The following is a 56544-nucleotide window of genomic DNA, read 5'->3' on the forward strand; positions in this document are numbered from 1 at the left end:
GCCAGGGCGTCCCCATCCTGGCCGATCTCGCTTACCAGGGCGGCGGCCCATGGGTGACCACCGGCATCAAACGCAGACCCCTGCAGGAACTCACCCATACCGAGACGACCGTCAACCGAGCCCTGTCGACCGCCCGGGCACCGGTCGAACGCGGCGTCGCGCGCCTGAAGTCCTGGCGAATCTTCCGTAGATCCCGCTGCAGCCCCAACCGCATGACGTCAATCGCCAAAGCCATCCTCACTCTGGAGCGGCAACGCTGAAGAAGCTCACTGAGCGGTTTCCAACCTCAGCGCTTCAGCCGGATCCCCCTATCCCAGCACTGACCTGAGGCGGCATACGTCATGGCATCGTCCGTCCCCGCCTGCAGCTTGAGGGACACGGGTCTGGGGGTGGTCGTTGCTCGGATCAGGTGGGTGGCGTCCTTGGCAGGTCAGCCGGACAAGTCCCGGGTGGGGTCCGAGAAGGACACCGTTTCCAGTACCGCGGCGGTCATGTCGCAGATTTCTCCCCAGTACTCCATGGCGGCGGTGTCCAACGTGAAGATCGCTATGAAGCGTTGGGTCGGAAAGGGGATGAAGATTTGGATCTGGCCGGTGAGGAGCTTCGTCTCCTCGCCCGTCGCGGTTAGCTCAGCACCGATGGTGATCTCGCGGATGGAGATGTTGGACACAGCGGGCCCACAGGGCAACGTGATGCGGCGACTGTCATTTCCCGGGTCCCGGCCGAGAGATTGCCCGATCGCGCCTACAGCCTCGTCGGGGGTTGCGTATGGTGACTCGATAGCGCCGACGGTGAAGGAGAAGTGCACGACACCACCATTGTCGTCACTGAAAACCCCCATGGCGGAGTACGCCAGCCCGGCGTCCGCGAAGACCTCGGCGAGTCCGGCGTAGAAGGGCGCTGCCGACTCCCACAGGTGGGCGTCACCCTCGGGAAAGAGCTCACGGGCGAACTTGTCCGCAGCGGACAGTCGGGCACCTGGCTCGACGTCCACGGGCAGGGCGTGGAAACCCTCCGGTGCCACGAACCAGAGGGGAGGGATGGCCGGATCCTCGATGGCGGTCGGGATGCCGGATGGTGCCGTGCGGTTGATGCTCACGTTCATGCCTTGCTCGGTTCGATGTCTCCGGGAGCGGGTGTCGCGTCCCGGCCGGCGTCGTCCATCACGAAACCCCGCGTTTCGGAGACCACGTCCTTTCGGCAGCCGGAAAGCGTGAACTCCACCCGCACCAGGCCGCTCGGTAGTTTCGTGATGACGGGGTCTGCGGCATCCGCCGGCAGGGGCGACACGGCGCCGGAGAGCCGCTCGCGCTGTGCAGGCGAGAGTTCCGCTTCGGACAGACGACGGTGACTTCCTGACAGAAGCCCGACCAGTTCGACGGTGTAGAGAGAAGCGTTGGTCGTCAGCCTGGCCCACGAGCCGTCCTGGAAGACGATCTGGAAGTCCCTGTGGCCGATGCTGAAGCGTTTGAACGAAGCAGACGCGATACTTTCCGCAGGGGTCTCCCACAGCACCTTGCCGGACCCGACGACGAGCAGGCGCTGAGTGGTCAACACAACTTCGGTGACGTATCCATGTGGACGTCGGGAAGGGTCGAGTTGCCAGGGCAGAGTGCGTGCGATGTCGCCCGCGTCGGCCCACATCACGGGGAAATCAGCGACCTCATTCTCTCGGTCCTCAAGCTTCCCGCGTCCAGGCTCGGGGTCAATCGTGCTTCCGCCCAGGAGATCGGAGAGAATGCCCCCCGCCACGGCGAAGAGACCGGAAGTGACAGTTCGCACATGCCAGCCGATTCTGCCGGGCAGACGGCGAACCGCGAAGGCTTTCCCTTCCGGCCAGCCGGACAGTTCGGTCTCGATGTCGTTGCGCCGACGGTCGCGGAAAGAGCGCCGACCGGCCACGGTGGCTGCGGTTCCGGTCGCGAACGAAGCCGGGAAACGAGCCAGCGTCTCCTCGCCGGGCTGCGGTTTCCAATTCACAGCATCTCCGTCCTCGTCATGAGGCGACCGATTCCTGGAAGCGGTCGCCGGGATTGATCAGTTCGCCGATGTGCGTGGGAATCGACACCAGCTTAGGAGCGATCTTGAGGCCGGCGTCGATGCCGCGGCCCAGGTTGCTCATGGGATCGATGGACAGACGGCCGCGACTGGCCAGGTTGAGGCCTCGGGTTCCGAGCCACTGCCCATTGTGAACAGTCTGCTCGGCGACCAGCGTCATGCGCCCCATGAGACCTTCAGCCTTGATCAGACCGCCGTGCTTGAGACCCCACAGACCGATGGTCTTGCCTTTGACGGTGAAACTCGCGGCTCCCGCGACGTTGTCGCCGAACCCTACGAAGTTTCGTCCGATGGTCGTGACACCCCGGAACTTGCTGCCGAGTTGTGCCGCTCGTGCCGCCGCGACCGCGCCGTCCGCGACCTTGACTCCCTTGGCGAACGCGGTGATTCCCGGAATGGCCCCGAGCGCCTCGAGGCCGATGCTGAACCAGCTGACGTCTGCGCCGCCTGCCTTTGCCAGAAGGTGGCTGATCAGGGCGATGCCACTGGTCACAGCCGCGGCCGTGGCGAAGATGGCTCCCAGAGGTGGGAAGGGCATGGTGATGATGGCGAGCATGCCCAGAATGCCGCTCAGGTCTCCGACCAGGTCACCGATCGTCTTGAAGAGGTCGGCATTGTCATGGAGCCAGCCCTTGGCATCGTCCCAGATGCTGTCCTCGATGGCATCGTCGAGTTCGTCGCGGATCTTGCCCGCGTAATGTGAGGCACGCTCGTCGCGCTCGGACGTGATCCGGTTGAGTTGCAGCCGGTATTCGATGAGCGGATCGTGGTCGGTGCCGCTCGGAGAAGGGCTAGGTTCGCCCGGCCCCGGCTTGTTCGTCTCGGTCTTCTTCTTCTCGGCGTCCGCTTCGTCCTGCGCCTTCTTCGCGTTGGCCAGAACCTTGTCGGCCTGAATCTGGAAGCCCTCCAGCTCGCTGGCCCAGCTGGTCAGATAGCCGTGGACGTTCTCGTAGCGCTCGGCCACATCGCGGAGCTTCTTCTCCAGGCCTTCGGACTCGTCTCGCAGGGCACCGGCGTACTTGCCCTTCAGTTCGTCATCGTTGCCGATGCCGCGGAGAAGACGGGCCTGCTCACGCAGGGAGCTCGCGACGCCCTTCATCCGCTTGACCTCGGAACGCATCTCGTCCGGGTCTCCTGGAACGGGGTCGGACTCCGCAAGAGGATGCCAGTCGCGGGGCCGGGCCTTGGGAGCCGTTGTCACTTCTTCTTTTCCTTCTTGCGCAGTTCCTTGGCAAGCTCGGCGTCCAGGCCGGTGAACCCGTCGATGGTGGCCTTGATCAGCTTCCCTACGGTGTCGATGTGGGTGAGCAGGCTTTCGCGGTAGTCGTCCCAGTTGTCCACGAACTCGTCCATGGCGTCCGTGATGTCACCGCTGCCCCAGTGCTCGCGCATGTCGTCGCGGTGATTGCCCAGGTTCTTGAACTCCTTTTTGATTTTTCTGAGCCGGGACTCCGACTCCACAAGAAGGTCGACGTTCACCTTGAGGTCTGAGTCGTTCGCCACGCTTACTTCTCCGGCCGGGCTAGTGGTTCTGTGCTGACAGTGGGCCGTCAGCGGTTGACGGCTTGGATCTCCTGAACCGTCACGGCCTGGTCGCTGCCGAAGGTGCCATTGGGGAGGTCGCCGCCCGCGCCGCCGGTGCCCGTCCAGGCGATGTCCCAGGTGATGGTGGCCTTGAGGTTGTAGGTGCCGTTGCCGGAGGAGCGGAGGTACTTGATGCCGCACGGGGGTGTCTCGTCGGCCTTGCCCTTGGCGTAGGGCTCGCCGATGGAGTCGTCGGCGTTGATGACGCACTCGCCCGAGGCCGGGTAGGTCTCTGCGTCCTCGGTGCCCGGCTCCAGCTTGAGGGAGACCGGCTTGGCGGTGGTGGTGGCCTGGATGTTGAAGCCCGGGACGTTGATCGCCGCCGTGGCTTGGACTTCGTCGAAGACGGCCTTGTCGACCCAGGCCCAGGTCGGCAGGTTCACCTTGGTCTCCGTCTCGGGGGCGAGGCTGACCTCGGTGTCGGGCAACTGCATGTGCTGGTAGGCGAGCGCGGCGAGCATCTCCGGGTCGATGGCCTCTTCGTACCGGGCCGGCGGGGCCTCGCCGTTCTCCACCCAGAAGGGCAGGTCGGTGCACGAGGTGCGCTTGAGGTAGTCCGGCTCGTTGGGGTTCTCGACGCCGGCCCAGAACATGCCCTTGCCGTCGTTCTCGACGTTGTAGTCCTTGTAGCCAGGGCTTCCTTCCCAGCCGAACTCGTCCTCGTAGTGGCGCTTGGCCTGGCCCAGCGCCGAGCCCGCTGTCCCGCCCATGCCCGGTGTGCTCAGCTGGCGGTCGAGGTCCTCGGACATCTTCTTCTTGAAGTCCTTGGCGCCCAGGTACGGGGCGTACCAGCAGGGCGGGGGAGTCCAGTTGACGTCCGTGGACGTCACGTTTCCGGTGCTGCCGTCCTTGGCTACGGATCCGGAGTACTGGATGCGGGCGGCGGCGAAGATGCCGGTTCCGTCGCCACCGCCGGTCTGTTCCGTGTTGGCTCCCTGGCCGTTGCCCGTGGGTTCCACCGCGTGGGCCGGTTCCGTGAGAATGAGAGCGCCGAGGGTCAGGGCCAGAGCAGCCGTGCCTATACGGGAGGTGGAATGCCGTGCCCTGTTCACTGGCACTTCTCCGCCTTGCTCTCAACAAACACCTTGGATGCTTGCCAGAGGCCTTCACCCGTGGGGAACTTGACCATCACGATCCTGAAGTGGTCGAAGTCGGCGATGCTGGGCTTGCTCTTCAGGATTTTTCCGGTCTTGACTTCTTTGCCGTAGAACTTGCTCGAGTCCACACAGAACGCGACTTCCACGGAGTTGCCGTTCGGTGCGGACCGGGTGGTGTCCTGGTAGTGGCGCCGAGTGCCGGTCGCAGTCCAGCCGCCTTCGAGCCTGGCGTTGATCTGTGTTTTCGCGTACCTGAGCCCATCGCCCGTCGCGTAGGCCGTCACGGCCGCGTCCTTGGTCGTGCGCTTGTCGACGCCCCGGTAGATCGCCCGGATGAAGTTGGCGGCGTCGTCCATCGCAGCCGCTTCGTTCTTGTCCTTCGGCTTCTCCCAGTCGAAGACCAGGTTCATGTCCTTGGGCAGGGACACGTCGACGCCGTCGGGCCGGTCCTCCGCCGGTGCCGCCGGCGGGGTCGCCGACTCCTTCGGAGTCTTCTCCTCCTGGCCGGCGCCGGCGATCTTGTCGTTGTCGGCGGACTTGTCGTCCCCGCTGCCGCAGGCCGTCAACAGCAGTGCTGCCGTTGCTGTCAGTGCGACGGCAACGGGCAATGGGCGGCGCTCCACAGTGACTCCCCGTGAGACAGAAGTTCAGTCAAGAGGTCTGACGGTATCGGTGGGGTTCCGGGTTTCACCAGAGCGAACTTCCTCGAGAACAGGGGCAATCCGGGTTGTATGGGGGCTCGCGGCGGACTGGTTGTGTCCTGATCGTGCCAAACGGGGGCAGCCCCGGATCCCGCGGTGTGCGGATCCCGGGGCCACGGAGCTGAGGTATCTCGTTTCGCTAGTGCGGTGTCCTGCACCTCGGGTCCCATCGAGGTACGCGACCAGCTCGCCGCCGCGGCCGGGGCACGCGGCTCAACGGCAGAGCGGTCACCGCGGAACGCGGCGACGTAGCTGCACGGCCTGGCGGTTGGCCCTCCTGGTGGTGCGTCGCATGGTGCGTGAAAAGGACTCAGCAAACGTTGTCTGAGCGCACATCTGGCTGCGGGGCGCTTCGTTCGGCGCTGGCCGCTCATGGGATCATCTCGTCGCACGCTGACGACCTATCTCCGAGGACGAGCCTCATGCTGACCACGCGACGGAGGGCGGCCGTTGCTTCCCTCTTTGCTGCTTTCTCACTGTCCATGACCGGTTGCAGCAGCGACTCCGGCCACGGATCGGGGAACGACGAAATCGCAGGGGCGGAGACAGGGAAGGTCGGCCCCTCGACTCCGTCATCCTCTGAGCCCGCTGAGAAGAACGCGCCGAGCTTTGACTTTCCCAGGGACCTCAAGGTGGCGGTGGATCGGGAGTCGTCAGGTGACCCGGTCAAGGACGCCATCCTTCGGGACACGGCGTACGCGGCCCAGGCCCGCGTCGAGGCATTCGCCAGGAGTGAGAGCCGGACGGCCAACATGAGTCGCTACTTCGGAGCCAACGCCCTTTCCTTCTGGGTCGGCAGGGTCGAGGCCTTCAAGAAGGACGGGCTGACCGTGACGGGCGGCTACCGCTACTTCAACTTCGAGGTGACCGACGTCTCGGAAGGCACTGCGGCTGTTCGCTACTGCGAGGACCAGAGCAAGGCATTCAACAAGGAGATCAAGACGGGCAAGGTGCGCCGCACCAAGCCGAGTGACAAGAGCTTTGTCTTGTACACGGCCCAGGCCGCGCGAGGTGCAGCGGGTGACTGGCAGGTGACACAGCAGAGTTGGAAGAAGGGGGACCCTGCATGCGTGCAGCGGTAGGCGCGTTGCGGTCACGTCCGGCTGTTGGGACCGCAGCCGCAGTCAGCCTCGTTGTGCTGCTGGGTACGGGCAGCCCGGCCTACGCGGACGAGACGACAGGCGGTGACCAGACGACCACTCAACCAGACACAGGCTCCGGTCAGCCCGAGACCGACTCCGGCGCCGAATCCGGCAGCGGCTCCATCGGCGCCCACATCCGCCTCAACCAAAGCACTCCCCCTTCGAGTCGTTCCGCGGCCACCGCCACCGCCACCTCCGCGGACCCCGACTGGGAACCCCCGGTGTGCTGGTACGAGCCCATGTACACGCCGGAGGAGTACGAGGAGTTCATCAAGGGCGCGTATGGCGGCGCTCCGGGGGGAAGCCCGGCGGAGGGTTACGCGCAGAAGCGGGAGAAGGAGAAGTACCACAAGGGTGACGAAGGTCTGTGGTGGCAGGTTCAGTTTCCCGATGAGACCTACGACAGGGCCTGCCCTGTCACCACGGAGAACTGGGAGATCTGGGTCCCGCCCGCCGATCCGCAGCCGGATCCGAACAAGGTGACGCCCGAAGTTCTCTCACAACTGGCCCTCAACTCGACCAAGTTGCCCACGCCGCCGGTCGAGTTGCGACCGCGCGCCGACCGCCTGCTCGTGAACCTCGGTACGCGGGTGGCGTTCGAGGGCGATCTCGACCGCGTGTGGACGACCGCCAGCCTCGACTACAAGGGCGTTCAGCTCGCCGCGACCACCGTCGCCACCCCCGTGGCGCTCAAGGTCGACGCCGGCACCGCCGACGCCGACCCGCGGAGCTGCACTTACGACCTGGTCAAGGGCAAGGACGGCTACACGGCCGACAGCGAGGACGCCGGTTGCAACGTCACGTACCTCCGTGCGTCGGGCGACGGCACCTACCCCTTCAAGGCGTCCATCACCTGGCAGGTGACGTGGACCGACTCGGCCGACCCTGACGGGCCGCCGCGGCAGCCAGGTCTGCCTGACGGGTTGTCCACGTTCGAGCAGGATGTGACCGTCAAGGAGGCCCAGGCCGTGAACCGGGCGAGTGGCGTCAACCGTGGCTGAAGGAGCTGTTCGGGCTCGGCGGGGCGGTCCCGGGGTCGGGTGGCGAGCCGACGTCGTTCGGTGGTCGGTGTTCAACGTCGTCTGCGCCGGGAGCTCGTGGGGACTCGCCTGGCTCGGCCCTGTCGTGCCGTTGTGGGCGCCGGCGCGAGGGGTGGCTCTGCTCCTCGCCGTTCTCGTGCTGCCGCTGGCGACGGCTCTGGTGCCGGTTCTGTGTCTGCGGAGGGTCCCGCGCAGGCAACGGAAGGTCGCCTGGCAGCTGCTCGTTCCGCTGGTCGCGGGGGTGGCGTTGGGCTTGTTCGGAACCTCTGCCGGCGACAGCGCCGCCCTGGCGGAGCGGGGAGAGTGGGCCGACGCCGTGGTCGTGACAAGGACGACAGCGGGACCAACCACTGCGACCTGCGCACGGTTGGTGGACGGGAGATCTCTCCCTCGCTGACGGAAGGCGATGGCTGCGAGAACTGGGTGGAGACGGGTGACACCTTGCGCGTTCGGTATGACCCCGTCGGCGTCGCCAGTCCCACCACTGATCGGGATGACAGCTCGAACGCCGGGCTTCTCGCGGTGCTGTTCCTGAGCTCCGCGGCGACGGGCACCTGGGGTGGTGTGCGGCAGAACCGGTGGGACAGGGAGTACGTGCCGGCCTGAGCCCTGTAGCTCAGTGCAGGGCTGCCCTCGGCACGGGGATCTGCCCGAAGTCGTATCGAGTGCCCGGGTGGGGGGCCGCGCCGGACGTTCCCGCGACGGCGGGAGTGGCGGTCGCGAAGACGGCCGTGAGCCCGCAGAGGGCGAGCAGCAGACGGAACGGACCGCGCCGTCCGCCGCCCAACTCCTCTGTGTGCGCCGCGTATGCGCTGTACGACGTGACTGCTCTCACCGGTGAGCCCCCCCCCGCGGTCCGATCGCTGTCCGCGCGGCACTCTACTAAGGCGTTCGCGAGTGCTACATACTCAGCCCAGCTTCGCGTTCTGCGCCTTCACCACCGCCGCCGGGAGCTTCGCGTCGCCCGGCCGGTCCTGGATCATGGCCATGCCGTCGGCGGCGAAGTAGACGGCCACGACGTCGTCGCTGCGGACGGCCTGCGCGTGCACGGTGTGGGTGATGCCGCGGAAGGGCGTCGTGGCGCGGAACGCGAGCGACTCGTCCCCACCCCGCGCGACCGGCTTCTCGGCGGTGACGGAGTCGTACGGGGTCGCGACCCTCGCCTTCGCCGTGAAGCCGCCGCCGCAGGCCCCGACGCCCTCGGACAGCCCGGCGAACGCCGACTTGGCCTTGTCCGGGGTGTCGTAGGTCATGAGGGTGATGTACGTGAACCTGCGGTTCTCCGGGATGTGGTGGGTCAGGTCGGCCCGGGAGCCGTCGAGGGCCAACTGGTTCATCGCGAGGGCCAGCGGGGTGCACGCGGGCTTGTCGGTCGTGACGTCGCCGGGGGACTTGGCGAAGAGGTACTTCTCGTCCTGCTTGGAGGGGGGCTTGACCTCCGTGCCGGGCACGTCCGCCTCGGTGATCACGAGCTTCGCCAGCCGCTCCGCCGGGGTCTCCCGGTCTGCCGGGGAAGCGGCGGCCTTCGGCTTGTCGGCTGCCGGCTCGGAGCCGCCGCCGCACGCGGTGAGCGCGGTGAGGGACAGCAGGGACGCGGCGCAGACGGCGAGCGGGGCACGCTTCATGGAGAGGAATCCTCGGAAGTGGTGGGTGGGGGGAGGGAAACGGCATCCTGATGCCGGACGCCGCCGCACTCTACTCAACCCACGGCCGACGCCCCCGCCGGGCGGTGAACCGCCGTTGCCACGGCCCGGCTTCGTGAGCGAATCGTGCAGGCATGATGGCCGAGAGGTGTCGAACGCCTCAGACCCCGTGTCCGCGCGCTGCGGCGGCCGATTCGCACCAGCACAGCCGTCCTGCCCTTCGCGCCCCCTGTTCAACGGGCCTGTGGGAAAAGGGCGTTGCGGAAGAGTAACGGCTGGCCGATGCGTTCCCCGAGTTCGGACGCGCCTTGAGGGGCTTATGTGCGGCTGATACGGTGCCATGGCTTGACACTCACTTCGGCGCTGGCTATCCGGCCAGCTCAGGCACTGTTCAGCGGGCCGAGAAGTGCTGAGTGTCCCATTTAGTAGATAACTTCTTGGGTGTACGGGGAGCGGTTGCGTGAAGATCCAAGAGCGTACGGGGGCGGGCGCAGGGCGTTCCGTCGCTCCGGCTCAGCCGTCGGTCGGTGACCGCCTTCCCACACCGCCTCGCGAGCGCAAACCCGCTCTGGCCGCGCTCGCCGTGCTGCTCATCCTCGTCGGCGCGCTGGGCGCGACGATGCTCGTGCTCCAGGCCGGTGACCGGATCGAGGTCGTCAAGGTGACGAACGAGGTCCAGGCCGGGGAGTCCCTCAAGGACAGCGACGTGACCTCAGTCATGGTCGCCGAGGACGAAAGCATCCACTACGTCGAGTGGAGGCAGCTGAAGACCATCCAGACCTACAAGGCCAAGTCCACGATCTACCCGGGGACTCTCGCGGTCGGTGAGATGTTCGCCAAAAAGGCGACCCTCCCCGCCGGCAAGGCCGCCGTCGGCCTCGCCCTCAAGGAGGGCCAGTACCCGTCCGGCATCAAGGCCGGTGACGTCGTCTCCGCCTACCGCGTCGGCACGAGCGGCGCCGGCTCGAACAGCTCCGACGACAACACCGGTTCGAGCGGCACCTCGTCCTCCGGCGGCGGCATCGTCGACAACGCGCGCGTCAACGCCGTCGAGGACGACAGCGACGCCACCGTGAGCACGGGCAACCTCTCGCTCACCCTCCTTGTCGACCAGGCCGACGCGGCCGCCCTCGCCTCGGCGGCGGCAGCGGGCGAGGTCGCCATCGTGCACGTCCCCGGCAACTAGAAGGCGGCACCCACCCCATGGCGCTCATCGCTCTCGCCGCCGACAAGGGTTCCCCCGGCGTCACCACCGCGGCCGTCGCCCTCGCGGCGGTCTGGCCGCGGCGTGTCCTGCTCGCCGAGACGGACCCGGCGGGCGGTGACCTCGTCTACCGCAGCGCGGCCGCGCACGGCGGACCGCTCAACCCCAACACCGGCATGCTGTCCATCGCCGCGACCGCGCGCCGCGGCCTGGTGCCGGACCAGCTCTGGGACCACGTCCAGCCGCTCAGCGGAGGTCTTGAGGTCCTCGTCGGGCTCGGCATCGCCGAACAGGCCGCCGGACTCGCGGGGTTGTGGCCCACTCTCGGGCACGCCTTCGCCTCCCTCGCCGACTCCCCGCACGCCGCGGCCGACGTCATCGCCGACTGCGGACGCATCAGCGGGGACACCCCCGCCGTCGAACTGTTCCCGCACGCCTCGCTCGTGCTGCTGCTCTCGCGCACCGAGCCGGAGGCGATCGCGCGGGTGCGTGACCGCGCAGCCGCGCTGGCGGGCAAGCTGCACGGCGGGCCGCGCGGCGCCGCGAGCCTCGCCAACCCGGTCATCGGCGTCGTCCTGATCGCGGACACCGGCACCGCCGGCAAGCTCGCCTCGCAGGTCAACGACATGCTCGTGCACGCCCAGACCGGAGCCCGCGTGGTCGGCACCATCGCCGACGACCCGGCCGGCGCCGACCAGCTGGCCGGCCGCAAGCGCGGCCGCCTCGACAAGTCGCTGCTGATCCGCTCCGCCCGCAAGGTCGCGGCCGACATCCACCAGCAGTACGGCGCCGCCTGGGCCGCCTCCGCCCAGGCGAACCAGGCCCACCACGCCCAGCAGGCCCAGCACGCTCAGCAGGTCCCGCACCAGCACCAGCAGCCCGGCCGGACGCAGGGCCACGCGGGGGCCGGCACATGACCGCTGTCGACCACCAGTTGGTCAAGCGGTTCCGCCAGGACGCCGGCGACCGCATCGCCGAACAGCGCCGGCAGGACCAGATCAGCAACGTCACTCCGATGTCCACGGAGGACGAACGGCAGTACGCGCGTGCCGTCATAGCCCAGATCCTGGAGGAGCACGCCCGCGCCGAGATCAACGCGGGCCGTACGCCGCTGGACGCCGAGACCGAGGAGCAGTACGCGGCCGCCGTGCACGCGGCCCTGTTCGGCGTCGGCCGGCTCCAGCCGCTGCTGGACAACCCCGAGGTCGAGAACATCGACATCAACGGCTGCGACCAGGTCTTCGTCGGCTACGCCGACGGCCGCGAGGTGAAGGGCGACCCGGTCGCCGAGAGCGACGAGGAGCTCATCGAGCTCATCCAGGTGCTCGGCGCCTACTCGGGCCTGTCCTCCCGGCCGTTCGACTCGGCCAACCCGCAGCTCGACCTGCGGCTGCCCGACGGTTCGCGACTGTCGGCCGTCATGGACGTGGCACGGCGCCCGGCGCTGTCCATCCGCCGTGCGCGCATGGGCAAGGTGTTCATCTCCGACCTCGTCGGCAACGGCACGCTGTCCCCCGAGGTCGCCCACTTCCTGGCCTGCGCGGTCCGCGCCCGCAAGAACATCATGATCGCCGGCGCCACCAACGCCGGTAAGACGACGCTGCTGCGCGCCCTCGCCAACGAGATCCCGCCGCACGAGCGCCTCATCACCGTCGAGCGGGCCCTGGAACTGGGTCTCGACACCTTCCCCGACCTGCACCCCAACGTGGTCGCGTTCGAGGAGCGCCTGCCCAACTCCGAGGGCCAGGGCGCCATCTCGATGGCCGAGCTGGTGCGGCGCTCGCTGCGCATGAACCCCTCCCGCGTCATCGTCGGTGAGGTCCTCGGCGACGAGATCGTCACCATGCTCAACGCCATGTCGCAGGGCAACGACGGCTCGCTGTCCACGATCCACGCCAACAGCTCCAGCGAGGTGTTCAACCGTATCTCCACGTACGCGTTGCAGGCCTCCGAGCGGCTGCCCATCGAGGCCAGCCAGATGCTGATCGCGGGCGCCGTGAACTTCGTCGTCTTCATCCAGCGGCGCAACGACTTCGGCAACGGCGGCCGGCTCCAGCGCATGGTCACCTCCGTCCGCGAGGTCAACGGCGTCGACGGGCGCGTGCTGTCCAGCGAGGTCTTCGCCGAGGCGCCCGACGGCCGGATCGTGCCGCACGCCCCCATCGCCTGCCTGGAGGAACTGATGGCACACGGCTACCGGCCGACCGGGACCTGGGGGTGAGCCGGGGGTGAACACGACGACTCTCGCCGCGCTCGGCTCCCTCGGTTCCATGGGCGGCCTGTTCTCCACCACCGTCCTGTACTCGATCGGCAGCGGCATCGCCGTCGGCGGCGGCCTCGCCCTGCTCCTAGTCGCCGTACGCGGACTGCCCGCCAAGCCCGACCACGAGAAGCAGAAGGCCGCCCAGCGGGCGAGCGAGCTGATCCGTTTCGCGGGCCGGCGCGGCTCCCTCGCCGCGATCGTCGGCCTCGTCGTGCTGCTGCTGACGCGCTGGGCCGTCGCGGGCATCGCCGCCGGCGTCCTCGTCTTCTTCTGGGACCGCCTGTTCGGCGGAGCCGGTGAGGAACGCGCCGCCATGCGCCGGGTGGAGGCCCTCGCCTCCTGGACGGAGTCCCTGCGCGACACCATCGCCGGCGCCGTCGGCCTGGAGCAGGCCATCCCGGCCTCCGCCCGTGCCGCCGCCCCGGTCCTGCGCCCCCACCTCGACGCCCTCGTCGACCGGCTGCGCGCCCGCACCCCGCTGCCCGAGGCGCTGCAGCACCTCGCCGACGAGATCGACGACGCCTCCGCCGACATCATCGTCGCGGCCCTCATCCTCAACGCCCGGCTGCGCGGCCCCGGTCTGCGCCAGGTGCTGGGCGCCCTCGCCAAGTCCGCGCGCGAAGAGGTCGACATGCGCCAGCGCGTGATGGCGCAGCGCGCCTCGACCCGGCGCTCGGTGCAGATCGTCGTCGCGGTCTCCATCGCCTTCGTCCTCGGCCTGTCGATCTTCAACCGCGACTTCGTCGAGCCGTACGGCACAGCGGTCGGCCAGCTCGTCCTCGCCTGTGTCTGCGGCCTGTTCGCGCTCGGCTTCTGGTGGCTGCGCAAGCTGTCCACCATCGAGACGCCCGAGCGCTTCCTGGTCCGCGACCAGGCGGGCGTCCAGTTCGTCCGTCCCAGGACGCCGTCGCAGCAGCAGGCCCCGCAGCCCTCCCCGCAGCGGCTGCCGCAGGAAGAGGGGGCACGCTGATGAACCTCACGATGCCGCTCGTCGTCGGCGCCGTCATCGGACTGGGCCTGTACGCCCTGGTCCGCGCCCTCATGCCGAGCAAGCGGAGCGCCATCTCGCAGGTCGCCCGGATCGACGCGATGCGGGCCCGCGGCTCGGCGTACGAGTCGGCGCGCACCCAGCGGGAGACCGGGCGCTTCGGCTCGCTGCGGGCCGAAGTGGGCGCGCGGGTCTCGGAGTTCTACCTCCAGCAGGGCTGGGAGCAGCGCTCGCTGCGCGCGGACCTGGCGGTGCTGGACCGCAGCTGGGAGAAGTTCCTGGCGACGAAGGTGCTGCTGGGTGTGGCGGGTCTGTTCTTCGGCCCGTTCCTGTTCGCGATCGTCTGGACGCTGGGCGTGGGCAGCAGCCCCGTCATCCCGGTGTGGATGGCGCTGCTCTGCGCGGTGGTCTTCTTCTTCCTGCCGGACCTGGAGGTACGGCGGGACGCGGCCGAGAAGCGGCGCGACCTGAGGCGGGTGATCGGCGCCTACCTCGACCTGGTGTCGATGAGCCTGGCCGGCGGACGCGGTCTGCCCGAGGCGCTGATGGCGGCGGCCGAGGTGTCCGACGGCTGGGCCAACCAGCGCATCAAGAACGCCCTGGCCGACGCCCGCATCACCGGCGTCAGCCAGTGGCAGGCGCTCGGCGCGCTCGGCGAGGAGATCGGCGTGGAGGAACTGAAGGACCTCTCCGCCTCCCTGGCCCTGGTTGCGGACGACGGCGCGAAGGTCCGTGAGTCCCTCGCCTCCCGCGCCGAGACCATGCGGCACCGCGAACTCGCCGAGATCGAGGGCAGCGCGGGCGAGAAGTCCCAGTCGATGCTCGTGGCACAGCTGCTGCTGTGCGCCGGGTTCCTGGTGTTCCTGATCTTTCCGGCGGCGATGCGGGTGTTCCAGGTGCAGTGAGCCGCGCATGAGCCTTGCAGTGAGCGACCTCCACAACTCCAGAACCTCGTGATCCGAATCTGAAAGGACAAGACGTCATGAACGGACGCACCTTCCACACCGGCATCCCTGCCGTGGACTTCCTCGTCACCTTCCTGCGGGCCCGCACCGAGCGCGCCCGCTCCGGCGAGCTGGACCGCGGTGCCTCCGCGGTCGAGTGGGTCATCATCTCCGCGGTCGTCGTGGCGATCGTCGGCGTGGTGGCCGCCATCATCAACGCCGCGCTGAGCGAGGGCGCCAACAAGGTCGGCGACTGCATCAAGGGCGCCGACGCGGGCAAGACCTGCTGATCTCCGCGGGATCGACAGGACTACGGGACTACGGGACTACGGGGCAACGGGGTCAGGGGTTCACGGGGATGCCGGCAGACGTGAGCAGACGGGTGCGCCGCTGGGCGCGGACCGTGCGGGGACGCGCGGCCGCCCGCGGTGACTCGGGCATGACCGCGATCGAGTTCGTGCTGCTCACCCCGGTGCTGTTCTTCATGATCTTCGCGACCGTGCAGTTCGCCCTGTACTTCTTCGCCGACCACGTGGCCCAGGCGGCGGCCCAGGCAGGGGCGCGCAAGGCCCGCGCCACGGCCGACGAACAGCCCGGCGCGTGGCGGGGGGAGGCCCGGAGCGTGGTCGACAGCTACATCGAGCAACTGGGCCCGCAGCTGGTGCTGTCCCCGGACGTGACGATGCTGCAGCCGGAGCAGAACACGGTGGGCGTGGAGATCGCCGCGCGGGTGCCGACGGTCTTTCCGGGGCTTGACCTGACGGTGCACGCGCAGTCGGTGGGCCCGGTGGAGCGGTTCGTGCAGGAGGAGGGGAACTAGATGGGCGTCTCTTCCCCGGCCCGGCGTGCGACGAGGGCCCGGTGCGACGACCGGGGCCTGTCCACGGTCGAGGTCGTGATCCTCGCCCCGGTGATGATCCTGTTCATCCTCGTCCTGGTGGCCTTCGGCCAGCTCGTGGACGGCCGCGGGGCCCTCGACGGCGCGGCCCGGGACGCGGCCCGCGCGGGATCGATCCAGAAGAACCACGCCCTGGCCATGGCCGAGGCGAAGAAGGCCGCCGAGGCGAACCTGACGGACGTCTGCTCGGGCCCGGTGTCGGTCGTCCAGACCAGCCAGGGATTCGAGCCGGACACCATCTTCACGGTGGAGGTGAGCTGCCAGGTGCGCGGTCTCGCCATGCTCGGCCTCGACGTCCCGACGCGGCTGTCGGCCAGCTTCAGCTCGCCGCTCGACCCGTTCCGGAGGTCGGCGTGAGACGCGAGGTGCCGCGGGGCGCGCGTTCCTGGTGGGCGGCGCGCGGGGAGGCGCTGGACGACCGCGGCTCCGGCGCCGGGGCGGTCATCATCTTCGCGCTGGTCTTCCTCTCCCTCTCCGCGTTCGTCATCGACGGCGGCCTGTCCATCTCCAAGCGGGAGCGCGCCGCGGACATCGCCGAACAGGCGGCCCGTTTCGCCGCCCAGGACATCGACCGCGAGGCCCTCTACGACAACGAGGGCGGCCCGGCCCCGATCAACTTCGAGAACTGCGACGCCCGTGTGAAGGCCTTCGCCCGCGAGATGGACATGACGGGCGCGGACATCGCCGCGACCCACTGCGTCGCGGCGGACGCCCAGCAGGTCGAGGTCGAGGTGCAGCTCACGTACTCACCGGTCTTCACGGGCATGTTCTACGGCGGGGACGTGGTCGTGCACGGGCAGGCCGTGGCGGAGAACCAGGTCGGCTGAGCAGATCCGGAACCTCCGGCGAATCTGCACAGTGTTCACCACGAGGTCGTCACGGAATGGGCCGCTGACCGGGGCAGTCTTCTTCCTTCCCCCGGCTCGCCCCTTTCCTGCTCCTTACCCGCCGGTATTCCCGCACCTCTGTACCGTCCAGCGGCAGAAGATGTGAAGAAGACGGGATCTCCGGTGACCGAATGGTCACACCCATGAATCCCCGCCCGCAATTCCGGCCCGATCCCCTGACCACTGGCTGGCTGTGCCCTCTTCCGGCGTGCTTTGATCAGTCGCGCTCGAGCATTTCGAAAATTTTTGCAACGAAGGGACCCACCCCTCATGGCCTTCACGCCGCAGATCGAGACCGCCCAGATGTCCGACGCCGAACTGGACACCATCGCCGGCGGCCAGGCGGGCGGCGTCGCCGCGGGTGCCGGTGCCGCAGCCGGTCTCTACGTCGAGACCACGGCCGCCGGCCTCACCGCCGGCGTCGGCGGCGGCCTGGGCCTCGCCGTCTCGCCGCAGGGCATCGCGGCGGACCTGCACCTCAACGCCGCGGTCGCTTCCTGACGAACGCGCGGAAAAAGGCCCCGGACTCCGGTCCGGGGCCTTTTCCCACTTCACGCGGCGGCAGCCTACTTCCCGCCACCGCCCCCTTTACCGCCCCGCTTGTCCTCGGTCTTCATGGCGTCATTGGCCTTCTTGGCGAGTTCGTCGTCGAGCTTCTTGAACTCCCGCACCACGGCATCGGACATACTCGCCAGCGCGTCCAACTGCTGCGTGATGTCCTCACGCCCGTCCTCCCAGTTGGACTCGAAATCGTCCAGCGCGTCATTGACGCTGCCGTCGCCGATGTCGTCCTTGTAGGACTCGAAGAGCTTCTTGGTGTGATTCAGACGGGTCTTGATGGAGCGCAGCCGCCGCCCGTATCCCTCCAGCTCCGTCAGCGGGAGCGCGAGGTCGCTTTTGCCCTTGCCCATGTGGAAGTCCCCCACGTCCGACATCCGATCTCATCGGAACCGTATCCCGACACGCATCGGGCGTCGAACGGTTGTGCCGGGTAAGTTCTGGGCGGTGAAAGGCAAGAAGCAGTGAGAGCTCGGGTCGAGCTCGTTCCGGAAAGCGTGCCGACTCGAGGTGACGGCACCCTCGCTGCTGCTGTGGTCGGGGGCGGTCGAGGGGATCCCGGACCGGCTCGAGGACCTCGAACAGCCCCATGTCGTGCGCCGCATGTGCCACATGGCTGCCGACCTGCAGCTCGCGTACTTGCTGCAGGCCCTGATCACGGCCGCCGTCACGGCCGGCGGGGAGGTCGGGCCGCGAGCGGCCAGGATCGCGGACGCCCTGGCTGTCGCGTCCGGCATCGCGGACGCGACAGCGAGAAGTGCTCCGTCACTGGTCTTCAGGATGTGGCGAGTCGCCCATCTCCCTGGACTCCTCCGCCCCGACGCGGGCACGCCCGAGGAGGGAAAAGCCGGGTTCCGGGCCTATGACCAGGCGCTCGAAGCCCTGATGACGCCCGCCTGACCGCCTCGATTCAGCGGTTGACCGACTGGATCTCCTGCACGTCCATGTCCTGCGTCGTCTCGAACGTGCCGTCCGGCAGGTCGCCCCCGGAGCCGTCCGAGCCCTCCCAGGAGACCTGCCAGGTGACGCTGGCGGAGAGCTTGTACGGGCTGCCGCTGGTCGCGCGCAGGTAGCGGATGCCGCACGGTGGGGTCTGCTCCGCGCTGCCCTTGGTGTACGGCGTGCCGATGCTGCCGTCGTCGTCGATCTCGCAGTCGCCGGAAGCGGGGAAGACCTCGGCGTCGTCCGTGCCCGGGTCCAGGTGCAGGGCGACCGGCTTGGCCGTCGTCTCCGCCCACAGGCCCGTGTTCGGCAGCTCGGCGCGGACCTTGACCTCCTTGAAGGTGCCCTTGTCGAGCCAGACCCAGGTGGGCAGGTTGACCGTCGACTTGGTCGCGGGCTTCAGCTCCACCCGGGTCTCGGGGACCTTGACCTTGTCGTAGGCGTAGTCGGCGAGGGTCTCCGGCGTGGGGGCGTTGGGGTCGTCGGGGATCTGACCCGCGTCCTGCCAGAACATCAGGCGGCTGCACAGCGAGGTGTCGTCGATCGCCGTGACGTCGGGCGCGACCCCGCGCCAGAAGTAGCCGTCCTTGCCGAGGTTGTAGTTCTTGTAGCCCTTCACCGTGGACGGCTCGGTGAAGATCGTGGTCGCGTCCTTCTCGTCCCTGAAATGGTCGGTCCAGAGTTCCGATCCGAACCAGCCGTCCCGCAGGCCGACGTCACCACTGCCGTTGTTCTCGGCGAAGTCCTTGAGCTGCTCAGGGGTGAAGACGGGCTCGTACCAGCACAGCGGTGGCTCCCAGTTCACGTCCGTCGACGAGAGCGTGCCCTGCTTGCCACCGGTGGCACCACTCGTCTGCGTGACCTTGATCCGGGTCCGCTGTGCGGAGGCGGACAGTTCGCCACCGCCGCTGCTTCCGCCACGCACGTCGCTGCCCGACCCTCCGAACGCGTCGGCGGGCGTCGAGGCCAGGAGAGCCAGGGCGAGTGACGTGGCGATCAGGGGCATCGGCCGGTACCGCGTGCTCACTTGGAACACCCCCCTCGCTTGCCGTGCACCGACGCGTTCTGCCACACGCCCTGCTCGTTCTTCGCCAAGGAGAGCGAGTAGAGGACGTAGGGGTCCGTACCCGCCGGGTTCCCCTCGATTTCGCCGGTCTTGCGGTTCCTGGTCTTCGCCTCGGTCTCGTCCGTGCAGTACGTGAGCGCGGCTCCCCTGCCGTTCTCGGCCAGGGTGACCTTCGGGTCGAAGACCGGTAGTTCGCCGATGACGGTGAGGTTCTTGTCCGTGTAGGACTTGATCCACTTCCTGGTCTGCCCGCGGATCCCCTCGGTGTCGTAGAAGGCGACCGCCTCGCTGTCCGGGTCGTTCTCGATGATCGCCGCGTATCCGGCCCGCAGTTCTTCCTTGGCGTCGGTGAGGACCGCCTGCTCGGCCGGGTCGCTGCTCGTCCAGTTCTCGAAGGTCAGCCGGAAGCTGCTGGGAATGGTGATGTCGGGGCGCTCGGCACCGGCGGGCGTCGACGCCGAGGGCGAAGCCGGCCGACCGCTCTGCCCCTTGTCCGCACCCTTGATGTCGTCCGAACCGCCGCCACTGCCCCCGCCGCAGGCGCTGAGCAGAAGTGCCGCGGTCGTGGTGAGTGCGGCCATTGTGGTGGGCAAAGCACGGCGGGCCACTGGTGTTCTCCCCGTTTTCGATCATCTACGTGTGCGACAGAGAACGAAGCTACCAGGGCCGATTGACCCCCCTCCGCATGGCCTCGGGCGATTGTGTGCAGGCCGTGAGAGAGGTGCGTGGCGAATGCGAAGAGGCCGGCTTTCGCTGTGCCGTCGGGTGGGCGGCCGCTCGGCGCCGCAGGGGCAAATCGGACGTCAACCCGCCTTTGTCCACAGGCCCTTCGACGACCCCGATAAGAGTCCATAAGATCTCTGTAGGCTCAGCACACCCCTCAGCACACACCACCTCACCGCTCGGCCGCACGGCCGTTCACACACGACCTCAGGACACCCGCCATGCCGCGACGCCCCACCTCAAGCTCGACGGGAAGTACGACGGGAGCGACGGCCCCGAGGAACCGGACGCCGCAGCCGGTGCGGATGCGGCGGCGGTCGTTCGGGGACTTCGTCAAGGCGTTCCTCGCCTTCGTCGCCCTGGCCGTGCTGCTGGTCGGTGTGCCCCTCGCGCTCGCCACCCAGATCGGGTGGCCGCTGCCGAACGGCGTGCCCGGTCTCGACTGGCTGCAGCAAGAGATCACCGTCCACACGTTCCTGAACATCCTCACCGTCATCGTGTGGCTGGCCTGGGCGCAGTTCACCGCCTGTGTGCTCGTCGAGATGAAGGCCGCGCTGTCGGGCGTCGGAGTGCCGGGCCGCGTGCCGGGCGCCGGGCCCAGTCAGCTGCTCGCGCGCCAGCTCGTCGCCGCGCTGCTGCTCGTCGGCGCCACCGCGGCCAGCTTCGCCCCCGGCCTGGGACAGCTCGGGCAGGGCTACGACGCCCACCAGAAGCCCACCGTCGCCGCCGCCCAGGCGACCCCGGGTCTGTTCGCCCAGCAGCAGGAGCAGGCCGCCGGCACCGCGGCCGCCCTCGCCGAGCAGGCCTCCCACGCCGCCGCCCACGCGGAGGCCGGCGGCGGCACCGCCCAGCAGGGCGACACGAAGTACTACCGGATCCAGCCGCCCGAGGGGCGTCACCACGACTCCCTGTGGGAGATAGCGGAACGGCACCTGGGCGACGGGCGCCGCTACAAGGAGATCTTCGAGCTCAACAAGGACCGCGTCCAGCCGGACGGTTCCCGGCTCTCCGAGGCCAGTCTCATCCGGCCCGGCTGGATCATGGAGATGCCGGGCGACGCACGCGGCGGCGAGCTCGTCGAGATGCCCGACGAGGCGCCGAACGTGTCGCCCGACGTGCAGCAGCAGATCGCCGACTACGCGCAGACCGGCGACCACGCCCAGGGCGGCGGGGGTTCCGGCGCGCAGGGCGGCGGGCAGGAGCACGCCGGCGGCGGCGCCACCCAGGTGTCCGTCCCGCAGCAGCGCCCCGCCCACGACGCCGGCGACCGGCAGGTGGCCACCGGCGCCGAGTCCGAGTCCGACAGCGCCTTCGGCCTTCCCGAGGCGCTCCTCGCCGCGCCCCTGCTCGCCGCCGGTCTCCTCGGCGCCCTGGGGCGGCGGCGCCGGCAGGCGCTGTGGCAGTCGGCGTTCGGAGCCGTCGGCGGCCGGCGCGGCATGGAGCCGCCCACGCCGAGCGGGGACGCGCAGGACGTCCAGGACGCGCTCCTGGTCGGCGCCGACCCCGAGGGCGTACGGCTGCTCGACCGGAGCCTGCGGGGACTGGCCGCCTCCCTCGCCGAGGAGTCGCGTGCGCTGCCGGTCGTGTACGCGGCCTGGCTCACCAACGGCGACTTGCACCTCCAGCTCGCCCAGCCCGCCGGGAAGCCGCCCGCGCCCTGGCAGCAGGGGCAGGACCAGACGTTCTGGATGCTGGCCCGGACGGACGCCGAGCACTACGAGGACGTCGACACGGCCGCGCCCTACCCCGGGCTCGTCAGCCTCGGCACCATGGACGACTCGCGGCTGCTGCTCAACCTGGAGGCCGTGCCCGGCATCGTGTCGCTGAGCGGGCGGGAGGCCGACCGGGCCGCCGTCTTCGCGTCCGTCGCCGCCGAGTTGGCGACCAACGGCTGGTCCGACCGCATGACCATCACGCTCGTCGGCTTCGGCGAGGACCTGACGCCGCTCGCCCCGAACCGGATCCGGCACCTCGAGGACGTCGAGGCGCTCGTCGAGACCATGGAGGCCGAGACGCGGCAGCGGCGGGGAGCGCTCGGTGCCGCCGGGCACGACTCCGTCCTCACCGGCCGCACCGGGCCCGCCCAGCACACCCGTTGGGCCCCGCACCTCGTGCTGCTCGCCGCCCAGCCGTCCGCCGAGGACGCCGTCAAGCTCGCCGAACTCGCCGCCGACGCCGGCCGGCTCGGCATCGGCTACCTCGTCGGCACCGAGACCGGTGATCTGCCGGGCGCCGCCTGGGAGATGGAGATCACCGGCCAGGGCAAGCTGCTCGCGCCGCTCCTCGGGCTCGAACTCGACGCCCAGCTGCTGCCCGCCGCCCAGCAGCGCGCCGTGGTCCGGCTGTTCACCGACGCGGACCCCGAGCGCGAGCCCGACGGGCCCACGACCGCCCCGCCGTTCCTCGTCGACATCAGCGAGCAGGGACGCCCGGCCGTCTACGCCCGGCTGGTCGGGCCCTACGAGATCATCGGCCTGGACACCCCCGACGGGGACCGCAGCGCCCTGCTGCACGAGGCGCTCGCGCTGCTGCTGCTGCACCGCGAGGGCGTGCACCCGCGGGTGCTGTCCTCGGCGCTGTGGCCGCGCGGCGTCACCGACGACGTGCGCGGCGCGCTGCTGGACCGGCTGCGCGACTGGCTGGGCACCGACCCCGACGGCACGCCCCGCCTCGGCACCGACGGCTCCGGCCGGCTCACGCTCGCCCGGTCCGTCGTCTCCGACCTGGACGTGCTGCGGTCGCTGTACCACGAGGCCACGCAGGGCAAGGGCGTCGACAGCCGGGCCGTGCGCGGGCGGCTGCTCACCGACGCGCTGGTGCTGGTGCGCGGACCGCTGCTCGCCGACCGTCCCGAGGGCCGCTACCGGTGGCTCACCCACGAGATCGTCGACGCCCAGCTGCCGCTGCTCGTCGCGGACACCGGGCTCGCGCTGTGCGAGTTCCACATGGAGAAGAACCGGGCGGAGAAGGCCATCGAGGCTCTCGACGCGGCCCTGCGCACGGCTCCGTCCGACGAGCGGCTGTGGCACGAGCTGCTGCGCGCCACGCACGCCACCGGCGACACGGACCGGCTCACCGCCCGCGCCGCCGACCTCATCGGCCGCAGCGGGGCCCGCGGGCTGCCGCCGCGCACCGAGGCGCTGCTCGACGAGCTGCTGCCGACGTGGCGTGACGCGATCGCCGCGGCGGGATGAGCACCGGGCTGCTGGTCCTCGCCGCCGCGCTGTGGGGTGCGGCGGCGGGAGTGTTCCTGCCGCGGGCCGCGTACCGCTTCTCGGTGCCCTCGGGGGAGGCGTGGCGGGAGCGGTGCCCCGAGGACCATGCCCTGCGGGGCTGGCTGGGACGGGCGGCGTGCCCGGACTGCGCGGCGCCGGGCCCGGGACCGCGCGCGGCACCCCTGGTGATCGCCACCGCCCTCGTCTGCGCGCTCCTCGCCGCCGCCACCGGCACCCGGCCCGAGCTGGGCGTCTGGCTGCTCCTCGCCCCGGTCGGCGTCCTCCTCACGGTCGTCGACTTCCGGGTGCGGCGCCTGCCCGACCCGCTCACGCTCCCCTTCGCCGCGGCCGCCCTCGCGCTGCTCGGCCTCACCGCGCTCGTCCCGGAGCACGCGGGGGAGTGGACCACCGCCCTCCTCGGCTCCCTCGCCCTGGGCGGCGGCTACTTCGTCCTCTTCCTCGTCAACCCCGCGGGCATGGGCTTCGGCGACGTCAAACTCGCCCTCGGCGCCGGCGCGGCGCTCGGCTGGTACGGCTGGCCGACGGTGATGCTCGGCACCTTCGCCGGCTTCCTGCTGGGCGCGCTGTACGGCGCCGCCCTCGTCCTCACCCGCCGTGCCGACCGCAAGACGGCCATCCCGTTCGGCCCGTTCCTGATCACCGGGGCCCTGCTGGGGCTCTTGGTCGGCGCGTACACGGCCTGACCCCGGCGGACCCCGCCCGGCGCTGACTCCCGGTGGACCCTGCCCGGTCCCGACCCCCGGCGTACCTCGCCCAGGCCCTGCCGCCCGGTCCGCCGACGACCCGATGCGTGACGCACCGGCCGTACCGCGCACTGGCCGTACCGCGTACCGGCCTTACCGCGCACTGGCCGTACCGCGCACCGGCCGTACCGCGCACCGGCCACACCGCGCACTGGCCGTACCGCGCACCGGCCGTACCGGGCGAGCCGTCGGCCACGCTCGGCAGCCACGTCCACCCCGGCAGGTCACGGCACCGTGGGACGCGGCCGGTTCCGCCCCCACGGCCTGGCGTCCGGCTCTCCCAACCCCTGGCGTACGCTGGGCGGGTCCGTCCACAACCCTTACGAAAGGGACGCCCGGTGACCGAGAAGGCCGACCTTCAGCCCGTCCTCGACCGTGCTGCCGCCGGTGGGCGGATCACCCCGGACGAGGCGCTCGTGCTGTACCGGGACGCGCCGCTGCACGCGCTGGGTGCCGCCGCCGACGCCGTGCGCCGGCGCCGGTACGCGGGGACCGAGCACATCGCGACGTACATCATCGAGCGCAACATCAACTACACCAACGTCTGCGTCACGGCCTGCCGCTTCTGCGCCTTCTACGCCGCGCCCAAGGACACCGCCAAGGGCTGGACGCGCGACCTGGACGACATCCTGCGCCGGTGCGCCGAGACGGTCGAGCTGGGCGGCACCCAGATCATGTTCCAGGGCGGGCACCACCCGGACTACGGCGTGGAGTACTACGAGAAGCACTTCGCGGCGATCAAGAAGGAGTTCCCGCAGCTGGTCATCCACAGCCTGGGGGCGTCCGAGGTCGAGCACATGGCGCGGATCTCCCAGGTGAGCGTGGAGGAGGCCATCCAGCGCATCCACGCCGCCGGACTCGACTCCTTCGCCGGGGCCGGTGCCGAGCTGCTGCCGGAGCGACCCCGCAAGGCCATCGCCCCGCTGAAGGAGTCCGGCGAGCGCTGGCTGGAGATCATGGAGATCGCCCACAACCTCGGGGTCGAGTCCACCTCCACCATGCTCATGGGCACCGGCGAGACGAACGCCGAGCGCATCGAGCACCTGCGGATGATCCGGGACGTGCAGGACCGCACGGGCGGCTTCCGCGCCTTCATCCCGTACACCTACCAGCCCGAGAACAACCACCTGAAGGGCCGCACGCAGGCGACGCTCTTCGAGTACCTGCGGATGATCGCCGTCGCGCGGCTGTTCATGGACAACATCGCCCACATCCAGGGCTCGTGGCTGACCACGGGCAAGGAGGTCGGGCAGCTCTCCCTGCACTACGGCGCCGACGACCTCGGTTCGATCATGCTGGAGGAGAACGTCGTCTCCTCCGCCGGTGCCAGGCACCGCTCGAACCGGCTGGAGATCATCGACCTGATCCGCAAGGCCGGACGCGTCCCGGCGCAGCGCTCGACCACGTACGAGCACCTCGTCGTCCACGACGACCCGGCGAACGACCCCGTCGACGACCGCGTGGTCTCGCACATCTCCTCCACGGCCATCGAGGGCGGCACGGCTCACCCCGAGCTGAAGCTGCTGGCGTCCAACTGAGCCGACCGTGCTGACGATCCACACCGCCCCGCTGGTCCTGCCGGCGGGCGCGGACCCGGCCCCGGAACGGGCCCTCACCGAGGGGGCCGTCCTGGTGGACGGCGACCGGATCACGGCGGTCGGGCCGTACGACGAGGTCAGCGCGGGGGCGCCTGGCGCGCGCGTGCGGCGCTGGCCGGGTGTGCTCACCCCGGGTCTGCGCCAGTGGCACCCGCTGTGGCTGCTGCGCCACTGCTACCACCCCGACCCGCGCGAGGCCGGCGAGCTGGGTGAGGACCCCCTGTGGGGCGAGCGGCTGGCCGCCCTCGGGGACCTCGGCGAGACCCGCTGGTCGGGCAGCGTGCGGCGCGGGGTGCAGCGGATGCTGCGGCACGGCACGACGGCCGTCGCCTCGCCCGGCGCCCGCTTCCGCGATCCCCTGGTCGCCGCGGCCGTCGCCCGCTCCGGGCTGACCGTCGTGGGCACCACGCACGCCCCCGGCGTCCTGCTCGGCGAGCGGCCCGGCCTCGACCCGTTCGCGGAGGGGTACGACCTCGCGGGCACGGTGCACGGTCCGCTCACCGTCGGCGGCCGGGCCGACCTGGCCGTGTTCGACGTGCCCGACGAGACGGCCCTGCGCGAGCGCGGCGCGGCGACCTGCGTGGCGACCGTGCTGGCCGGCCGGCTGGTGTACCGGGCCCGCTGACCCGCTGACCCGCCGACCCGCCGACCTTCAGGCCCCCAGGCCCCCGGGCCCTCAGGCCCCAGGCCCTCAGGCCGTCTGCCCCTCCGCCCCGCCGGCTCAGCCCGCGAACGCCTTCCCGAAGGCCCCCGGAGTCTGCCGCACGCCACTGCAGTCGGTCGCCGCCTTGCCGGTGCCGGTGCCGGCCGCGCACTGCCGGTCCCGGGCCGTCGCCCACATCGACACCCAGGCGATGCCCTTCTCCTCGGCGAAGGAACGGACCTCGGCGGCGTCCGCGAGCGTGAAGGTCTCGCCCTCGACGTCGTTGACGCCGATCATCGACGTGAGCGCCATGCCCCGCCAGGCCTGCGCGTCGGAGGTGCCGAAGACCTCCTTCAGCTGGGAGTGCGCCGCCTCGGCGGACGTGAGGGCGTAGCCGCCCATGTCGCCGTCGTACGTGGAGCCGTAGTTCATCGTCATGAGGTTGACGGTGGCGACCTGGACGCCGTGGTCGTTGGCGGAGGACAGGAGGGCCAGGCCGTCGTCGCCGAGACCCGAGGGCATGACCGGCAGCGTGAACGAGACCTCCAGGCCGGGCCGTTCCTTCTGCAACCGCGCGATCGCCTTCGAACGCAGGGCGATGGAGGCGGAGTCGGCGAGTTCGTCGCCCTCGACGTCGAAGTCGGCCAGGGTGCTGCCGGCCGCGTCGAGCGCCTCGCCGTAGGCCGCCGCCAGTTCCGTGACGCTGCCGCAGTCCGCCGCGAGCTCCTTGCCGGAGGCGCCGCCGAAGGAGACCCGGACCTGGCCGCCGTTCTTCCTGAGCGCCGCCGTACGGGAGGTGACCGCCGGGTCGTCGACGGCGTGGGTGCCGTTCCAGCTCGGTCTGCACTCGTCACCGTCGGCTATGACGAAGGCCAGGTTGTAGGCCGCGGGGGAGCCGGACGTGTCCGTGGCGGCGGCCTCCGTGGCGCTGACGTACGGGGCGTACGCGGTGCCGGCCGAGGTGCCCGGTGCCGACGTCGCCGAGGGGGCCGCGCGGGCCGGGCCGTCCTGGCCGGAACAGCCCGTGGCGGCGAGGGCGATCAGACAGCAGACGGCGGCGGCGGGTCTCCCCGGACTCCTCATGCGGCGCGCTCCCGTTCTCGTGAGATCTCAGGGGTCAAGGCTCAGTACGTTTCCCGGCCGCAAACGTCTCACGAGGGTGGGGGCACATGACGCGTTCCGTCGGCATTCTCGAGAACTCTCAGAGAAAGGACAGCTTGGGTCTTTTCTCACGGCTCTCTCACATGAAAACCCGAGTTTAGGACACATATCGCGGCTCTAGTGTCCGGGGAATGCATTCCGAGCCCGCCATCGAGAACCGCTCCTCCCGCGGTCGCCGCCGCAAACGCGGCAACGGGTCCGCCGAGGGCCCCGTGTTCGTCGACGCCTCCGGACGCCGCGCCCGGCTGCTGCGCCGGATCGGCCTTGTCCTGGGGGTCGTCTGCCTCGGTTACGCGGCCGTGCTCGGCGCGGCCTTCATGGGCTGGGGCACCTCGCTGACGCCGTCGCAGTTGCTGCCGTTCGCGGGTGCGGGGCCCGGGGGCGTCCCGGCCGGCCCCGGCGGCCCGGCGCCCGGCGCCGGCGGCGTCCCGTCGGCCCCGCCGCGCGGAACGGCGGCCCCGGCCACGGACCCCGCCCCGGCCCCGTCGCCCTCCGCCTCCACCGCAGCGTCCGCGTCCGCCGCGGCGTCCGCGTCCACCGCAGGTGCCGCCTCCACCGCCGCATCCGCGTCCGCCGCCGCGGCCACCGACTGACGGGGGACGCCGTATGACCACGACCACCCCGGCCCGCGGCCGCCGCCGTGCCCCCTCCCGCGTGGAGCGGGCCGCGGGCAAGGCCGCCGTGCTGCAGCGGCCCCGCGTGATCCTCGCCCTGCTGCTCCTGCTCGCGCTGGTCTGCGTGATGCTCCTCGACGGCTATCTGCGCGCCGAGGTCGGCGGCGACCAGCGCGTCCGCACCGGGGCCGCCTCCAGTGACGTACCCGACGACATCCTCGACGGCGGGCCGATCGTCACCTTCCGCGGCGGACAGGCCGCGACCGTCTCCGTCCCGGACCGGACCATCGCGCTCACCTTCGACGACGGTCCCGACCCGACCTGGACGCCCCAGGTGCTGGACATCCTGGAGAAGTACGACGTGCCCGCCACGTTCTTCCTGGTCGGCTCGATGGTGTCGCGCCACCCGGGCGTCGTGCGGGACATGGTCGGGCAGGGCCACGAGGTGGGGATCCACACCTTCACCCACATCGACCTGTCGTACCAGAGCGACGCCCGGGTGCGGCGTGAGATGGAGCAGACCCAGCTCGCGCTGGCGGGCGCGGCCGGCATCACGACCACCCTGTTCCGGGCGCCCTACTCCTCGCAGACCGACGCCATCGACAACTACAGCTGGCCCGTCTACGAGAAGCTCGGCCAGGACGGCTACACCAGCGTCTTCGTCGACACCGACAGCGACGACTGGAAGCGGCCCGGCGTGGCGAAGATCGTCCAGTGGGCCACGCCGGAGGAGGACGAGGGCGCCTCGGTGCTCTTCCACGACGCGGGCGGTGAACGCTCGCAGACGATCGCGGCGCTGCCGAAGTACATCGAGAAGATGCGGGCGAAGGGCTACACCTTCACCACCGTCAGCGGTGTCCTCCAAGCGCGTCAGCAGGACGGGCAGCAGGACGGGCAGCAGGCCTCCGCCGACACCGCCGACACCGCGGCCCCCGCGGCTCCCGGGGCCGGCGGGAACCGGCTCCAGGCCGCCCACCGCGAGGCCACCGGCATGCTCCTCTACGAGGGCAGGGCCCTGGTCGCGGCCGTCGCCGTCGCCGAGTGGGCCGTGCCCACGCTCTCGGTCGGGCTCACGGTGGTCGGCGTGGCCGTCCTGGGCCGCTTCGGGATGATGCTGGTCCTCGCCCGCCGTCACCACCGGCAGCGCAACAGACGCCGCTTCGGCTGGGGGCCGCCGGTCACCCGGCCCGTGAGCGTGATCGTCCCGGCGTACAACGAGAAGGAGTGCATCGCCAACACCCTGCACTCGCTGGCGCGGAGCACCCACCCCATCGAGATCATCGTCGTCGACGACGGCTCCACGGACGGCACCGCCGACATCGCCGAGGCCCTCGGCATGCCCAACGTCCGGGTGATCCGCCAGGCCAACGCGGGCAAGCCGGCCGCGCTCAACAACGGTGTGCGCAACGCCCGGTACGACATCGTCGTGATGATGGACGGCGACACCGTCTTCGAGCCGGACACCGTACGGCAGCTCGTGCAGCCCTTCGCGGACCCGGGGGTGGGCGCGGTCGCGGGCAACGCCAAGGTCGGCAACCGCACCACCGTCATCGGCGCCTGGCAGCACATCGAGTACGTGATGGGCTTCAACCTCGACCGGCGCATGTACGACCTGCTGCGCTGCATGCCGACCATCCCCGGCGCGATCGGCGCGTTCCGCCGTGAGGCGGTGCTCCAGGTGGGCGGCATGAGCGAGGACACCCTCGCCGAGGACACCGACATCACCATCGCCCTGCACCGTGCGGGCTGGCGGGTCGTCTACCAGGAGCACGCCCGCGCCTGGACCGAGGCGCCCGGCTCGCTGAAGCAGCTGTGGTCGCAGCGCTACCGCTGGTCGTACGGCACCATGCAGGCGCTGTGGAAGCACCGCAAGTCACTGACGGACAGGGGGCCTTCGGGGCGGTTCGGGCGGGTCGGGATGCCGCTCGTGGTGCTGTTCCAGATCGTCACGCCGGTCTTCGCGCCGCTCATCGACGTCTTCACCGTCTACGCGATGATCTTCGTCGACCTCAGGGCGTCCCTGCTCGCGTGGGCGGCGGTGCTCGGCGTCCAGCTGCTGTGCGCGGCCTACGCCTTCCGCCTGGACCGCGAGAAGTACCGCTACCTGCTGATGATGCCGCTGCAGCAGCTCGCCTACCGGCAGATGATGTACCTCGTCCTCATCCACTCCTGTGTCACCGCCCTCACCGGCGGACGGCTGCGCTGGCAGAAGCTGAAGCGCACCGGCGAGGTCGGCACCCCGGCGGGGGCGGGCTGATGGGGGCCCACAGGAAGGGAGCGGCACTCGCCGACCGGGTCCGGGCGTCGCCGGACGGCGGCCGCGACCGCTACGTCGACGCGCTGCGCGCGGTGGCCCTCGTCCGCGTCGTCGCCTACCACACCTTCGGCTGGGCCTGGGCCGGGTTCGTCTTCCCCTCCATGGGGGTGATGTTCGCCCTGGCCGGCAGCCTGATGGCGCGGTCCCTGCGGCGTCCCGCGCCCGGGGTGATCCGGGGCCGCTTCCGCAGACTGCTGCCGCCGTTCTGGTTCTGGGGCGTCTTCGTGGTCGGCGCGATGCTCGTGCACGGCTGGATGCCGGGGTGGCGGATCCTGTACTGGGTCGTGCCGCTGGGCGACCCGCCGGGCGACGCCTGGGCCGGGCAGGCCTGGGAGGTCGTCTGGTACCTGAGGACGTACCTGTGGTTCGTCCTGCTCTCCCCGCTGCTGCTGACGGCGTTCCGCCGGGCGCCCGTGGCGGTCCTGCCGGCGTCCCTGGTCCCGGTCGTCGTCTTCACGTACGTCTGGCAGCCGCCGGACGACCGGCTCGGCAGCGCGCTCACCGACCTGGCCGTCTTCCTGTTCTGCTGGCTCCTCGGCTTCGCGCACCAGGAGGGCGTCCTGGCCCGGCTGAGGCCCGCCGCGGTGCTGCCGCTCGCGTCGGCGGCGCTGGCGTACGGCGCCTGGTACGCCTGCGCGCACCGGGCCGGGTACGGCACGTACGACCTCGACGAGATCCCGCTCGCGCAGGCCTTCTGGTCGGCCGGGTTCGTGACGCTGCTGCTGTACGCCAGGGCCCGCCTGCGCACCGGCGCCGGTGCGCAGGCGGGCCGGCACCGGCGCCTCGACCGGCTCGTGGCGGTCCTCAACGCCCGGGCGGTGACGATCTACCTCTGGCACGAGATCGCGCTGATCCTCGCCGTGCCGCTGATCGACCGCCTCTGGGACGTGCCCGCGTTCGAGGCGTATCTGCCGCTGGAGAGCCAGTGGTTCCTGTTCGGTGTGGGCTGGGTCCTGATCGCGCTGTTCGTGCTGCTGTGCGGGTGGGTGGAGGACCTGGCCGCGCGCAGGCGGCCGCGGCTCCTGCCCGGAGGGCGTGCTGCAAGAATGGGCCCGTGACCCGCGCATCCCTGGACAAGCAGCCGCACGAAGTCGCCTCGATGTTCGACGACGTGGCGGAACGGTACGACCTGACCAACGACGTGCTGTCCCTCGGCCAGGACCGGCGATGGCGCAAGGAGGTCGCCAAGGCGGTCGACGCGCGCCCGGCGCAGAAGATCCTCGACCTGGCGGCGGGCACGGGCACCTCCTCGCTGCCCTTCGCCCGCACCGGCGCCTACGTCGTCCCGTGCGACTTCTCGCAGGGCATGCTCCAGGTCGGCAAGCGGCGCCGGCCCTGGCTGCCGTACACCGCGGGCGACGCGACCCGGCTCCCCTTCAAGGACGGCACCTTCGACGCGGTCACCATCTCCTTCGGCCTGCGCAACGTGCAGGACACGGACGCCGCGCTGCGGGAGATGCACCGGGTGACCCGGCCCGGCGGGCGGATCGTGATCTGCGAGTTCTCGCATCCCACGTGGGCGCCGTTCCGCACGGTCTACACCGAGTACCTGATGCGCGCCCTGCCGCCGGTGGCCCGGGCCGTGTCCTCCAACCCGGACGCCTACGTCTACCTCGCCGAGTCCATCCGCGCCTGGCCCGACCAGCCCGCCCTGGCGCAGCGGCTGGGCGGTGCCGGCTGGTCGCGGGTGGCGTGGCGCGACCTGAGCGGCGGCATCGTCGCCCTGCACCGGGGCTTCAAGGAGAGCTGATCCGGCGGGACTTCGCCGGTACCGCTAGGAGGAGCTGAGGACCCGGTAGGGGGTGCCCGGCTCGTCCAGCTCCCGCTGCGGTCCGCCGCGGGGCGGTCTCGGCAGCCGCGGCTCGTGCACGCCTCCGCCGCCCTCGCCGGGGCCGAAGTCGAACCACACGTAGACCATCGACTCCCGCGGCACCTCGGCACCGGGCGGCGGGTACTGGCGAACGACGTAGTCGACGACGGCGCGGTGGAACTCGGGCCGGTCGGGTGCGGTGAGGAACAGGCCCTGCGCCCGGGCCGTCTCGCGTGCGTCCACGGCCATCAGACCGACCAGGCGCGGTACACGCACGTCGGGTGTTTTGCGGGATATGTGCACAGATGTCACCCCCAGCGGTACAGGAAGGGTAACTCCCGCCCGGTACCCGCCGGAAGCGACAGGTGGCTATCTGTGACAGTCGGCTACGGAGCGTCGCCGGCGGGGTCCGCCCGGGCGAGATCGAGCCGGTAGCAGTGCCCCGTCCGCTCCGACGCGGGCGTCGTGAACCGCTCGGCCAGGCGCATCCCCAGGCGCCGAGTCACCGCGATGGAGCGCGCGTTGCCCGCGTCGACCATGGCCACGACACCGGCCACACCGGCGGCCCGCACCCGCTCCAGCGTCATCCGCGCGGCCGCCGTGACGTACCCCTTGCCCCAGTGCTCCCGGCCCAGCCGCCAGCCGATCTCGATCTCGCCCGTCGGTCCCCAGTCCCGCTCCCAGGGCTGCGCCCCGGTGAAGCCGACGACCTGCCCGGACTCGTCCAGCATCGTCCACAGGCAGAAACCGCGCTCGGCGTCGTGCCGGCGCTGGCGGGCGGTGAGCTCCTCGTAGACGGACAGCTCCGCCGGCCTGCCGCCGTGGAACTCCATGACATCGGGGTGGGCGAAGGCCCGGTGCCAGGCGATCGCGTCCTCATCGGTGGGCACACGCAGCCGTACCACGGGCAGAGCTCGGTTCACAGGGCAGCCCTTCAGCCGGGTGATCAATTCTGCTGCATAGACTGCCGGTGTCCAGTGCCGGTCGGCACGCAGATTTCGAACCTTGGGGAGATCCCGCCGTGACCGAGCCCCTCTCCGAAAACACCGCCGATGTCATCGTCGTCGGCGCGGGGCCAGCCGGCTCCACGACCGCGTACCACCTCGCCAAGGCCGGACTCGACGTACTGCTCCTGGAGAAGACCGAGTTCCCGAGGGAGAAGGTCTGCGGCGACGGCCTGACCCCGCGCGCGGTCAAGCAGCTCGTGGCGATGGGGATCGACATCTCCGAGGAGGCGGGCTGGCTGCGCAACAAGGGTCTGCGGATCATCGGCGGCGGCGTCCGGCTCCAGCTCGACTGGCCGGATCTCGCCTCCTTCCCGGACTACGGCCTCGTCCGCAAGCGCGACGACTTCGACGAGCAGCTCGCCCGGCAGGCGCAGAAGGCCGGCGCCCGGCTCTTCGAGCGCTGCAACGTGGGCGCGCCGATCCTGGACGACCGCACCGGCCGCATCGTCGGCGTGCACGCCAAGCTCGGCGAGGACAAGCGCGAGGTCACCTTCCGCGCGCCCCTCGTCGTCGCCGCCGACGGAAACTCCACCCGCCTGTCGCTCGCGATGGGCCTGCACCGCCGCGAGGACCGCCCGATGGGCGTCGCGGTGCGCACGTACTTCACCAGCCCGCGCCACGAGGACGACTACCTGGAGTCCTGGCTGGAGCTGTGGGACCGCCGCGGCCCCGAGGACCGGCTGCTGCCCGGCTACGGCTGGATCTTCGGCATGGGCGACGGCACCTCGAACGTCGGGCTCGGCGTCCTCAACACCTCCGACTCCTTCAAGGAGCTGGACTGGCGCGAGGTGCTGAAGGCCTGGTGCGCGTCCATGCCGGAGGACTGGGGCTACACCCCCGACAACATGACCGGCCCGATCCGCGGCGCCGCCCTGCCCATGGCCTTCAACCGCCAGCCGCACTACACCAAGGGACTGCTGCTCGTCGGCGACGCCGGCGGCCTGGTGAACCCCTTCAACGGCGAGGGCATCGCCTACGCCATGGAGTCCGGCCAGATCGCCGCCGACGTCATCGTCCAGGCGCACGCCCGCTCCACGCCCGCCGGGCGCGAACTGGCCCTCCAGCGCTACCCGCGGGTGCTCAAGGACACCTACGGCGGCTACTACACGCTGGGCCGTGCCTTCGTGAAGCTCATCGGCAACCCGAAGGTCATGCAGATCGCGACGCAGCGCGGCCTCACGCACCCGCTGCTGATGAAGTTCACGCTGAAGCTCCTGGCGAACCTCACGGACCCGACGGGCGGCGACGCGATGGACCGCATCATCAACGGCCTGAGCAAGGTCGCGCCGAAGGCCTAGTGCCCACCGGCCCGGCGGGGGCGCACCCCGCCGGGGCGCGGGCCGTGCGCCACACCGTCAAAACCGCCCCGGACGAGGGCAATCCGGGCACCTGGTGCCGTCCCGAGGTGGGGAGCCGTGCCCGCCGCCGGGAGCGAAGGCCTCCGAGGCGCGTGGGCGGGCCCGAGGTGCGGCTGGGGCCGCGCGGCACCTTCGGGGTGTGAGAGGCGCTCAGAGGTGCCCTTCAGGGCCGTGAGGGCGTGCCGGTGCGCGCCCGACGGGTCCCGGACAGGCCGGGAGGGCCGTCGCCGACGAGCGGCAGCGGCCCTCCAGTCCGAGGTGCGTGAGATCAGAGGACGCGCACCGCGCCGTCCGCCGGGTAGCCCGAGAGGTCCTGGATGACGACGCCCTTGGAGGGGTTGGCCGCGTCCAGGTACTGGCCGTTGCCGATGTAGACACCCACGTGCCACGCGGAGCCCTTGCCGCCCCAGTACAGGATGTCGCCGACCTGGACGCTGGACAGCGGCACGTCCGTGCCGGCCATCGACTGGTCCTGGGAGACGCGCGGCAGGTCCACACCCACCTGCTTGTACGCGGCCTGCACCAGGGAGGAGCAGTCCCAGGCGTTGGGACCGGTGGCGCCGAGGACGTAGGCGTCGCCGACCTGCGCCTTGAGGAACGAGATGACCGTCGCGACGCTGCCGCCGGAGGGCGCCGAGACGGACGGGGAGTCGGACGTGGACGCGGAGAGGGTGGCGCGCTCGGAGCTGCGCTCGGCGCGCTCGGCGGCGGCCTTGCGGGCGGCCTCGGCGGCCTTCTTCTTGGCCTCCGCCTTCTTCTTGGCCTCGGCGAGGTCCTTCTTGGCCTCGGCGGCGGCCTTGGCGGCGGCGGCGTCACGCTCGGCGCGCAGTTCGTAGTTCGCGGCCGCCTGCTGGGTGGCGGCGGCGGACTGGGCGACCTGCACGGACAGGTCGGCCGTCAGGGTGGGCAGTTCGATGGTCTGCGTCACCGGCTCGGCGGCACTGGCCGAGGCCGACGCGCCCGCCGCTGCCATGCTGAGAACACCACCGGCGACTCCGGCGCGCAGGGCGATCGAAGAGGTCGCGCTGCGGCGGGGCTTCCGGTGGCTGCGTATGTGAGCGGTGTGGGACATGGGAACAACCGGTACCAGGGGCTCCTTCATATCTTCAAGAAACGTGTGCTGCGCCACAGTTGCTCAAACGGACCGTCAAAAACCCCGAACGGGGGCCTTTATTGACGCCGTAACGGACATTGCGGACGCCTCGTGACCAGCCTGTGATCACGGTGTTTGATCAATACGCCCGAATTGCCCCGCGCCTACCACCGGTTGGGTTGATTGGCCAAGCCCCGTTCTCATGAACCTCTCATCGATGTGACGGAGGTCACGGAACGGTCGCCCCGGCCGTCGCGTCCCCGGCGCGTGGATCACGGCCGGATCACGACCCCGCGGAGATCGTGAACGGATGCACGCGTCCACACCCCGCTCCGCATGCCCCCTGATGTGTGAACGCGCCTCTATCAAGAGATCGAGTCCATCGCCAATTTGCATGCACGCGAACCATCTTGATATGGAGACGCCCCCTCCGGCCTGCGCTGACGAGCCAAAATGTCACCTCTGGTGATCACTCGGACGCTTCGCGTGTGAAGATCACCGCTCATCCGACTTCATGATCGATCGTCAGGTGGTAGAGATCACAAAGCTTGTGCAATACCCCGTGTCGCAGATCACAGAGCGTCGGGCATAAGATGCACGCGGTTGGGCTTGTGACCTGCTTCACATGTTCCCGATCTTCGCCGGGGCGGGCGGGGTTCAGGGGACGGGTGGGGCGGACGTGAGTCCGATGCACACCGCCAGCAGTCAGTGCCGACTGAGAGGAGCGAGGAGCGGTGAACGCTTATGCGCCCATCCTCGTACTGGGAGCCCTCGGGGCAGGCTTTGCGATCTTCTCCGTGGTCATGGCCACGTTGATCGGACCAAAGCGGTACAACCGGGCCAAGCTCGAGGCCTATGAATGCGGTATCGAGCCGACCCCCACGCCGGCCGGCGGCGGGCGTTTCCCGATCAAGTACTACCTGACGGCGATGCTCTTCATCATCTTCGATATCGAGATCGTCTTCCTCTACCCCTGGGCCGTCACCTTCGACGCCCTGGGGATCTTCGGGCTCGTGGAGATGCTGCTCTTCGTGCTCACCGTCTTCGTCGCGTACGCGTACGTATGGCGGCGCGGCGGCCTGGAATGGGACTGAGGGGCCACAAGTCATGGGACTCGAAGAAAAGCTGCCGAGCGGCTTCCTGCTGACCACCGTCGAGCAGGCCGCGGGCTGGGTGCGCAAGGCGTCGGTCTTCCCCGCCACGTTCGGCCTCGCCTGTTGCGCCATCGAGATGATGACCACCGGTGCCGGCCGCTACGACCTGGCGCGCTTCGGCATGGAGGTCTTCCGGGGCTCGCCGCGCCAGGCGGACCTGATGATCGTCGCGGGCCGGGTGAGCCAGAAGATGGCGCCGGTGCTGCGGCAGGTCTACGACCAGATGCCGAACCCCAAGTGGGTGATCTCCATGGGGGTCTGCGCCTCCTCCGGCGGCATGTTCAACAACTACGCGATCGTCCAGGGCGTCGACCACATCGTGCCGGTCGACATCTACCTGCCCGGCTGCCCGCCGCGGCCGGAGATGCTGATGGACGCCATCCTCAAGCTCCACCAGAAGATCCAGTCCTCCAAGCTCGGCGTGAACGCCGAGGAGGCGGCCCGCGAGGCGGAGGAGGCGGCGCTCAAGGCCCTGCCCACGATCGAGATGAAGGGGCTGCTGCGGTGAGCGACGAGAACGGCAACGGGGTCAACCCCGAGAAGGACCTCTCCGCGGAGAACCTCCCGGGCCAGCGCGGCCAGGGCGGCGAGGAGATCCGCGTCCAGCGCGGCATGTTCGGCGCGAACAACGGCGGCGACACCTCCGGCTACGGGGGCCTGGTCCGCTCGGTCCGGCTCCCGGGACCGGCGACCCGCCCCTACGGCGGCTGGTTCGACGAGGTCGCCGACGAACTGGAGGGCGCCCTGGAGGAACAGGGCCTGCTCCCGGAGAACGCCATCGGGAAGACGGTCGTCGACCGCGACGAACTGACCTTCCACATCGAACGCGAGCACCTCGTCCTCGTCGCCCGCACCCTGCGCGACGACCCGGCGCTGCGCTTCGAGCTGTGCACCGGCGTCAGCGGCGTCCACTACCCGCACGACAAGGGGCGCGAGCTGCACGCCGTCTACCACCTGCGCTCGATCACCCACAACCGGGTGATCCGCCTGGAGGTCAGCGCCCCGGACGCCGACCCGCACATCCCGTCCCTGTTCTCCGTCTATCCGACGAACGACTGGCACGAGCGCGAGACCTACGACTTCTTCGGCATCGTCTTCGACGGTCACCCCGCCCTGACGCGGATCATGATGCCGGACGACTGGCAGGGCTTCCCGCAGCGCAAGGACTACCCCCTCGGCGGCATCCCCGTCGAGTACAAGGGCGCCCAGATCCCGGCTCCGGACCAGCGGAGGTCGTACTCATGAGCACTTCGCACGCCTCCCCGCGGGAGACCACCGAAGGCACCGTCTACACCGTCACCGGCGGCGACTGGGACGAGGTCGTCCAGTCCGCCGCCCGCGCCGACGACGAGCGCATCGTCGTCAACATGGGCCCGCAGCACCCGTCCACGCACGGCGTGCTCCGCCTGATCCTGGAGATCGAGGGCGAGACCGTCACCGAGGCCCGCTGCGGAATCGGTTATCTGCACACCGGCATCGAGAAGAACCTCGAGTACCGCACGTGGACGCAGGGCACCACGTTCGTGACGCGCATGGACTACCTGACGCCGTTCTTCAACGAGACGGCGTACTGCCTCGGCGTCGAGAAGCTCCTCGGCATCGAGGACCAGATCCCGGACCGCGCCTCGATCATCCGCGTGCTCCTGATGGAGCTGAACCGGCTCTCCTCGCACCTGGTGTGCATCGCCACCGGCGGCATGGAGCTGGGCGCCACCACGATCATGATCTACGGCTTCCGTGATCGTGAGCTCATTCTCGACATCTACGAGCTGATCACCGGCCTGCGGATGAACCACGCGTACATCCGCCCCGGCGGACTCGCCCAGGACCTGCCGCCCGGCGCGGTGGACCAGATCCGCGAGTTCGTGAAGAAGATGAAGAAGAACCTCCCGGAGTACGACAAGCTCGCCACCGGGAACCCCATCTTCAAGGCCCGCATGCAGGACGTCGGCTACCTCGACCTGGCCGGCTGCATGGCCCTCGGCGCGACGGGACCGATCCTGCGCTCCACCGGCCTGCCGCACGACCTGCGCAAGGCGCAGCCGTACTGCGGCTACGAGACGTACGACTTCGAGATCCCCACCGCCGACACCTGCGACTCCTACGGCCGCTTCCTGATCCGGCTGGAGGAGATGCGCCAGTCGCTCAGGATCGTCGAGCAGTGCCTGGACCGGCTCCAGCCCGGCCCGGTCATGGTCGCGGACAAGAAGATCGCCTGGCCCGCCCAGCTCGCCCTGGGACCCGACGGGCTCGGCAACTCCCTCGACCACATCAAGAAGATCATGGGCACCTCCATGGAGGCCCTGATCCACCACTTCAAGCTGGTCACCGAGGGCTTCCGGGTCCCGCCCGGCCAGGTCTACACGGCGGTCGAGTCGCCCAAGGGCGAGCTCGGCGTGCACGTCGTGTCCGACGGCGGCACCCGCCCCTACCGGGTCCACTTCCGCGACCCGTCCTTCACCAACCTGCAGGCCATGGCGGCGATGTGCGAGGGCGGCCAGGTCGCCGACGTCATCGTCGCCGTCGCGTCCATCGACCCCGTGATGGGAGGCGTCGACCGGTGACCACCTCTTCTTCCGAGCGGGGCGTCAGCCTGGGCATGCCCGAACTGCCCGCACCCGCCTACCCGGACGACGTCCGGGCCCGCCTGGAGACCGACGCGCGCGAGATCATCGCCCGCTACCCGGACTCCCGGTCCGCCCTCCTGCCGCTGCTGCACCTCGTGCAGTCCGAGGAGGGGCACGTCACGCGCACCGGCATGCGGTTCTGCGCGGACATGCTCGGCCTGACCACGGCCGAGGTCACCGCCGTCGCCACCTTCTACACGATGTACCGGCGCAAGCCGAGCGGCGACTACCAGGTGGGCGTCTGCACCAACACCCTGTGCGCGGTGATGGGCGGCGACGCGATCTTCGAGGAGCTGCAGGAGCACCTGGGCGTCGGCAACGGCGAGACCACCGACGACGGCAAGGTCACCCTGGAGCACATCGAGTGCAACGCGGCCTGCGACTTCGCGCCGGTCGTGATGGTCAACTGGGAGTTCTTCGACAACCAGACCCCGGACACCGCCAAGCGCCTCGTCGACGACCTGCGCGCGGGCCGGCCGGTCACGCCCACGCGCGGGGCGCCGCTGTGCACCTTCAAGGACACCGCGCGGATCCTGGCCGGCTTCCCCGACGAGCGGGACGGAGCCGTCGAGTCCGGCGGCAGCGCCGGGCCCGCCTCGCTGGTCGGCCTGAAGCTCGCCAAGGGGGAGAGCGCTCCCGCACGCGTGGTCCACCCGCGCGGCGAGGCGGCCCGCACCGGCGCACCGCACGAGCCGTCACCGACGGAGCACCTGAGCTCGCACGACGCGCCGCAGGAGACATCGGCCTCCGACCCCTCCCACCCGTCGCCCCCCGCCACCCCTGATGGAGGGGCTTCGCCCCGCCCCGCCGATCCGGCCGGGCCCGCCGCCGAGGAGGGGGAGTGATGACCTTGGCACCCGAGCTGAAGGACATGAGCCCCGAGAAGCTGCTCGCACCGGTGCTGTCGGCCTTCTGGGACGAGGACAAGTCCTGGACGCTGGACGTCTACCGCCGGCACGACGGCTACGAAGGGCTCCGCAAGGCGCTCGCCATGTCGCCGGACGACGTGATCGCGTACGTCAAGGAGTCCGGTCTGCGCGGACGCGGCGGCGCCGGGTTCCCCACCGGGATGAAGTGGCAGTTCATTCCGCAGGGGGACGGCAAGCCGCACTACCTCGTCGTCAACGCCGACGAGTCGGAGCCGGGCACGTGCAAGGACATCCCGCTCCTCCTGGCGAACCCGCACAGCCTCATCGAGGGCATGATCATCGCGTGCTGGGCCATCCGGTCGTCGCACGCCTTCATCTATCTGCGCGGCGAAGTCGTCCCCGTACTGCGGCGGTTGCACTCCGCCGTGCGCGAGGCCCACGAGGCCGGCTTCCTCGGCGAGAACATCCTCGGCAGCGGACTGAACCTCGACATCACCGTGCACGCGGGCGCGGGCGCGTACATCTGCGGTGAGGAGACCGCGCTGCTCGACTCGCTCGAAGGCCGCCGCGGCCAGCCGCGGCTGCGTCCCCCCTTCCCCGCCGTCGCGGGCCTCTACGCGTGCCCGACCGTGGTGAACAACGTCGAGTCCATCGCGTCGGTTCCCGCGATCATGCAGCGGGGCAAGGAGTGGTTCCGGTCGATGGGCAGCGAGAAGTCGCCCGGCTTCACGCTGTACTCCCTCTCCGGCCACGTCGCCAGCCCCGGCCAGTACGAGGCGCCGCTCGGGATCACGCTCCGCCAGCTCCTCGAGATGAGCGGCGGCATGCGCCCCGGGCACCGCCTGAAGTTCTGGACGCCGGGCGGCTCCTCGACCCCGATGTTCACCGACGAGCACCTCGACGTCCCCCTCGACTACGAAGGAGTGGGCGCCGCGGGTTCCATGCTCGGCACCAAGGCGCTCCAGTGCTTCGACGAGACGACCTGCGTGGTCCGTGCCGTCACCCGCTGGACCGAGTTCTACGCCCACGAGTCCTGCGGCAAGTGCACGCCCTGCCGCGAGGGGACCTACTGGCTCGTGCAGTTGCTGCGCGACATCGAGGCCGGCAAGGGACGGATGTCCGACCTCGACAAGCTGAACGACATCGCCGACAACATCAACGGCAAGTCCTTCTGCGCCCTCGGCGACGGCGCCGCCTCGCCGATCTTCTCCTCGCTCAAGTACTTCCGCGAGGAGTACGAGCAGCACATCACGGGCCGGGGCTGTCCCTTCGACCCGGCCAAGTCGACGGCCTGGGCCGACCGCACGGAGGTGAACGCATGACCGTGACCACCAGCTCTCCCTCCGGCGGGGGAGAGGCGGCGGTCCCGCCGCAGGACCTCGTGTCGCTGACGATCGACGGCGCCGAGATCAGCGTGCCCAAGGGCACCCTGGTCATCCGGGCCGCCGAGCAACTGGGCATCGAGATCCCCCGGTTCTGCGACCACCCCCTCCTGGACCCGGCCGGCGCCTGCCGCCAGTGCATCGTCGAGGTCGAGGGCCAGCGCAAGCCCATGGCGTCCTGCACCATCACCTGCACCGACGGGATGGTGGTCAAGACCCACCTCACCTCGCCGGTCGCGGAGAAGGCGCAGAAGGGTGTGATGGAGCTGTTGCTCATCAACCACCCGCTGGACTGCCCGGTCTGCGACAAGGGCGGCGAGTGCCCGCTGCAGAACCAGGCCATGTCGCACGGCGACGCCGAGTCCCGCTTCGAGGGCCGCAAGCGGACCTACGAGAAGCCCGTCCCGATCTCCACGCAGGTGCTGCTCGACCGCGAGCGGTGCGTGCTGTGCGCCCGCTGCACCCGGTTCTCCAACCAGGTCGCGGGCGACCCGATGATCGAGCTGATCGAGCGGGGCGCGCTGCAGCAGGTCGGCACCGGCGAGGGCGACCCCTTCGAGTCGTACTTCTCCGGCAACACCATCCAGATCTGCCCCGTCGGCGCGCTGACCTCGGCGGCGTACCGGTTCCGCTCCCGGCCGTTCGACCTCGTCTCCTCCCCGTCGGTGTGCGAGCACTGCTCCGGCGGCTGCGCGACGCGCACCGACCACCGGCGCGGCAAGGTCATGCGGCGGCTCGCCGCCGAGGACCCCGAGGTCAACGAGGAGTGGATCTGCGACAAGGGGCGGTTCGCCTTCCGGTACGCGCAGCAGCGCGACCGGCTGCAGACGCCCCTGGTGCGCAACGCCGAGGGCGAGCTGGAGCCCGCCTCCTGGCCCGAGGCGCTGCAGATCGCGGCCCAGGGGCTGCTGGCCTCCCGGGGACGCACCGGCGTGCTGACCGGCGGCCGCCTCACCGTCGAGGACGCCTACGCGTACAGCAAATTCGCGCGGGTGGCGCTCGACACCAACGACATCGACTTCCGCGCGCGCGTGCACAGCGGCGAGGAGGCCGACTTCCTCGCCTCCCAGATCGCCGGGCGCGGCCGGGACCTCGACGGCACGGGCGTCACCTACACCGCGCTGGAGAAGGCACCGGCCGTCCTGCTCGTCGGGTTCGAGGCGGAGGAGGAGGCGCCCGGCGTCTTCCTGCGGCTGCGCAAGGCCTGGCGCAAGCACGGGCAGAAGACCTTCGCGCTCGCCACGCACACCACCCGGGGCCTGGAGAAGGCGGGCGGCACGCTGCTGCCCGCCGCGCCCGGCACCGAGACCGAGTGGCTGGACGCGCTGGCCAGCGGAGTCGGACTGGAGGGCGACGGCGCCGCGGCCGCCGAGGCGCTGCGCGCCGAGGGCGCGGTCATCGTCGTTGGCGAGCGGCTGGCCGCGGTGGCCGGTGGTCTCACCGCCGCCGTCCGCACCGCCGCCGCGACCGGCGCCCGCCTGGCGTGGATCCCGCGCCGGGCCGGGGAACGCGGAGCCGTCGAGGCGGGAGCGCTGCCGTCGCTGCTGCCGGGCGGGCGTCCGGCCACCGACCCGCGCGCGCGGGAGGAGGTCGCCGCCGTCTGGGGCGTCGCCGGCCTGCCGCACCGCTACGGCCGCGACACCGGCCAGATCGTTGAGGCCGCCGCGACCGGCGCGCTGCAGGCCCTGCTGGTGGCGGGTGTGGAGATCGCCGACCTGCCCGACCCGGCACGCGCGCGTGCCGCGCTCGACGAGGTCGGCTTCCTGGTCTCGCTGGAGCTGCGGCCCAGCGAGGTCTCGCGCAAGGCCGACGTGGTGCTGCCCGTCGCGGCGGTCGCCGAGAAGGCCGGCACCTTCCTCAACTGGGAAGGCCGGGTGCGCTTCTTCGAGGCCGCGCTCAAGCCCGACCAGATGACCCGCCGCGTGGCGCCCGGCGACGCGCGCGTGCTGCAGATGCTCGCCGACGCCATGGACGTCCACCTGGGGCTGCCGGATCTGCGCACCGTGCGCGCGGAGATCGACCGGCTCGGCGCCTGGGACGGCCTGCGGGCCACCGACCCGCTGGAGACCGCGGCAGCGCTGCCCCGGCCGGCCGCCGGGGAGGCCGTGCTCGCCGGGCACCGGCTGCTGCTCGACCAGGGCGTCCTGCAGCAGGGCGACGAGGCACTGGCGGGCACCCGGCACGCCGCCCACGCGCGCGTGTCGCCCGCGACGGCCGCCGAGGCGGGCGTCAAGGAGGGCGACCTCCTCGCGGTGACCGGCCCGCAGGGATCCGTGGCCCTCCCGCTGCGGATCACCGAGATGCCCGACCGGGTGGTGTGGCTCCCGCTGAACTCCACCGGCGGCGGCGTCGCCTCCGACACCGGGGCGCGGCCCGGCTCCCTCGTTCGCATCAGCCCGGCGACGCTCGCCGGCGAGGCCCCCAAGGAGGTGGAGGCATGAGCCCGTACCTCGCCGCTGAAGACCTCTCGATGTTCGGCCACGACCCCTGGTGGCTGGTCGTCGTCAAGGCGGTGTTCTGCTTCGCCTTCCTGATGGTGACCGTGCTGATCTCCATCGTGATGGAGCGCAAGGTCGTCGCCTGGATGCAGCTGCGCATCGGCCCCAACCGGCACGGCCCCTGGGGCATGCTCCAGTCGCTCGCCGACGGCATCAAGCTGATGCTGAAGGAGGACGTGGTCGTCAAGCGCGCGGACAAGGTGGTCTACGTCCTCGCGCCGATCGTCGCGGCCGTCCCGGCCTTCATGGCGATCGCGGTGATCCCCTTCGGCCCGGCCGGCAACGAGATCTCGATCTTCGGCCAGCGCACCACGATGCAGCTCACCGACCTGCCGATCGCGATGCTCTACATCCTCGCGGTCGCCTCGGTCGGCATCTACGGCATCGTCCTGGCGGGCTGGAGCTCCGGCTCCACCTACCCGCTGCTGGGCGGTCTGCGCTCCTGCGCGCAGATGATCTCCTACGAGATCGCGATGGGCGCCGCCTTCGCCTCGGTGTTCCTCTACTCCGGGTCGATGTCGACGTCCACCATCGTCGAGGGGCAGACCGACCGCTGGTACGTCCTGCTGCTGCCGGTCTCCTTCATCCTCTACATCGTCACCATGGTCGGCGAGACCAACCGCGCCCCCTTCGACATGCCGGAGTCCGAGGGCGACCTGGTCGGCGGCTTCAACACCGAGTACTCGTCGATCAAGTTCGCGATGTTCATGCTCGCCGAGTACGTCAACATGGTGACCGTCTCGGCCGTCGCGACCACGCTGTTCCTCGGCGGCTGGCGGGCCCCCTGGCCGATCAGCACCTTCTGGGAGGGCGCCAACCACGGCTGGTGGCCGCTGCTGTGGTTCACCGTCAAGGTCCAGCTGCTGCTGTTCATGTTCATCTGGATCCGCGGCACCCTCCCGCGCGTCCGCTACGACCAGCTGATGAAGCTCGGCTGGAAGGTCCTCATCCCGGTCTCGCTGGTCTGGCTGATGCTCGTCGCGAGCGTCCGGGCCCTGCGCAACGAGGGCTACGACTTCGCCGACGTCGCCCTCTACGTCGGCGGCGCCGTGCTCGCGCTGCTGCTCCTCTCCTTCGTCGCCGACATGTTCCGCGAGAAGGCGAAGAAGGCCGAACCGCCCGCCGAGGCGCCGGCCGCCTTCGACCCGATGGCGGGCGGATTCCCCGTACCGCCCCTGCCGGGGCAGCAGCTCCCGCCCGTTCCGCGACGCCGCTCGCGCGGTGAGCGGGAGCTGATTGTCAGTGGCGGCCCCGATACTCACAGTGACGGATCTGCGGGTGGATCTGCGGAGGGAAAGGAGGCGTCCGATGGCTGAGGAACTCGAGCGCTCGAAGGCCGAGGAACCCAAGGACACCAAGCCCGGGTTCATGAACCCGGTGGCCGGCTTCGGCGTGACCTTCAAGGCCATGTTCAAGAAGCGGCTGACCGAGCAGTACCCGGAGCAGCCGAAGACCACGGCTCCCCGCTTCCACGGACGGCACCAGCTCAACCGCCATCCGGACGGCCTGGAGAAGTGCGTCGGCTGCGAGCTGTGCGCCTGGGCCTGCCCCGCCGACGCCATCTACGTGGAGGGCGCGGACAACACGGAGGAGGAGCGCTACTCCCCGGGCGAGCGGTACGGCCGCGTCTACCAGATCAACTACGCCCGCTGCATCCTGTGCGGCCTGTGCATCGAGGCCTGCCCCACGCGCGCGCTCACCATGACCAACGAGTTCGAGCTGGCCGACTCCAGCCGCGCCAACCTCATCTACACCAAGGAGCAGCTGCTCGCCGGCCTGGAGGAGGGCATGGTCGACACCCCCCACGCCATCTACCCGGGCACGGACGAGCAGGACTACTACCGGGGCCTGGTCACCGAGGCCGCGCCCGGTACGGAACGCCAGGTCGCCGAGTCCAAGGGCGAGGTCGTGCAGGAGGCCGACTCGACCTTCGGTCCGGACGAGCCGGCATCCGAGAAGGTGATCCGCCGATGACCGCCCAGCTCGCCGCCTACACCACCTCCACCGGAGAGGCCGTCCAGTTCTGGATCCTCGGCACGGTCGCGGTGCTCGGGGCCCTGGGCACCATCCTCATGAAGAGGGCGGTGCACAGCGCGCTCTGCCTCGCCGGGACCATGATCGTGCTGGCGGTGTTCTACCTCGCCAACGGCGCCTACTTCCTGGGCGTCGTCCAGATCGTCGTCTACACCGGCGCGATCATGATGCTGTTCCTGTTCGTGGTGATGCTCGTCGGCGTCACCGCGGCGGACTCCCTGAAGGAGACCATCAAGGGCCAGCGCTGGCTGGCCCTGCTGTGCGGGCTCGGCTTCGGCATCCTGCTGATCGCCGGGATCGGCAACGCCTCCCTGACGGAGTTCAACGGCATCGGCCAGGCGAACGCCGGCGGCAACGTGGAGGGCATCGCCGCCCTGTTGTTCACCCGGTACGTCTTCGCGTTCGAGATCACCGGCGCCCTGCTCATCACGGCCGCCGTCGGCGCCATGGTGCTCACGCACCGCGAGCGCACCGAGCGCGCCAAGACGCAGCGGGAGCTCGCCGAGGAGCGCGTGCGCGAGGGCAAGTACCTGCCGCCGCTGCCCGCGCCCGGTGTGTACGCCCGGCACAACGCGGTCGACATCGCGGGCCTGCTGCCCGACGGCACCCCCTCCGACCTCACCGTCAGCAAGACGCTGCGCGAGCGGGGCCAGGTCCGGGACGTGTCGCAGGAGGCGCTCAACGACCTGCGGGCCCTGGAGCAGCGTGCCGAGGAGCGCCTGGAGCGGAAGGCCGTCGAGCCGGCCACGTTCAAGCGGCCCGAGGAGGCATCGAAGTGAACCCGGTCAACTACCTCTATCTCGCGGCCCTGTTGTTCACGATCGGCGCGACCGGCGTGCTGATCAGGCGCAACGCGATCGTGGTGTTCATGTGCATCGAGCTGATGCTCAACGCCTGCAACCTCGCGTTCGTCGCCTTCTCGCGCATGCACGGCAACCTCGACGGCCAGATCATCGCCTTCTTCACGATGGTCGTCGCCGCCGCGGAGGTCGTGGTCGGGCTCGCCATCATCGTGTCCCTGTTCCGTGCCCGCCACTCGGCCTCGGTCGACGACGCCAGCCTGATGAAGCTGTAAGGGGTCGGGAGAATCGTGGAGAACCTGATTGCGCTGCTGATCGCGGCGCCCCTGCTCGGAGCGGCGGTCCTGCTGTGCGGCGGACGCCGGCTGGACGCCGTCGGCCACTGGCTCGGCACCCTGCTCGCGGGCGCCTCCTTCGTGCTCGGCCTGGTGCTGTTCACCGACATGCTCGGCCGGGACGCCGAGAGCCGCCTCATGACCCAGCGCCTGTTCAGCTGGGTCCCGGTCGAGGGCTTCCAGGCGGACATCGCCTTCCAGCTCGACCAGCTGTCCATGACGTTCGTGCTGCTGATCACGGGCGTCGGATCGCTGATCCACCTGTACTCCGTCGGGTACATGGAGCACGACGAGCGCCGCCGCCGCTTCTTCGGCTATCTGAACCTGTTCCTCGCGGCGATGCTGATCCTGGTCCTCGCCGACAACTACCTGCTGCTGTACCTGGGCTGGGAGGGCGTCGGTCTCGCCTCCTACCTGCTGATCGGCTTCTGGCAGCACAAGCCCAGCGCCGCCACGGCCGCGAAGAAGGCCTTCCTGGTCAACCGCGTCGGCGACATGGGCCTGTCCATCGCGATCATGCTGATGTTCCTGTGGTTCGGCACCTTCGCCTTCGGGCCGGTGCTGGGCAGCCTGACCGAGCCGGGACTCGCCGGTGAGGCCGGGGAGGGCAAGCTCACCGCCATCGCCCTGATGCTGCTGCTCGCGGCCTGCGGCAAGTCCGCCCAGGTGCCGCTGCAGTCCTGGCTCGGGGACGCGATGGAGGGCCCGACCCCGGTCTCGGCCCTCATCCACGCCGCGACGATGGTGACGGCGGGCGTCTACCTGATCGTCCGTTCCGCCGCCGTCTTCAACGGCGCCCCGGACGCGCAACTGGTCGTCACGATCGTCGGCGCGGTCACGCTGCTGTTCGGTGCGATCGTCGGTTGCGCGAAGGACGACATCAAGAAGGCGCTGGCCGGCTCGACCATGTCGCAGATCGGCTACATGGTGCTCGCCGCCGGCCTCGGCCCCATCGGCTACGTCTTCGCGATCATGCACCTGGTGACGCACGGCTTCTTCAAGGCCGGGCTGTTCCTCGGCGCCGGTTCGGTCATGCACGGCATGAACGACGAGGTGGACATGAGGAGGTACGGCGGCCTGCGCAAGTACATGCCGGTCACCTTCGTCACCTTCGGCCTCGGTTATCTCGCGATCATCGGCTTCCCGGGCCTGTCCGGCTTCTTCTCCAAGGACAAGATCATCGAGTCGGCGTTCGCCAAGGGCGGCACCGAGGGCTGGATCCTCGGCGCCTGCGCCCTGCTGGGCGCGGCCATCACCGCGTACTACATGACGCGCGTGATGCTGATGACGTTCTTCGGCGAGGAGCGCTGGCGCAACGCCCCGACGCCGTCGCCGGCGCAGCCGGACGTGGAGCCCGCCGCCGAGACGCGCGGCGCGTACACGCCGCCGCACCCGCACGAGTCGCCCAAGGTCATGACGATCCCGATGATCGTGCTGGCCGTCGGGTCGGTCGCGGGTGGCGCGCTGTTCAGCATCGGCGACCGGTTCCTGCACTGGCTGGAGCCCGTCACCGGCCACAGCCACGGCCATCCGCCGATCAGCGCGGGCGTGGTCACCGGCGCGACCGTGGCGTGCATGGTCATCGGTGTGGCCGTCGCCTGGGCGCAGTACGGCCGCCGCCCGGTCCCGGCCGTCGCCCCGCGCGGCTCGCTGCTCACCCGGGCCGCCCGCCGCGACCTGCTGCAGGACGACTTCAACCACGTCGTCCTGGTCCGCGGCGGCGAGCACCTCACGCGGTCCCTGGTCTACGTCGACCACACCCTGGTCGACGGCGTCGTCAACGGCACGGCGGCCTCGGTCGGCGGCCTCTCCGGGCGGATGCGCAGGCTGCAGAACGGCTTCGCCCGCTCCTACGCGGTCTCGATGTTCGGCGGCGCGGCGGTCATCGTCGCCGCGACCCTGCTGATGAGGGCGGTCTGATACCGATGTCCTTTCCCCTGCTGACAGCGACAGCGGCGCTCCCGGCCGTCGGGGCGATCGCCACGGCCGCCGTGCCGGCCGCGCGGCGCACCGCCGCCAAGTGGCTGGCGCTGCTCTTCTCGCTCGCCACGCTCGTCCTGGCGATCGTCGTCCTGGTCCGCTTCGACCCGGGCGGCGACCGCTACCAGCTCACCGAGTCCCACGCCTGGATCGCCGACTTCGGCGTCCGCTACGAACTGGGCGTGGACGGCATCGGCGTGGCGCTCATCGCGCTGACCGCCCTGCTCATCCCCTTCATCATCCTCGCGGGCTGGCACGACGCCGATCCGCTGGAGACCGGCAGCAGGCGGTGGCGGCCCACCCAGGGCTTCTTCGCGCTGATCCTGCTGGTCGAGGCGATGGTGATCCTCTCCTTCGAGGCCACCGACGTCTTCCTCTTCTACATCTTCTTCGAAGCCATGCTGATCCCGATGTACTTCCTCATCGGCGGCTTCGGGGACCGGGCCCACGAGCACGGCGAGAAGGCGGCGGCGACCCAACGCTCGTACGCGGCGGTGAAGTTCCTCCTCTACAACCTGGTCGGCGGTCTGATCATGCTGGCCGCGGTGATCGGCCTGTACGTGGTCGCCGGGAACTTCTCGCTCCAGGAGATCGCCGAGGCCCGGGCCAACGGCACGCTCGACATGGCGACCAGCACCGAACGCTGGCTGTTCCTGGGCTTCTTCTTCGCCTTCGCGGTGAAGGCGCCGCTGTGGCCGCTGCACACCTGGCTGCCCAACGCGATGCAGGAGTCGACAGCCCCGGTCGCGGTCCTCATCACGGCGGTCGTCGACAAGGTCGGCACCTTCGCGATGCTCCGCTTCTGCCTCCAGCTCTTCCCGGAGGCCAGCACGTGGGCGACGCCCGCGATCCTCGTCCTGGCGCTGATCAGCATCATCTACGGGGCGCTGCTCGCGGTCGGCCAGCGGGACATCAAGCGGCTGGTGGCCTACGCGTCGATCTCCCACTTCGGCTTCATCATCATGGGCATCTTCGCGATGACCAGCCAGGGCCAGTCCGGCGCGACGCTCTACATGATCAACCACGGCATCTCGACGGCCGTGCTGATGCTGATCGCGGGCTTCCTGATCTCCCGGCGCGGCTCGCGGCTCATCGCCGACTACGGCGGAGTGCAGAAGGTCGCCCCGGTGCTGGCCGGCACGTTCCTGATCGGCAGCCTCGCGACGCTGTCCCTGCCGGGTCTGGCGCCGTTCGTCAGCGAGTTCCTGGTCCTGGTCGGCACGTTCACGCGCTACCCGGTCATCGGCATCATCGCCACCCTCGGCATCGTCCTCGCCGCGCTGTACACCCTCGTGCTGTACCAGCGGACGATGACGGGCCCGGTGAAACCCGAGGTCAGCGCGATGCCGGACCTCAGGGTCCGGGAGCTCGTGGTGGTCGCCCCGCTGGTCGTGCTGCTGATCTTCCTGGGCGTCTACCCGAAGCCCGTCACGGACATCGTCAACCCGGCGGTCGAGCAGACCATGTCCGACGTTCAGAAGAAGGACCCCCAGCCCGAGGTGGAGGCGGCCAAGTGAGCGCATCAGCCGTCCACAGCCTGTGGACAACCGCGGCCGAGCCGATCACCAAGATCGACGCGCCGAAGTTCGAGTACGGACAGCTGGCGCCCGTGCTGATCGTCGTCGGCGCGGCGATCGTCGGGATCGCCGTCGAGGTGTTCGTCCCGCGCAAATCGCGCTATTACGTCCAGATGTTCGTGTCCGTCGTCGCGCTCGTCGCCGCCTTCGCCGCGGTCGTGGCGCTCGCGGCCGACGGGTTCGGCACGACCAAGGCGCGCATCGCGGCGATGGGCGCGCTCGCCGTCGACGGACCGGCCCTGTTCCTGCAGGGCACGATCCTGCTGGCCGGTCTGGTCGGCCTGTTCACCTTCGCCGAGCGGCGCCTCGACCCGGTGGTGCACGGCAACCGCGTCGACTCCTTCGCCGCGCAGGCCGCCTCCGTGCCGGGCAGCGACAGCGAGAAGGCAGCGGTCAGGGCCGGGTTCACCACCACCGAGGTGTTCCCGCTGCTGATGTTCGCCGTGGCCGGCATGCTGGTCTTCCCGGCGGCCAACGACCTGCTGACGCTGTTCGTCGCCCTGGAGGTCTTCTCCCTCCCGCTGTACCTGCTGTGCGCGCTTGCCCGCCGCAAGCGGCTGATGTCGCAGGAGGCGGCGGTCAAGTACTTCCTGCTCGGCGCGTTCGCCTCCGCGTTCACGCTGTTCGGCATCGCGCTGCTCTACGGCTACGCGGGCTCGATGTCGTACGCCACGATCGCCCAGGTCGTCGACGGCACCGTGCAGGACGTCACCCCGGCGCTCGCCGGCACCATGGGCAACGACGCGCTGCTCCTGGTCGGCGCCGCGCTGCTGGTGATGGGCCTGCTGTTCAAGGTGGGCGCGGTGCCGTTCCACATGTGGACGCCGGACGTCTACCAGGGCGCGCCGACGCCGGTGACCGGCTTCATGGCGGCGGCGACGAAGGTGGCGGCGTTCGGCGCGCTGCTGCGGGTGCTGTACGTCGTCCTGCCGGGCCTGCGCTGGGACTGGCGGCCGGTGATGTGGGCGGTCGCCATCGTCACGATGCTGGGCGGTGCGATCGTCGCGATCACGCAGACCGACATCAAGCGGCTGCTGGCGTACTCGTCGATCGCGCACGCCGGGTTCATCCTCGCGGGTGTCATCGCGACCACGCCCGACGGTGTCTCGTCCGTCCTCTTCTACCTGGCCGCGTACTCGTTCGTGACGATCGGCGCCTTCGCGGTGGTCACGCTGGTGCGCGACGCGGGCGGTGAGGCGACGCACCTGTCCAAGTGGGCCGGGCTGGGCCGCCGTTCACCGCTCGTGGCGGCGGTGTTCGCGGTGTTCCTGCTGGCCTTCGCGGGCATTCCGCTGACCTCCGGCTTCGCCGGGAAGTTCGCCGTGTTCAAGGCGGCGGCGGAGGGCGGGGCCGCCCCGCTGGTCGTCATCGGTGTGATCTCGTCGGCGATCGCGGCGTTCTTCTACATCCGGGTCATCGTGCTGATGTTCTTCAGCGAGCCGCGGCCGGAGGGCCCGACGGTGGCCGTGCCGTCGCCGCTGACGATCACGGCGATCGGGATCGGCGTGGCGGTCACGCTGGTGCTCGGTGTGGCGCCGCAGTACTTCCTGGATCTGGCGGGGCAGGCGGGCGTTTTCGTGCGCTGACGCCGCTTACACGAAGGCTGCGGCCCGGTACCTCCGTCAGGGGCACCGGGCCGCGGCTTGTCCAGGCCTATGGTGTCCTGTCCCGGCGTGCCCGGATCTGAGTGAGGTCCAGGTCTGCCGGGAACGGAACGTCCACCTTCATCCGCTCGCGGAAGATGTTGACGCCGGTGTAGGCACCCGTGGTCGGCTCCAGCTCGAAGACATGCACCGCAGCGCGCCCGTTCTCGTTCTCGACCCGCCAGTAGTGCGGAATCTTGGCCCGCGCGTACTTCAAGGGCTTGGTCTCGCGGTCGCGGGAGACGGAGTCCTCGGAGACGACCTCGATCGCAAGGAGCACAGCTTCTGCGGGAAACCGGGTCTGATCAGGGTCTTCCACTACGTCCCCGCGTACCACGACCACATCCGGCTCGGGACGGTTCTGGCGGTCGAGGTCGATGGTGAACTCGCGGAACACCTCGAGATCCGCGGGCGCCAGAGACTGCAGCTGCCACTTGAAAAAGTCGATGGCACGCTCGTGAAAGATGGTCTGCGGACTCACGAAGACGAGGCTCCCGTCAATCAGCTCCGTGTGCGGAGGGAGATTCGGGAGGCGGTCCAGGTCGTCGGCGGTCCAGCCGCCTTCCGGCGGGGTCGGCCAGCTGGGCGTGGACGCCTTCGGTGCGACGCTCATCAGTGCTCCCATGGGACGGAGTCTCGCCGGTGCGTTCAGACTATCCGCCGGAAACGGGCAGGTCTCCTGCGAACATGTGAACGACGAGCGTGTCCTTGACGCAGCCCCATTGGGCGGACCTGTGGATAACTCCGGGGCTGTCGGTGCGGGCGCCTATGGTGGACGCAGTGGTCGAGGCGCGACGCACGGGGGACGCAACGATGGGCGCGACGGGCGGGACGGGTGTGATGACGGAACTGGACGCGGTGACTGGAGCCGGGGGTACCGGAGCCGGGATCGGCGCGGGCAGTGGTCCCGCCGGGCCCCTCGGCGCCGACGCCAGCGAGGCGCTGGCCACGCTGCACCGGGTCTTCGGATACGAGGCCTTCCGGGGCGAGCAGGAGGCCGTCGTCGAGCACGTGGTGGCCGGCGGGGACGCCGTCGTGCTCATGCCGACAGGGGCCGGCAAATCGCTCTGCTACCAGATCCCGTCCCTGGTCAGACCCGGCACGGGCGTGGTCGTCTCGCCGCTGATCGCCCTCATGCAGGACCAGGTGAACGCGCTCAGGGCGCTGGGCGTGCGGGCCGGGTTCATGAACTCCACGCAGGACTTCGACGAGCGCCGGATGGTCGAGGCCGAGTTCCTGGCCGGGGAGCTGGACCTCGTGTACCTGGCGCCGGAGCGGCTGCGGCTGGAGAGCACCCTCGATCTGCTCTCGCGCGGGAAGATCTCCGTCTTCGCGATCGACGAGGCGCACTGCGTCTCCCAGTGGGGCCACGACTTCCGGCCCGACTACCTGGCGCTGTCGCTGCTCGGCGAGCGCTGGCCGGACGTGCCGAGGATCGCCCTCACGGCGACGGCCACGCACGCGACGCACCGCGAGATCACCGAGCGGCTGAACATGCCGCAGGCCCGTCACTTCGTGGCGAGCTTCGACCGGCCCAACATCCAGTACCGGATCGTGCCCAAGGCCGACCCCAAGAAGCAGCTGCTGTCCTTCCTGCGCGAGGAGCACGCGGGCGACGCGGGCATCGTCTACTGCCTCTCGCGCAACTCGGTCGACAAGACGGCCGAGTTCCTCAGCCGCAACGGCGTCGAGGCGGTGCCGTACCACGCGGGCCTGGACGCGGGCACCCGCGCGGCCCACCAGTCCCGCTTCCTGCGGGAGGACGGCCTGGTCGTGGTGGCGACCATCGCCTTCGGCATGGGCATCGACAAGCCGGACGTCCGCTTCGTCGCCCACCTCGACCTGCCCAAGTCGGTCGAGGGCTACTACCAGGAGACGGGCCGGGCCGGCCGCGACGGTCTGCCGTCGACGGCCTGGATGGCCTACGGGCTGAACGACGTCATCCAGCAGCGCAAGCTGATCCAGTCCGGCGAGGGCGACGAGGCCTTCCGGCGGCGTGCCCAGGCCCACCTGGACTCGATGCTGGCGCTGTGCGAGACCGCGCAGTGCCGCCGGGGCCAGCTCCTGGCCTACTTCGGCCAGGACCCGGACCCGGCCGGCTGCGGCAACTGCGACACCTGCCTGACCCCGCCGGAGACCTGGGACGGCACGGTCGCGGCGCAGAAGGTGCTGTCGACGGTGGTGCGGCTGCAGCGGGAGCGCGGGCAGAAGTTCGGCGCGGTGCAGATCGTCGACATCCTGCTGGGCAAGCGCACCGCCAAGGTCATCCAGTTCGACCACGACCAGCTGTCGGTGTTCGGCATCGGCGACGACCTGGGCGAGGGCGAATGGCGGGGCGTCATCCGCCAGTTGCTCGCCCAGGGACTGCTCGCGGTGGAGGGCGACTACGGCACGCTGGTGCTGACGGAGGCCAGTGGGGCGGTGCTGCGGCGGGAGCGGGAGGTGCCGCTGCGCAAGGAGCCGAAGAAGCCGGTGACCTCCCGGGCGGGCTCGTCGTCCGCCTCGGGCTCCGGGCGGGGCAAGGGCAGGACGGCCGCGGCCGAGCTGCCGCAGGAGTTGCTGCCCGCCTTCGAGGCACTGCGCGCCTGGCGGGCCGAGCAGGCCCGTGAGCAGGGCGTCCCGGCCTATGTCATCTTCCACGACGCCACCCTGCGGGAGATCGCCCTGGCATGGCCGGCGTCGGTGTCCGAGCTCGGCGGGATCAGCGGGGTCGGGGAGAAGAAGCTGGCCACGTACGGGGAGGGTGTGGTGGAGGTGCTCGCGGCGCTGGGCGGCCGCCCCGGCTCGCCCCAGGCCGGGACACCGGGCCGGGCCGCCGACCCCGCCCCGGCGCACACGCCTGACGCCGCCACGGCCCACGCGTCCGGCCCTGACGCGGGCAGCCGGGACGCGGGCCGGCCTGACGCGGGCGGCCCGGACGGTCCGGACTACTGGCCCGAGATGGACGAGGAGCCGGAGCCCGACGACTGGATGTAGGCCGGCCCGGGCGGCCGAGGGGACCGGACGACAGCGCGCCCGTCCCCGGCCGCGCCTGTCCCCGGCGGGGCCTGTCCCCGGCCGGGCCTGTCCGCGCGGTCAGGACAGCGCCGTCAGTCCGCGGCCGCGCCCGTCCCCGGCCGCGCGGTCAGGACAGCGCCGTCAGGCCCGGGGCGAAGGCGATCAGCAGGGGCAGCAGCGGCACGAGCGCGGCCGTGGTGGTGGTCAGCGCGCGGTGCCTGCGGTCCAGCCGGGGCGGGGGCTCCAGGAGCCGGTCGACCCGCTCACCGAGCAGGCGGTGGCTGGAGGCGCAGGACAGGACGCCCCGGTGCTGGTTGAGCTCGATCAGGGCCAGTGCCGTGGTCAGGTGGCCGCAGCGGCGGGAGGCGGTGTCGTCGGCGGCCAGTTCGACCAGCCGGTGCGTCTGGTCGCAGAAGTGGGCGAACAGCGGGATGCGCGGGAAGCCGGTGGCCAGGGCGGTGGAGAGGTGCAGCAGCCAGTCGTGCCGGGCCCGGGCGTGACCGCGCTCGTGGGTGAGGACTGCGTCGAGCTGGTGGCCGGTCAGGCGGTGCAGCGCGCCCGTGGTGACGATCAGCTGGGGCGGGTGGCCGGGCATCCACCAGGCGTCCGGGTACTCGTCCTCCAGGACCAGCAGGGGGCCGCGGGCGGCGGGCAGCCCGGCCGGCAGGTCGGGGGCGCGCTCGCGCAGATGGGCGCGGGCCTGGGCGCGGCGGCGGCGCGCCTCGACGAGTTCGCGCGCGAGCATCGCCGTCGTCCAGGCGGCACCGCAGGCCAGCAGCAGCGTCAGGGCGACGGCCCAGGGCGGGGCCGCGGACAGGTCGTACGCCGCGGTCACCGCGGGGGGAGCGGGAGCGAAGAGCTGGGCGCGGACCGTGCCGAACACGGCGGCGGCCCCCAGCGCGAGCGCCGTCACGCAGCACAGCAGCACCGTGGCGACCAGGCACTGCCACACCCAGAGCCCCACCACCGGTTCCCGTTCCGGCCACGCGGATCGCGTCAGCGCGCGGGGCACGGGGACGGCGGCCGTCACGGCGACAACGCTCAGCAGGAGCAGGCAGACGGTCATGGCCACGGGCTCCGGTTCCTGGTCGGAAGAGGGGCGGCTACGGGTCGTGCGGGAGGGCGGTCGCCGTGCGCACGTGCGATGCGGCCGCGTCCGACGTGCGGACACGTGCCGCGACCGACGTGCGGACACGCGCTGCGGCCGGCGTGCGGACACGTGCCGCGGCTGCCGTGCTCACCGGTGAGCCGCACGTCCTGCGCGACGGGTGACCGCGGCGGGCACGCCGAACGTGCCGTGTACCGCGCGTGTGCGGGCACACCGCCCCGC

Annotated in this window: 56 protein-coding genes; 39 read left to right on the forward strand and 17 right to left on the reverse strand. The window is 70.5% G+C overall.

Annotated features, from left to right (window positions below):
• Window positions 1-260: transposase family protein (locus tag ABZY20_RS19615; RefSeq protein WP_356442787.1), on the forward strand; the 260-nt coding region annotated here is incomplete at its 5' end.
• A gap of 170 nt (window positions 261-430) precedes the next feature.
• Here ABZY20_RS19615 and ABZY20_RS19620 read toward each other — a convergent pair.
• The 6 genes from ABZY20_RS19620 to ABZY20_RS19645 are packed head-to-tail and all read right to left on the reverse strand — an operon-like array spanning window position 431 to window position 5362.
• Window positions 431-1105 (reverse strand): hypothetical protein, encoded by a 675-nt coding sequence (locus tag ABZY20_RS19620; protein ID WP_356442788.1) that lies wholly within the window; start codon window positions 1103-1105, stop codon window positions 431-433.
• The gene (locus ABZY20_RS19625; protein WP_356442789.1) at window positions 1102-1980 is read right to left on the reverse strand and encodes a hypothetical protein; all 879 of its coding nucleotides are present in this window, start codon (window positions 1978-1980) and stop codon (window positions 1102-1104) included. Before ABZY20_RS19625 ends, ABZY20_RS19620 begins: the two co-directional genes overlap by 4 nt.
• Window positions 1981-1996: 16 nt before the next feature.
• Window positions 1997-3259: a putative T7SS-secreted protein gene (locus tag ABZY20_RS19630; protein WP_356442790.1), complete on the reverse strand. Its 1263-nt coding sequence runs from the start codon at window positions 3257-3259 to the stop codon at window positions 1997-1999.
• Window positions 3256-3561: a hypothetical protein gene (locus ABZY20_RS19635; RefSeq protein ID WP_356442791.1), complete on the reverse strand. Its 306-nt coding sequence runs from the start codon at window positions 3559-3561 to the stop codon at window positions 3256-3258. Before ABZY20_RS19635 ends, ABZY20_RS19630 begins: the two co-directional genes overlap by 4 nt.
• 47 nt (window positions 3562-3608) lie before the next feature.
• Entirely contained in the window at window positions 3609-4694 is a 1086-nt protein-coding gene (locus ABZY20_RS19640) for a hypothetical protein (protein ID WP_356442792.1), read from the reverse strand.
• On the reverse strand, window positions 4691-5362 hold the full coding sequence (locus tag ABZY20_RS19645; protein WP_356442793.1) for a hypothetical protein: 672 nt from the start codon (window positions 5360-5362) through the stop codon (window positions 4691-4693). The genes ABZY20_RS19640 and ABZY20_RS19645 overlap by 4 nt, the downstream gene beginning before the upstream one ends.
• Window positions 5363-5862: 500 nt before the next feature.
• Here ABZY20_RS19645 and ABZY20_RS19650 point away from each other — a divergent pair, with 500 nt between their 5' ends.
• The 3 genes from ABZY20_RS19650 (at window position 5863) to ABZY20_RS19660 (ending at window position 8228) form a co-directional block, all read left to right on the forward strand.
• Window positions 5863-6522: a hypothetical protein gene (locus ABZY20_RS19650; protein WP_356442794.1), complete on the forward strand. Its 660-nt coding sequence runs from the start codon at window positions 5863-5865 to the stop codon at window positions 6520-6522.
• A complete protein-coding gene (locus ABZY20_RS19655) occupies window positions 6507-7583 on the forward strand; it encodes a hypothetical protein (protein ID WP_356442795.1) in 1077 nt (358 codons plus the stop codon). The genes ABZY20_RS19650 and ABZY20_RS19655 overlap by 16 nt, the downstream gene beginning before the upstream one ends.
• A 342-nt stretch (window positions 7584-7925) precedes the next feature.
• Window positions 7926-8228, forward strand: coding sequence for a hypothetical protein (locus ABZY20_RS19660; protein ID WP_356442796.1), 303 nt, complete (start codon window positions 7926-7928; stop codon window positions 8226-8228).
• Window positions 8229-8238: 10 nt separating this feature from the next.
• Here ABZY20_RS19660 and ABZY20_RS19665 read toward each other — a convergent pair whose 3' ends face one another.
• Both ABZY20_RS19665 and ABZY20_RS19670 read right to left on the reverse strand, forming a co-directional pair.
• On the reverse strand, window positions 8239-8457 hold the full coding sequence (locus ABZY20_RS19665) for a hypothetical protein (RefSeq protein WP_356442797.1): 219 nt from the start codon (window positions 8455-8457) through the stop codon (window positions 8239-8241).
• A gap of 73 nt (window positions 8458-8530) precedes the next feature.
• The gene (locus ABZY20_RS19670; protein ID WP_356442798.1) at window positions 8531-9247 is read right to left on the reverse strand and encodes a sensor domain-containing protein; all 717 of its coding nucleotides are present in this window, start codon (window positions 9245-9247) and stop codon (window positions 8531-8533) included.
• Window positions 9248-9725: 478 nt separating this feature from the next.
• On the opposite strand from ABZY20_RS19670, the gene ABZY20_RS19675 reads away from it, so the two are divergent.
• The 10 genes from ABZY20_RS19675 (at window position 9726) to ABZY20_RS19720 (ending at window position 16950) form a co-directional block, all read left to right on the forward strand.
• Window positions 9726-10451, forward strand: a complete 726-nt coding sequence (locus ABZY20_RS19675; protein WP_356442799.1) for a hypothetical protein — start codon at window positions 9726-9728, stop codon at window positions 10449-10451.
• Between the two features lie 17 nt (window positions 10452-10468).
• Complete coding sequence (locus ABZY20_RS19680; RefSeq protein WP_356442800.1) at window positions 10469-11386, forward strand: hypothetical protein; 918 nt, start codon at window positions 10469-10471, stop codon at window positions 11384-11386.
• Window positions 11383-12690 carry an ATPase, T2SS/T4P/T4SS family gene (locus tag ABZY20_RS19685; RefSeq protein ID WP_356442801.1) on the forward strand — a complete coding sequence of 436 codons (1308 nt, stop codon included), beginning with the start codon at window positions 11383-11385 and terminating at the stop codon, window positions 12688-12690. The genes ABZY20_RS19680 and ABZY20_RS19685 overlap by 4 nt, the downstream gene beginning before the upstream one ends.
• Window positions 12691-12739: 49 nt before the next feature.
• Window positions 12740-13702, forward strand: coding sequence for a type II secretion system F family protein (locus tag ABZY20_RS19690; protein WP_356443000.1), 963 nt, complete (start codon window positions 12740-12742; stop codon window positions 13700-13702).
• Window positions 13702-14625 (forward strand): type II secretion system F family protein, encoded by a 924-nt coding sequence (locus tag ABZY20_RS19695; protein ID WP_356442802.1) that lies wholly within the window; start codon window positions 13702-13704, stop codon window positions 14623-14625. Before ABZY20_RS19690 ends, ABZY20_RS19695 begins: the two co-directional genes overlap by 1 nt.
• A gap of 77 nt (window positions 14626-14702) precedes the next feature.
• Entirely contained in the window at window positions 14703-14954 is a 252-nt protein-coding gene (locus ABZY20_RS19700) for a hypothetical protein (protein WP_283973369.1), read from the forward strand.
• A gap of 68 nt (window positions 14955-15022) precedes the next feature.
• A complete protein-coding gene (locus tag ABZY20_RS19705; protein WP_356442803.1) occupies window positions 15023-15484 on the forward strand; it encodes a TadE family protein in 462 nt (153 codons plus the stop codon).
• A complete protein-coding gene (locus ABZY20_RS19710) occupies window positions 15485-15919 on the forward strand; it encodes a TadE/TadG family type IV pilus assembly protein (protein WP_356442804.1) in 435 nt (144 codons plus the stop codon).
• The gene (locus ABZY20_RS19715) at window positions 15916-16389 is read left to right on the forward strand and encodes a pilus assembly protein TadG-related protein (protein ID WP_356442805.1); all 474 of its coding nucleotides are present in this window, start codon (window positions 15916-15918) and stop codon (window positions 16387-16389) included. The genes ABZY20_RS19710 and ABZY20_RS19715 overlap by 4 nt, the downstream gene beginning before the upstream one ends.
• A 330-nt stretch (window positions 16390-16719) precedes the next feature.
• Window positions 16720-16950 (forward strand): hypothetical protein, encoded by a 231-nt coding sequence (locus ABZY20_RS19720; RefSeq protein WP_356442806.1) that lies wholly within the window; start codon window positions 16720-16722, stop codon window positions 16948-16950.
• 65 nt (window positions 16951-17015) lie between these two features.
• On the opposite strand, the gene ABZY20_RS19725 is transcribed toward ABZY20_RS19720, so the two are convergent.
• On the reverse strand, window positions 17016-17360 hold the full coding sequence (locus ABZY20_RS19725) for a hypothetical protein (protein WP_356443001.1): 345 nt from the start codon (window positions 17358-17360) through the stop codon (window positions 17016-17018).
• A 157-nt stretch (window positions 17361-17517) separates the two neighbouring features.
• Between ABZY20_RS19725 and ABZY20_RS19730 the strand changes: the two genes are divergently transcribed.
• Entirely contained in the window at window positions 17518-17907 is a 390-nt protein-coding gene (locus ABZY20_RS19730; protein WP_356442807.1) for a hypothetical protein, read from the forward strand.
• A gap of 10 nt (window positions 17908-17917) precedes the next feature.
• Here the strand turns inward: ABZY20_RS19730 and ABZY20_RS19735 are convergent, their stop codons facing one another.
• Both ABZY20_RS19735 and ABZY20_RS19740 read right to left on the reverse strand, forming a co-directional pair.
• Complete coding sequence (locus ABZY20_RS19735) at window positions 17918-18955, reverse strand: hypothetical protein (protein WP_356443002.1); 1038 nt, start codon at window positions 18953-18955, stop codon at window positions 17918-17920.
• Window positions 18956-18972: 17 nt separating this feature from the next.
• Window positions 18973-19596: a hypothetical protein gene (locus tag ABZY20_RS19740; protein WP_356442808.1), complete on the reverse strand. Its 624-nt coding sequence runs from the start codon at window positions 19594-19596 to the stop codon at window positions 18973-18975.
• Between the two features lie 363 nt (window positions 19597-19959).
• Between ABZY20_RS19740 and ABZY20_RS19745 the strand changes: the two genes are divergently transcribed.
• The 4 genes from ABZY20_RS19745 to ABZY20_RS19760 all read left to right on the forward strand — a co-directional run bounded on the left by ABZY20_RS19745 (window position 19960) and on the right by ABZY20_RS19760 (window position 25940).
• Window positions 19960-22932: a BTAD domain-containing putative transcriptional regulator gene (locus ABZY20_RS19745; protein ID WP_356442809.1), complete on the forward strand. Its 2973-nt coding sequence runs from the start codon at window positions 19960-19962 to the stop codon at window positions 22930-22932.
• Window positions 22929-23657: an A24 family peptidase gene (locus ABZY20_RS19750; RefSeq protein ID WP_356442810.1), complete on the forward strand. Its 729-nt coding sequence runs from the start codon at window positions 22929-22931 to the stop codon at window positions 23655-23657. The genes ABZY20_RS19745 and ABZY20_RS19750 overlap by 4 nt, the downstream gene beginning before the upstream one ends.
• A 398-nt stretch (window positions 23658-24055) precedes the next feature.
• The gene (gene mqnC / locus ABZY20_RS19755; RefSeq protein ID WP_356442811.1) at window positions 24056-25255 is read left to right on the forward strand and encodes a cyclic dehypoxanthinyl futalosine synthase; all 1200 of its coding nucleotides are present in this window, start codon (window positions 24056-24058) and stop codon (window positions 25253-25255) included.
• 7 nt (window positions 25256-25262) lie between these two features.
• Window positions 25263-25940, forward strand: a complete 678-nt coding sequence (locus ABZY20_RS19760; protein WP_356442812.1) for a hypothetical protein — start codon at window positions 25263-25265, stop codon at window positions 25938-25940.
• A 96-nt stretch (window positions 25941-26036) separates the two neighbouring features.
• Here ABZY20_RS19760 and ABZY20_RS19765 read toward each other — a convergent pair whose 3' ends face one another.
• Entirely contained in the window at window positions 26037-27041 is a 1005-nt protein-coding gene (locus tag ABZY20_RS19765) for a chitinase (RefSeq protein WP_356442813.1), read from the reverse strand.
• A gap of 209 nt (window positions 27042-27250) precedes the next feature.
• Here ABZY20_RS19765 and ABZY20_RS19770 point away from each other — a divergent pair, with 209 nt between their 5' ends.
• Genes ABZY20_RS19770 through ABZY20_RS19785 form a run of 4 tightly spaced genes read left to right on the forward strand, consistent with a single transcriptional unit; the run spans window position 27251 to window position 31800 of the window.
• Window positions 27251-27712, forward strand: coding sequence for a hypothetical protein (locus ABZY20_RS19770; RefSeq protein WP_356442814.1), 462 nt, complete (start codon window positions 27251-27253; stop codon window positions 27710-27712).
• 13 nt (window positions 27713-27725) lie between these two features.
• Window positions 27726-29990 carry a bifunctional polysaccharide deacetylase/glycosyltransferase family 2 protein gene (locus ABZY20_RS19775; protein ID WP_356442815.1) on the forward strand — a complete coding sequence of 755 codons (2265 nt, stop codon included), beginning with the start codon at window positions 27726-27728 and terminating at the stop codon, window positions 29988-29990.
• The gene (locus ABZY20_RS19780; RefSeq protein ID WP_356442816.1) at window positions 29990-31108 is read left to right on the forward strand and encodes an acyltransferase; all 1119 of its coding nucleotides are present in this window, start codon (window positions 29990-29992) and stop codon (window positions 31106-31108) included. The genes ABZY20_RS19775 and ABZY20_RS19780 overlap by 1 nt, the downstream gene beginning before the upstream one ends.
• Window positions 31105-31800, forward strand: a complete 696-nt coding sequence (locus ABZY20_RS19785) for a demethylmenaquinone methyltransferase (RefSeq protein WP_356442817.1) — start codon at window positions 31105-31107, stop codon at window positions 31798-31800. Before ABZY20_RS19780 ends, ABZY20_RS19785 begins: the two co-directional genes overlap by 4 nt.
• Window positions 31801-31824: 24 nt before the next feature.
• On the opposite strand, the gene ABZY20_RS19790 is transcribed toward ABZY20_RS19785, so the two are convergent.
• Together ABZY20_RS19790 and ABZY20_RS19795 are read right to left on the reverse strand one after the other, a co-directional pair.
• Window positions 31825-32136, reverse strand: a complete 312-nt coding sequence (locus ABZY20_RS19790) for a PASTA domain-containing protein (protein WP_356442818.1) — start codon at window positions 32134-32136, stop codon at window positions 31825-31827.
• Window positions 32137-32246: 110 nt separating this feature from the next.
• Window positions 32247-32810: a GNAT family N-acetyltransferase gene (locus tag ABZY20_RS19795; RefSeq protein ID WP_356442819.1), complete on the reverse strand. Its 564-nt coding sequence runs from the start codon at window positions 32808-32810 to the stop codon at window positions 32247-32249.
• Window positions 32811-32881: 71 nt separating this feature from the next.
• Between ABZY20_RS19795 and ABZY20_RS19800 the strand changes: the two genes are divergently transcribed.
• Window positions 32882-34165: a geranylgeranyl reductase family protein gene (locus ABZY20_RS19800; protein WP_356442820.1), complete on the forward strand. Its 1284-nt coding sequence runs from the start codon at window positions 32882-32884 to the stop codon at window positions 34163-34165.
• A gap of 328 nt (window positions 34166-34493) precedes the next feature.
• On the opposite strand, the gene ABZY20_RS19805 is transcribed toward ABZY20_RS19800, so the two are convergent.
• Window positions 34494-35327, reverse strand: a complete 834-nt coding sequence (locus tag ABZY20_RS19805) for a C40 family peptidase (RefSeq protein WP_356442821.1) — start codon at window positions 35325-35327, stop codon at window positions 34494-34496.
• A gap of 725 nt (window positions 35328-36052) precedes the next feature.
• On the opposite strand from ABZY20_RS19805, the gene ABZY20_RS19810 reads away from it, so the two are divergent.
• The 14 genes from ABZY20_RS19810 to nuoN are packed head-to-tail and all read left to right on the forward strand — an operon-like array spanning window position 36053 to window position 52160.
• Window positions 36053-36412 carry an NADH-quinone oxidoreductase subunit A gene (locus ABZY20_RS19810; RefSeq protein WP_003974383.1) on the forward strand — a complete coding sequence of 120 codons (360 nt, stop codon included), beginning with the start codon at window positions 36053-36055 and terminating at the stop codon, window positions 36410-36412.
• Between the two features lie 13 nt (window positions 36413-36425).
• A complete protein-coding gene (locus tag ABZY20_RS19815; RefSeq protein ID WP_007383964.1) occupies window positions 36426-36980 on the forward strand; it encodes an NADH-quinone oxidoreductase subunit B in 555 nt (184 codons plus the stop codon).
• A complete protein-coding gene (locus tag ABZY20_RS19820; RefSeq protein ID WP_356442822.1) occupies window positions 36977-37717 on the forward strand; it encodes an NADH-quinone oxidoreductase subunit C in 741 nt (246 codons plus the stop codon). Before ABZY20_RS19815 ends, ABZY20_RS19820 begins: the two co-directional genes overlap by 4 nt.
• Window positions 37714-39036 carry an NADH-quinone oxidoreductase subunit D gene (locus ABZY20_RS19825; protein WP_356442823.1) on the forward strand — a complete coding sequence of 441 codons (1323 nt, stop codon included), beginning with the start codon at window positions 37714-37716 and terminating at the stop codon, window positions 39034-39036. Before ABZY20_RS19820 ends, ABZY20_RS19825 begins: the two co-directional genes overlap by 4 nt.
• A complete protein-coding gene (gene nuoE / locus ABZY20_RS19830; protein ID WP_356442824.1) occupies window positions 39033-39944 on the forward strand; it encodes an NADH-quinone oxidoreductase subunit NuoE in 912 nt (303 codons plus the stop codon). The genes ABZY20_RS19825 and nuoE overlap by 4 nt, the downstream gene beginning before the upstream one ends.
• On the forward strand, window positions 39944-41290 hold the full coding sequence (nuoF, locus tag ABZY20_RS19835; protein WP_356442825.1) for an NADH-quinone oxidoreductase subunit NuoF: 1347 nt from the start codon (window positions 39944-39946) through the stop codon (window positions 41288-41290). The genes nuoE and nuoF overlap by 1 nt, the downstream gene beginning before the upstream one ends.
• The gene (locus ABZY20_RS19840; protein WP_356442826.1) at window positions 41287-43791 is read left to right on the forward strand and encodes an NADH-quinone oxidoreductase subunit G; all 2505 of its coding nucleotides are present in this window, start codon (window positions 41287-41289) and stop codon (window positions 43789-43791) included. The genes nuoF and ABZY20_RS19840 overlap by 4 nt, the downstream gene beginning before the upstream one ends.
• On the forward strand, window positions 43788-45164 hold the full coding sequence (gene nuoH / locus ABZY20_RS19845; protein ID WP_356442827.1) for an NADH-quinone oxidoreductase subunit NuoH: 1377 nt from the start codon (window positions 43788-43790) through the stop codon (window positions 45162-45164). Before ABZY20_RS19840 ends, nuoH begins: the two co-directional genes overlap by 4 nt.
• The gene (nuoI, locus tag ABZY20_RS19850) at window positions 45157-45822 is read left to right on the forward strand and encodes an NADH-quinone oxidoreductase subunit NuoI (protein ID WP_356442828.1); all 666 of its coding nucleotides are present in this window, start codon (window positions 45157-45159) and stop codon (window positions 45820-45822) included. Before nuoH ends, nuoI begins: the two co-directional genes overlap by 8 nt.
• Window positions 45819-46661 (forward strand): NADH-quinone oxidoreductase subunit J, encoded by an 843-nt coding sequence (locus ABZY20_RS19855; protein WP_356442829.1) that lies wholly within the window; start codon window positions 45819-45821, stop codon window positions 46659-46661. The genes nuoI and ABZY20_RS19855 overlap by 4 nt, the downstream gene beginning before the upstream one ends.
• Window positions 46658-46957: an NADH-quinone oxidoreductase subunit NuoK gene (gene nuoK, locus ABZY20_RS19860; protein ID WP_003992252.1), complete on the forward strand. Its 300-nt coding sequence runs from the start codon at window positions 46658-46660 to the stop codon at window positions 46955-46957. Before ABZY20_RS19855 ends, nuoK begins: the two co-directional genes overlap by 4 nt.
• A 15-nt stretch (window positions 46958-46972) precedes the next feature.
• A complete protein-coding gene (nuoL, locus tag ABZY20_RS19865) occupies window positions 46973-48937 on the forward strand; it encodes an NADH-quinone oxidoreductase subunit L (protein ID WP_356442830.1) in 1965 nt (654 codons plus the stop codon).
• 5 nt (window positions 48938-48942) lie between these two features.
• Window positions 48943-50514 carry an NADH-quinone oxidoreductase subunit M gene (locus ABZY20_RS19870; RefSeq protein WP_356442831.1) on the forward strand — a complete coding sequence of 524 codons (1572 nt, stop codon included), beginning with the start codon at window positions 48943-48945 and terminating at the stop codon, window positions 50512-50514.
• Entirely contained in the window at window positions 50511-52160 is a 1650-nt protein-coding gene (gene nuoN, locus ABZY20_RS19875) for an NADH-quinone oxidoreductase subunit NuoN (RefSeq protein ID WP_356442832.1), read from the forward strand. Before ABZY20_RS19870 ends, nuoN begins: the two co-directional genes overlap by 4 nt.
• 67 nt (window positions 52161-52227) lie before the next feature.
• Here the strand turns inward: nuoN and ABZY20_RS19880 are convergent, their stop codons facing one another.
• Complete coding sequence (locus tag ABZY20_RS19880; protein ID WP_356443003.1) at window positions 52228-52830, reverse strand: Uma2 family endonuclease; 603 nt, start codon at window positions 52828-52830, stop codon at window positions 52228-52230.
• Between the two features lie 200 nt (window positions 52831-53030).
• Between ABZY20_RS19880 and recQ the strand changes: the two genes are divergently transcribed.
• The gene (gene recQ / locus ABZY20_RS19885) at window positions 53031-55193 is read left to right on the forward strand and encodes a DNA helicase RecQ (RefSeq protein ID WP_356443004.1); all 2163 of its coding nucleotides are present in this window, start codon (window positions 53031-53033) and stop codon (window positions 55191-55193) included.
• A 148-nt stretch (window positions 55194-55341) separates the two neighbouring features.
• On the opposite strand, the gene ABZY20_RS19890 is transcribed toward recQ, so the two are convergent.
• Window positions 55342-56280 carry a M56 family metallopeptidase gene (locus ABZY20_RS19890; RefSeq protein WP_356443005.1) on the reverse strand — a complete coding sequence of 313 codons (939 nt, stop codon included), beginning with the start codon at window positions 56278-56280 and terminating at the stop codon, window positions 55342-55344.
• Window positions 56281-56544 lie beyond the last annotated feature (264 nt).

The sequence above is a fragment of the Streptomyces sp. NPDC006624 genome (assembly GCF_040611555.1).
Taxonomy (GTDB): Bacteria; Actinomycetota; Actinomycetes; order Streptomycetales; family Streptomycetaceae; genus Streptomyces.

Bases quoted from the DNA above. Each gene is read 5' to 3' on its own strand.
- ABZY20_RS19720 (WP_356442806.1), top strand. From the start codon at position 16,720: ATGGCCTTCACGCCGCAGATCGAGACCGCCCAGATGTCCGACGCCGAA.
- ABZY20_RS19805 (WP_356442821.1), bottom strand. From the start codon at position 35,327: ATGAAGGAGCCCCTGGTACCGGTTGTTCCCATGTCCCACACCGCTCAC.
- ABZY20_RS19775 (WP_356442815.1), top strand. From the start codon at position 27,726: ATGACCACGACCACCCCGGCCCGCGGCCGCCGCCGTGCCCCCTCCCGC.
- ABZY20_RS19890 (WP_356443005.1), bottom strand. From the start codon at position 56,280: ATGACCGTCTGCCTGCTCCTGCTGAGCGTTGTCGCCGTGACGGCCGCC.
- ABZY20_RS19710 (WP_356442804.1), top strand. From the start codon at position 15,485: ATGGGCGTCTCTTCCCCGGCCCGGCGTGCGACGAGGGCCCGGTGCGAC.
- nuoH (WP_356442827.1), top strand. From the start codon at position 43,788: ATGAGCCCGTACCTCGCCGCTGAAGACCTCTCGATGTTCGGCCACGAC.
- ABZY20_RS19670 (WP_356442798.1), bottom strand. From the start codon at position 9,247: ATGAAGCGTGCCCCGCTCGCCGTCTGCGCCGCGTCCCTGCTGTCCCTC.
- ABZY20_RS19870 (WP_356442831.1), top strand. From the start codon at position 48,943: ATGTCCTTTCCCCTGCTGACAGCGACAGCGGCGCTCCCGGCCGTCGGG.
- ABZY20_RS19780 (WP_356442816.1), top strand. From the start codon at position 29,990: ATGGGGGCCCACAGGAAGGGAGCGGCACTCGCCGACCGGGTCCGGGCG.
- ABZY20_RS19735 (WP_356443002.1), bottom strand. From the start codon at position 18,955: ATGCCCCTGATCGCCACGTCACTCGCCCTGGCTCTCCTGGCCTCGACG.
- ABZY20_RS19680 (WP_356442800.1), top strand. From the start codon at position 10,469: ATGGCGCTCATCGCTCTCGCCGCCGACAAGGGTTCCCCCGGCGTCACC.
- ABZY20_RS19750 (WP_356442810.1), top strand. From the start codon at position 22,929: ATGAGCACCGGGCTGCTGGTCCTCGCCGCCGCGCTGTGGGGTGCGGCG.
- ABZY20_RS19740 (WP_356442808.1), bottom strand. From the start codon at position 19,596: ATGGCCGCACTCACCACGACCGCGGCACTTCTGCTCAGCGCCTGCGGC.
- ABZY20_RS19840 (WP_356442826.1), top strand. From the start codon at position 41,287: ATGACCGTGACCACCAGCTCTCCCTCCGGCGGGGGAGAGGCGGCGGTC.
- ABZY20_RS19765 (WP_356442813.1), bottom strand. From the start codon at position 27,041: ATGAGGAGTCCGGGGAGACCCGCCGCCGCCGTCTGCTGTCTGATCGCC.
- ABZY20_RS19745 (WP_356442809.1), top strand. From the start codon at position 19,960: ATGCCGCGACGCCCCACCTCAAGCTCGACGGGAAGTACGACGGGAGCG.
- ABZY20_RS19695 (WP_356442802.1), top strand. From the start codon at position 13,702: ATGAACCTCACGATGCCGCTCGTCGTCGGCGCCGTCATCGGACTGGGC.
- nuoI (WP_356442828.1), top strand. From the start codon at position 45,157: ATGGCTGAGGAACTCGAGCGCTCGAAGGCCGAGGAACCCAAGGACACC.
- ABZY20_RS19620 (WP_356442788.1), bottom strand. From the start codon at position 1,105: ATGAACGTGAGCATCAACCGCACGGCACCATCCGGCATCCCGACCGCC.
- ABZY20_RS19650 (WP_356442794.1), top strand. From the start codon at position 5,863: ATGCTGACCACGCGACGGAGGGCGGCCGTTGCTTCCCTCTTTGCTGCT.
- recQ (WP_356443004.1), top strand. From the start codon at position 53,031: ATGGGCGCGACGGGCGGGACGGGTGTGATGACGGAACTGGACGCGGTG.
- ABZY20_RS19690 (WP_356443000.1), top strand. From the start codon at position 12,740: ATGGGCGGCCTGTTCTCCACCACCGTCCTGTACTCGATCGGCAGCGGC.
- ABZY20_RS19770 (WP_356442814.1), top strand. From the start codon at position 27,251: ATGCATTCCGAGCCCGCCATCGAGAACCGCTCCTCCCGCGGTCGCCGC.
- ABZY20_RS19685 (WP_356442801.1), top strand. From the start codon at position 11,383: ATGACCGCTGTCGACCACCAGTTGGTCAAGCGGTTCCGCCAGGACGCC.
- ABZY20_RS19815 (WP_007383964.1), top strand. From the start codon at position 36,426: ATGGGACTCGAAGAAAAGCTGCCGAGCGGCTTCCTGCTGACCACCGTC.
- ABZY20_RS19855 (WP_356442829.1), top strand. From the start codon at position 45,819: ATGACCGCCCAGCTCGCCGCCTACACCACCTCCACCGGAGAGGCCGTC.
- ABZY20_RS19825 (WP_356442823.1), top strand. From the start codon at position 37,714: ATGAGCACTTCGCACGCCTCCCCGCGGGAGACCACCGAAGGCACCGTC.
- ABZY20_RS19700 (WP_283973369.1), top strand. From the start codon at position 14,703: ATGAACGGACGCACCTTCCACACCGGCATCCCTGCCGTGGACTTCCTC.
- nuoF (WP_356442825.1), top strand. From the start codon at position 39,944: ATGACCTTGGCACCCGAGCTGAAGGACATGAGCCCCGAGAAGCTGCTC.
- ABZY20_RS19655 (WP_356442795.1), top strand. From the start codon at position 6,507: ATGCGTGCAGCGGTAGGCGCGTTGCGGTCACGTCCGGCTGTTGGGACC.
- ABZY20_RS19880 (WP_356443003.1), bottom strand. From the start codon at position 52,830: ATGAGCGTCGCACCGAAGGCGTCCACGCCCAGCTGGCCGACCCCGCCG.
- ABZY20_RS19725 (WP_356443001.1), bottom strand. From the start codon at position 17,360: ATGGGCAAGGGCAAAAGCGACCTCGCGCTCCCGCTGACGGAGCTGGAG.
- ABZY20_RS19705 (WP_356442803.1), top strand. From the start codon at position 15,023: ATGCCGGCAGACGTGAGCAGACGGGTGCGCCGCTGGGCGCGGACCGTG.